This window comes from Duncaniella muris (assembly GCF_003024805.1).
GTDB classification, from domain to species: Bacteria; Bacteroidota; Bacteroidia; order Bacteroidales; family Muribaculaceae; genus Duncaniella; species Duncaniella muris.
The window spans coordinates 1-47,542 of the sequence record NZ_PUEC01000028.1 but is presented as its reverse complement, the minus strand read 5'-3'; the positions used below and the strand labels follow the sequence as shown (position 1 = coordinate 47,542).

The 47,542-nt window shown below is 51.5% G+C and carries 33 protein-coding genes, 1 other RNA gene and 2 pseudogenes; 19 read left to right on the top strand and 17 right to left on the bottom strand.

Annotation, left to right across the window (positions count from 1 at the left end):
- Positions 1-514 precede the first annotated feature (514 nt).
- Positions 515-1,393 carry an N-acetylmuramoyl-L-alanine amidase-like domain-containing protein gene (locus C5O23_RS11220; protein WP_107033036.1) on the top strand — a complete coding sequence of 293 codons (879 nt, stop codon included), beginning with the start codon at positions 515-517 and terminating at the stop codon, positions 1,391-1,393.
- Between the two features lie 83 nt (positions 1,394-1,476).
- On the opposite strand, the gene C5O23_RS11215 is transcribed toward C5O23_RS11220, so the two are convergent.
- Both C5O23_RS11215 and C5O23_RS11210 read right to left on the bottom strand, forming a co-directional pair.
- Entirely contained in the window at positions 1,477-2,742 is a 1,266-nt protein-coding gene (locus C5O23_RS11215; RefSeq protein ID WP_107033035.1) for a sigma-54 interaction domain-containing protein, read from the bottom strand.
- A gap of 49 nt (positions 2,743-2,791) precedes the next feature.
- On the bottom strand, positions 2,792-3,640 hold the full coding sequence (locus C5O23_RS11210; RefSeq protein ID WP_107033034.1) for a lysophospholipid acyltransferase family protein: 849 nt from the start codon (positions 3,638-3,640) through the stop codon (positions 2,792-2,794).
- 241 nt (positions 3,641-3,881) lie between these two features.
- Here C5O23_RS11210 and spt point away from each other — a divergent pair, with 241 nt between their 5' ends.
- On the top strand, positions 3,882-5,069 hold the full coding sequence (gene spt / locus C5O23_RS11205; protein ID WP_107033033.1) for a serine palmitoyltransferase: 1,188 nt from the start codon (positions 3,882-3,884) through the stop codon (positions 5,067-5,069).
- Between the two features lie 234 nt (positions 5,070-5,303).
- On the opposite strand, the gene C5O23_RS11200 is transcribed toward spt, so the two are convergent.
- Positions 5,304-6,239, bottom strand: a complete 936-nt coding sequence (locus C5O23_RS11200; RefSeq protein WP_107033032.1) for a YitT family protein — start codon at positions 6,237-6,239, stop codon at positions 5,304-5,306.
- 368 nt (positions 6,240-6,607) lie between these two features.
- Here C5O23_RS11200 and rplM point away from each other — a divergent pair, with 368 nt between their 5' ends.
- The 7 genes from rplM (at position 6,608) to C5O23_RS11165 (ending at position 12,877) form a co-directional block, all read left to right on the top strand.
- A complete protein-coding gene (gene rplM / locus C5O23_RS11195) occupies positions 6,608-7,087 on the top strand; it encodes a 50S ribosomal protein L13 (RefSeq protein WP_107033031.1) in 480 nt (159 codons plus the stop codon).
- Between the two features lie 7 nt (positions 7,088-7,094).
- Positions 7,095-7,481, top strand: coding sequence for a 30S ribosomal protein S9 (gene rpsI, locus C5O23_RS11190; RefSeq protein WP_107033030.1), 387 nt, complete (start codon positions 7,095-7,097; stop codon positions 7,479-7,481).
- 114 nt (positions 7,482-7,595) lie between these two features.
- Positions 7,596-8,426 (top strand): 30S ribosomal protein S2, encoded by an 831-nt coding sequence (gene rpsB / locus C5O23_RS11185; protein ID WP_107033029.1) that lies wholly within the window; start codon positions 7,596-7,598, stop codon positions 8,424-8,426.
- 43 nt (positions 8,427-8,469) lie between these two features.
- Entirely contained in the window at positions 8,470-9,462 is a 993-nt protein-coding gene (gene tsf / locus C5O23_RS11180) for a translation elongation factor Ts (RefSeq protein ID WP_107033028.1), read from the top strand.
- A gap of 299 nt (positions 9,463-9,761) precedes the next feature.
- On the top strand, positions 9,762-10,850 hold the full coding sequence (locus C5O23_RS11175; protein WP_107033027.1) for a sensor histidine kinase: 1,089 nt from the start codon (positions 9,762-9,764) through the stop codon (positions 10,848-10,850).
- 33 nt (positions 10,851-10,883) lie between these two features.
- Positions 10,884-11,630: a LytR/AlgR family response regulator transcription factor gene (locus C5O23_RS11170; protein ID WP_107033026.1), complete on the top strand. Its 747-nt coding sequence runs from the start codon at positions 10,884-10,886 to the stop codon at positions 11,628-11,630.
- A 401-nt stretch (positions 11,631-12,031) separates the two neighbouring features.
- The gene (locus C5O23_RS11165; RefSeq protein ID WP_107033025.1) at positions 12,032-12,877 is read left to right on the top strand and encodes an SDR family NAD(P)-dependent oxidoreductase; all 846 of its coding nucleotides are present in this window, start codon (positions 12,032-12,034) and stop codon (positions 12,875-12,877) included.
- A 95-nt stretch (positions 12,878-12,972) separates the two neighbouring features.
- Here C5O23_RS11165 and C5O23_RS11160 read toward each other — a convergent pair whose 3' ends face one another.
- From C5O23_RS11160 to thrA, 13 genes and pseudogenes are all read right to left on the bottom strand, one after another.
- Entirely contained in the window at positions 12,973-13,686 is a 714-nt protein-coding gene (locus C5O23_RS11160; protein ID WP_240597811.1) for a porin family protein, read from the bottom strand.
- Complete coding sequence (locus C5O23_RS11155; RefSeq protein WP_107033023.1) at positions 13,686-15,527, bottom strand: lytic transglycosylase; 1,842 nt, start codon at positions 15,525-15,527, stop codon at positions 13,686-13,688. Before C5O23_RS11155 ends, C5O23_RS11160 begins: the two co-directional genes overlap by 1 nt.
- A 350-nt stretch (positions 15,528-15,877) precedes the next feature.
- A complete protein-coding gene (locus C5O23_RS11150) occupies positions 15,878-16,132 on the bottom strand; it encodes a type B 50S ribosomal protein L31 (RefSeq protein ID WP_107033022.1) in 255 nt (84 codons plus the stop codon).
- A gap of 189 nt (positions 16,133-16,321) precedes the next feature.
- Positions 16,322-17,602: a M64 family metallopeptidase gene (locus tag C5O23_RS14615; protein WP_107033038.1), complete on the bottom strand. Its 1,281-nt coding sequence runs from the start codon at positions 17,600-17,602 to the stop codon at positions 16,322-16,324.
- A 708-nt stretch (positions 17,603-18,310) separates the two neighbouring features.
- Positions 18,311-19,186: pseudogene (locus C5O23_RS14675) on the bottom strand (pectate lyase family protein); the annotation flags it as partial.
- A 1,663-nt stretch (positions 19,187-20,849) separates the two neighbouring features.
- Positions 20,850-21,698, bottom strand: a pseudogene (locus C5O23_RS14670) (pectate lyase family protein); the annotation flags it as partial.
- A 250-nt stretch (positions 21,699-21,948) separates the two neighbouring features.
- On the bottom strand, positions 21,949-23,121 hold the full coding sequence (locus tag C5O23_RS11135) for an iron-containing alcohol dehydrogenase (protein ID WP_107033020.1): 1,173 nt from the start codon (positions 23,119-23,121) through the stop codon (positions 21,949-21,951).
- 181 nt (positions 23,122-23,302) lie between these two features.
- A complete protein-coding gene (gene scpA, locus C5O23_RS11130; protein WP_107033019.1) occupies positions 23,303-25,438 on the bottom strand; it encodes a methylmalonyl-CoA mutase in 2,136 nt (711 codons plus the stop codon).
- Between the two features lie 27 nt (positions 25,439-25,465).
- Positions 25,466-27,328 carry a methylmalonyl-CoA mutase small subunit gene (mutA, locus tag C5O23_RS11125; protein ID WP_107033018.1) on the bottom strand — a complete coding sequence of 621 codons (1,863 nt, stop codon included), beginning with the start codon at positions 27,326-27,328 and terminating at the stop codon, positions 25,466-25,468.
- Between the two features lie 250 nt (positions 27,329-27,578).
- Positions 27,579-28,166: a GYF domain-containing protein gene (locus C5O23_RS11120; protein ID WP_107033017.1), complete on the bottom strand. Its 588-nt coding sequence runs from the start codon at positions 28,164-28,166 to the stop codon at positions 27,579-27,581.
- Positions 28,167-28,254: 88 nt separating this feature from the next.
- Entirely contained in the window at positions 28,255-29,559 is a 1,305-nt protein-coding gene (gene thrC, locus C5O23_RS11115) for a threonine synthase (protein ID WP_107033016.1), read from the bottom strand.
- A 6-nt stretch (positions 29,560-29,565) separates the two neighbouring features.
- Positions 29,566-30,822: a cofactor-independent phosphoglycerate mutase gene (locus tag C5O23_RS11110; protein WP_107033015.1), complete on the bottom strand. Its 1,257-nt coding sequence runs from the start codon at positions 30,820-30,822 to the stop codon at positions 29,566-29,568.
- 17 nt (positions 30,823-30,839) lie between these two features.
- Positions 30,840-33,272 carry a bifunctional aspartate kinase/homoserine dehydrogenase I gene (gene thrA / locus C5O23_RS11105; RefSeq protein WP_107033014.1) on the bottom strand — a complete coding sequence of 811 codons (2,433 nt, stop codon included), beginning with the start codon at positions 33,270-33,272 and terminating at the stop codon, positions 30,840-30,842.
- Between the two features lie 246 nt (positions 33,273-33,518).
- Here thrA and prfA point away from each other — a divergent pair, with 246 nt between their 5' ends.
- The 6 genes from prfA to C5O23_RS11075 all read left to right on the top strand — a co-directional run bounded on the left by prfA (position 33,519) and on the right by C5O23_RS11075 (position 41,943).
- Positions 33,519-34,628 (top strand): peptide chain release factor 1, encoded by a 1,110-nt coding sequence (gene prfA, locus C5O23_RS11100; protein WP_107033013.1) that lies wholly within the window; start codon positions 33,519-33,521, stop codon positions 34,626-34,628.
- A 27-nt stretch (positions 34,629-34,655) separates the two neighbouring features.
- Positions 34,656-35,486, top strand: coding sequence for an orotidine-5'-phosphate decarboxylase (pyrF, locus tag C5O23_RS11095; RefSeq protein ID WP_107033012.1), 831 nt, complete (start codon positions 34,656-34,658; stop codon positions 35,484-35,486).
- An 80-nt stretch (positions 35,487-35,566) separates the two neighbouring features.
- Positions 35,567-37,681 (top strand): excinuclease ABC subunit UvrB, encoded by a 2,115-nt coding sequence (gene uvrB, locus C5O23_RS11090; RefSeq protein ID WP_107033011.1) that lies wholly within the window; start codon positions 35,567-35,569, stop codon positions 37,679-37,681.
- Positions 37,678-39,588, top strand: a complete 1,911-nt coding sequence (locus C5O23_RS11085) for a YgiQ family radical SAM protein (protein WP_107033010.1) — start codon at positions 37,678-37,680, stop codon at positions 39,586-39,588. Before uvrB ends, C5O23_RS11085 begins: the two co-directional genes overlap by 4 nt.
- 250 nt (positions 39,589-39,838) lie before the next feature.
- Positions 39,839-40,399 carry an MCP four helix bundle domain-containing protein gene (locus tag C5O23_RS11080; RefSeq protein ID WP_107033009.1) on the top strand — a complete coding sequence of 187 codons (561 nt, stop codon included), beginning with the start codon at positions 39,839-39,841 and terminating at the stop codon, positions 40,397-40,399.
- Between the two features lie 86 nt (positions 40,400-40,485).
- Positions 40,486-41,943, top strand: a complete 1,458-nt coding sequence (locus C5O23_RS11075) for a hypothetical protein (RefSeq protein ID WP_107033008.1) — start codon at positions 40,486-40,488, stop codon at positions 41,941-41,943.
- A gap of 199 nt (positions 41,944-42,142) precedes the next feature.
- Here C5O23_RS11075 and ahpC read toward each other — a convergent pair whose 3' ends face one another.
- A complete protein-coding gene (gene ahpC, locus C5O23_RS11070) occupies positions 42,143-42,709 on the bottom strand; it encodes an alkyl hydroperoxide reductase subunit C (protein WP_107033007.1) in 567 nt (188 codons plus the stop codon).
- Between the two features lie 371 nt (positions 42,710-43,080).
- Between ahpC and C5O23_RS11065 the strand changes: the two genes are divergently transcribed.
- The 4 genes from C5O23_RS11065 to ssrA all read left to right on the top strand — a co-directional run bounded on the left by C5O23_RS11065 (position 43,081) and on the right by ssrA (position 47,019).
- Positions 43,081-44,577: a sensor histidine kinase gene (locus tag C5O23_RS11065; RefSeq protein ID WP_107033006.1), complete on the top strand. Its 1,497-nt coding sequence runs from the start codon at positions 43,081-43,083 to the stop codon at positions 44,575-44,577.
- Between the two features lie 6 nt (positions 44,578-44,583).
- On the top strand, positions 44,584-45,291 hold the full coding sequence (gene rprY / locus C5O23_RS11060) for a response regulator transcription factor RprY (protein WP_107033005.1): 708 nt from the start codon (positions 44,584-44,586) through the stop codon (positions 45,289-45,291).
- A gap of 114 nt (positions 45,292-45,405) precedes the next feature.
- Complete coding sequence (locus C5O23_RS11055; RefSeq protein WP_161553602.1) at positions 45,406-46,497, top strand: alpha/beta hydrolase; 1,092 nt, start codon at positions 45,406-45,408, stop codon at positions 46,495-46,497.
- 123 nt (positions 46,498-46,620) lie between these two features.
- Positions 46,621-47,019, top strand: a transfer-messenger RNA (tmRNA) gene (ssrA, locus tag C5O23_RS11050).
- Positions 47,020-47,542 lie beyond the last annotated feature (523 nt).

Here is a 47,542-nt window from a genome sequence, read left to right as displayed (position 1 = left end):
CAATCTATTGCGATCTAACTTTGAAATTGACAGAGTGCATTTCCTAAAAATGACTCTTGTACTACTTTCATGTCTATTGTAAATCTTTCAATGTTCTCTCGTTGCTTTCTCGATCGCCGTGGCGGCCAGTGGAAAACTTTGCAAAGGTACAACCCTTATTTGAATCTCGCAAATTTTTCTGAAGATTTTAACCTTTCTTAAGATTTGATCGGCGAACCGATCTACCATTTCCAGCGTTATATCTTCTATCAGTCTGCCGCTGCAGGCCTTGCTTCTCAAAAGCGAGTGCAAAGGTAGACATTTCCCCAATTCCTTCCAAATATCTCACGATGTTTTAACAGAATTTTAACACTTAAGCGCGATTTTGAGGTTTTATCCCACCCTATTTTAACAAATACGCTCCAAAACGACATCTCAATTTGGCTAAGACGGAACTTTTGAGTAATTTTGGGCTACACAATTCCGCATTCAACTCAACAATACAATAAAAGAACCAAGAAAGCCAAGCGCAACCATGAACAAAGCCTACACCTATATTATATTTATATTATTACTTATTATATTGCCCGCCAATGTTCTCGCAGCAGACCCACACGAAGTGAGATGGCACAATGAAGCGGCCGACACCACAACCATAACCAGAATCCTGGTCAAAGCCACCGATCTATGCGCCAGCAATCCGAATCAGTTAGTCGAATTCATCGGTCGCGAATTTATAGGCACTCCATATAAATCCGGAACACTCGAAGGATCACCTGAAGCGCTCACGGTAAATCTGGAAGAAATGGATTGTACCACTTTCGTGGAAACGGTAGTAGCCTTGGCGCTAACGGTAGAAAACCACCGCTGCTCATGGATTGACTTTCTGGACATGCTTGAAACAATCCGCTATCGTAACGGATACGCCGACGGATATGCCTCGCGCCTACACTATATCAGTGACTGGGTGATAACAAATACACACCGTGGCTATATAAAAGATGTAACCGGCAGAATACCTCAATCAGACGTTCAGATCAAGACCCTCGACTTTATGTCGCGCAACCGTTCAAAATACCCGGCTCTCAGCGACTCCGCCACATTTGAAGGAATCAAGAACATGGAGGTTGGCTACAGATCTCACCGATTCCCCTACATCAAATCGGCCCGCCTCTCAAGCAAACCAATCATCAACGCACTCAAAGGAGGTGACATAGTGGCACTCACCACAAAAACAAACGGTCTTGACGTGAGCCATGTTGGGATACTCGTAATAGAAAAAGACGGCCCACATCTGCTACACGCATCATCAAAAGAAGACAAAGTTGTCATCGATAAGCTCCCGCTGACAGAATACATGCGCAAAGCCCACCAACTGACAGGCATCCGGGTACTGCGTCTGCAGACACAGTAATCAACACCATAATATAAAAAGCAGGGCCGAAATTTCATCCGTGAAATTTCGGCCCTGCTTTTTTCCAAATACCATCCAAATCTCTATTCAATGCCATACTCCTTGATTTTGCGATAGAGAGTACGCTCGGATATTTTCAGTTCTCTGGCAGCGTCTTTGCGCTTTCCACCATTACGCTCAAGAGCCCGACGGATTGTGTCACGCTCGGTTTCTTCAAGAGTAGCAGGCACAACATCTCCCATCCCACCGGAGCGGAAAGACGGAACAGAGTCTGCAACTATAACGTCACGGTTCAATGGCGAAGCAAAGGGCTGAAACTTCACTATCGACCTTACCAGGCTCTCAGATGGTTCAACCTCTTCGATAGACTGATATGATGTGCCACGAGAAGCAGATCCGCCATTATCCAGAGCCTCAATCCGCGAATTAAGAGCCTCGATCTGCTGCTGAAGACGCAATATCATCCCGAAAAGAGCTTCGCGTTCAGAAGCATAGTCATGATGCGGATCAACAGAAGAGGCCACAGGGACATAATTGAGACTTCCGGCTGGAAGGAACGACATCACATCGTCAGCTCCGACTTCACGACCTGACTCGAATAAGGCAATCTGTTCGACCACATTTTTCAGCTGCCTTACATTGCCGGGCCAGCGATATCTCATCAGTACCCCGCGCGCGCTTTCGTCAAGCGCCACCGCCGGCATCGCATAGCGTTCAGAAAAATCCGAGGCAAACTTACGCGCCAGAAGTGCGATATCCGCCCCACGGTCGCGAAGCGGAGGGATGTGAATAGACACCGTTGACAATCGATAATACAGATCCTCTCTGAAGCGACCATCAGCTACGGCTTTTGCCATGTCAACATTAGTAGCCGCCACAATGCGCACGTTTGACTTCTGAACTGTAGAAGAACCCACTTTCAGGAACTCGCCGCTCTCAAGCACTCTCAACAGTCGTGCCTGAGTGGTGAGAGGCAACTCCGCCACTTCGTCGAGAAATATAGTGCCGCCATCGGCCTCCTCGAAATATCCTTTTCGCGAAGAGACCGCACCGGTAAACGAGCCTTTCTCATGACCGAAAAGTTCCGAATCAATCGTACCCTCCGGAATGGCCCCGCAGTTGACAGCTATGTATTTGTTATGTTTCCGTGGCGAGAAACCGTGAATTATCTTCGGAAAAAACTCCTTGCCGGTACCGCTCTCGCCGGTCACAAGAACCGAAAGATCAATCGGCGCAACCTGGATGGCCCGCGACACCGCAGCCAAAAGGCCGGGCGCATTGCCGACAATCCCATAGCGCTGTTTGGCCTGAACTATCTCATCAGGCAGTTCCTGAAGATTAATCTGCATAAGTAACTCTTCAAAAATTAGACGATACAATCAGAGGCAAAGCCAGTCATCATTTGATTGACTGCAGGCAATAGGTTTTCTCACGCAAGAAATCCCCAAGCTCCTTTATCGAACCTGAATGAGCTTCGATTTCTTCGGGTGTAATCGGATCTCCGACCGAGATATGGATCGTGCTGTTTTTCCTGCGGAACACCTCGGCCGGCAATCTCAGAGTGCGGATCTGCCATGAGACTATACCAAGGAAACGGAACCACCAGCTATTGTAACCATGAAAGAAAATCGGAATCACCGGCACCTTCAGCTGCTGGATAAGACGGATGATCGACTCGCGCCACTCGCGATCCTCAAACTTAAGATGCTTGTTATAATTGCCAACAGCTCCCGCCGGAAAGAACCCGATCGGCTCCCCCCTGCGCACCTGCATTATCGCCTCTTTTATACCCTTCATCGACACTGCCTTCTTGGCCGGATCATCGCTCGCCGTCTGGTCGACCGCAATAAAATTGGGACGCATCGCCACGATATAATTCAGGATCATATTCACCATTACCTTGAATTTCGGGCGGCGACGACCGATTATATCAATAAGCGTGATTCCGTCAAGCGCGCCGAACGGATGATTGCTTATGGTTATGAATGCTCCTTCAGGCAGATTATCGAGCACCTTTTCATTGTCGATACGCAGCTTTATATTGAGATCTTCAAGCAGACCGCGGCAGAACTGCGGCCCCGGAGTGTCGAAGTTATGACTGTGAATCCAGTTGACCTTATCGACAGAGAGCAGCTTCATCAACCAGCCGACCAGACGCCTCTTCCCCTTCAGAAAAGGAGCCATACCGACAATGTCATCATAATCAAGAACCGTGCGTTTGATTTCCTTATTTTGAGTTTGTTCCATTATAGTTCAAGTTTAGAGCAAGTGCAAAATTAAGAAAAATATAGGTAAAACCCGACACATTGTTACCTATAAGCACCAAAAACACAAGAAAAATAGCCATCGAGAAGCCTCGTTTAGCAAAATTAACACCCAAAAGCAATCGCCAATTGTATAAAAGTGTGAAAATTTTTCTACCTTTGCACACTGCAAAAAGACCAAGAAAATATTCACAATCGCGGCATAAGCGTTTTCTTACTATTTTATGAACTTACTACAACAAAAACTATCCAGATACACAGCTCCTCAGGAAGCAAAAGCCGCCGGGGTTTACCCCTACTTCCGCGCCATTTCGAGCGAACAGGATCCTGAGGTAATCATTGACGGCAAGAAAGTATTGATGTTCGGATCAAACTGCTACACCGGTCTCGTCAATGACCCCCGCATCAAAGAAGCAGCCATCGAAGCCACCCGCAAATACGGCACGGGATGCGCCGGATCTCCGTTTCTAAACGGAACCCTGGATCTCCACAAGCAGCTCGAAGCAGCTCTTGCTGAATATATAGGCAAAGAAGACGTAATGGTCTACTCAACCGGATTCGAAGTAAACCTCGGAGTAGTCTCAGCCCTTACCGGACGCGAAGACTACATCCTGTGGGACGAACAGGACCATGCCTCGATCATAGAAGGACGCCGCCTGTCATTCAGCCAGCAGTTCAAATACAAGCACAACGACATGGAGTCGCTCGAAAAGCAGCTCCAGCGATGTGACCCCGACAAGGTCAAACTCATCGTCAGCGACAGCGTCTTCTCAATGGAAGGCGATGTGGCAAATGTGCGCGAAATCGTAAAACTTGCGAAGAAATACAACGCCAGCGTCATGATGGACGAAGCCCACGGCATCGGCGTGTTCGGCGAAGGCGGCCGCGGAGTATGCCACCACTACGGAGTGGCCGATGACGTAGATCTCATCATGGGCACATTCTCCAAGTCATTCGCATCACTCGGCGGCTTCATAGCCACAAACAAGGAGATCACCAACTTCCTGCGCCACCATTCACGCTCCTACATCTTCACCGCCAGCATCACCCCGGCATCTACCGCCGCAGCCCTCAAAGCTCTGGAGATAATGAAAGCCGAGCCCGAACGCCAGGAAAACCTCTGGAAACTCACAAACCATGCGCTTGACGGATTCCGCAACATGGGATTCGAGATCGGCAACACATCGACCCCCATCATTCCGCTCTTCATCCGCGATGACTTCAAGACATTCGCCATCACACGCGATCTTCTTGAAGAAGGAATCTTCGTCAATCCGGTAGTTTCGCCTGCCGTAGCCCCCACCGACACACTCATCCGCTTCTCACTGATGGCCACACACACAATGGAGCAGGTGGACCGCGCACTCGAAACAATAACAAAAATATTCCGCAAATACAACCTGCTTCCGTAAAAAAGCGATAAGCGCAACACATAAAACCACAGCGGCGTAATCATCAACCGAGATTACGCCGCTGTGGTTTTATACCGTCATACCATCACCGGTCAGAAAATACTCAAAAAAATAAGTGAATCATAGACAATCCAAATATCCATAAACAAATATAATCAGACCAAGATAAAGTTATACCAACATTTGTTACTACTACCGCAAATAGCCAATACCGCGGCAGTAATGCTTTGCTATCTATTCCGGCGTCCCGCAGCTCTTGTCAGCCTCAAGCTTACGGCTCAGCTCATGATCAGGCCGAAATTTCAGCTGATCAAACCCCTCGCCGTAAGCACCGTTTACATTAGCCTGGGTAATGAAAGCATTCGGATCAAGATCCTTGACCACACGAAACACTGTCACAGCCTCCATTTTGCGGCACACCACCAGCAAGAGTTTGACCGGCTGCTTTGAATACCAGCCCATACCGTCAAGCACAGTCACACCGCGTCGCGGATACTTGTTTATAGCATTTGCAATCCGCTCCCAGTGCTTGGAAACAATGATAAACTGAACCGCCTGACGGTTTGAGTTTATAATCAGATCCAGCATGTAGGTCAGAATAAACAGCACAATAAAGCCGTAGACCACCCTTGTTATATCATGGAAAAACAGATAGCTTGAAGAAATGATCGCAAAATCGACATAAAGCATAGTACGGCCCACAGTCACATTAGTCTTTTTCGCCACAATAGCCGCAACGATATCCGTTCCACCCGTACTGCCGTTATGAGTGAAAACAATACCAAGGGCTATGCCCGACAGAACCGAACCGATACACACATTCATAAACGGCTGGCCCGGCACCAATGCACCCGAGAATAGCGGAGGCATAAGAGTGACCACCAGCGAAATCGCAGTAGCACCGTAAAGAGTCTTATAGACAAAGGCCCGGCCGACAACCTTCCAGGCAATCACAAGCAGCACTATGTTTATGGCATACTGTGTGATACCGATCAGATAAGGATTCCCGGTAAGAAAATAGACAATCGTACCAAGACCGGTGACACCACCTATCACAACCTTCTCCGGAAGAATAAAAGCCGAGAAGCCAAAACCATAAATCAAAGCGGCAAGCGTGATCATGATATAATCACGGCTCGACATCCAGAGTTTCGTTTTTGAAAAAGTCATTGTCAATAGAATTATAACAGCGCAAATTTAACTTAAATTATAATTCCCTCCAAACCATTTTGCAGGCAAATTTTCCACCGGACAGACCGGCGGAATAACACATTATAATAATATGAAATAAAATCAACCCGATTTACGCTATATTATCATCGCCCGTCGGGCACACCCCACAATATAGAATCAGTCGTCTATAGAACAAAGCGTTTGTTAAAAAAACATAAACCCCGATTGTCAATCCACACAAAATCACTACCTTTGCACACCGATTATGTCCAATTAATAAACCAGACAGTTTCAGGACCAAGCTTTTGGCCAAGCGAAGCCCTGATGCAGTCAAAAAGTAACTATCTATTAATTAAACATTTAACGTGGATACTTTAAGTTATAAGACCCTTACCCCCAACGCAGCAAACGTTGAACGCAACTGGGTCGTTGTTGACGCTACCGACCAAGTGCTCGGCCGTCTTTGTGCAAAAGTTGCCCTCATTCTCCGTGGCAAAAACAAACCCAGCTACTCTCCCAACATCGAGTGTGGCGACAACGTCATCATCATCAACGCCGACAAGGTTCGCCTCACCGGCAAGAAATGGACTGACCGTGAATACCTCTCATACACCGGCTATCCCGGCGGACAGCGCACGGCTACTCCCGAAATCATGATGAAGAAGTCTCTGAACAAGCACATCAAACCCGGCTACCATCCCCTCTTCACCAAAGTGATGAAAGGTATGCTCCCCAAAAACCGCATGGGCCGTGCCATCATTGAAAACATGCACGTTTACAATGGTCCCAACCACCCCCACGAAGCACAGAATCCCGTAGTTATCGACATCAACAAAATTAAATAATTGAAGAATGGAATCAGTTAATGCAGTTGGCCGCCGTAAAGCAGCCGTAGCTCGCGTGATCGTTAAAGAAGGAAACGGTCAAATCACCATCAACAAACGCGCCCTCGATGTGTACTTCCCCTCTTCCATCCTTCAGTACATCGTCAAACAGCCTCTGTCAACACTTGACGTTGTTGAAAAGTATGACATCAAGGTCAACCTCAACGGCGGCGGTTACAAAGGCCAGGCTGAAGCACTCCGTCTCGCTATTGCCCGCGCTCTCGTCAAGATCAACCCCGAAGACAAGCACACACTCCGCGTAGAAGGCTTCATGACCCGCGACCCGCGCGTTGTTGAACGCAAGAAGCCCGGTCGTCCCAAAGCCCGCAAGCGCTTCCAGTTCTCCAAGCGTTAATATTCAATTTCAGACTCTCCTCAAGTGTTTAGTATCTAAACCGCTGAGATGGACACGTTCCCTACTCTCCGGTTGTAATTTGTCAAAAGAACGTAAACAACCCAACAACAAATCATGTCAACACCCAATTTTGACCAACTCCTCGAAGCAGGTTGCCATTTTGGCCACATGAAAAGAAAATGGAATCCTGCAATGGCGCCCTACATCTTCATGGAGCGCAACGGTATCCACATCATAGACCTCTATAAGACCCAGGCCAAACTTGAAGAAGCTGCTGCAGCTCTCCGCAACATCGCCAAGGGCGGCAAGAAGATCCTCTTCGTAGCTACCAAAAAGCAGGCCAAGGAAATCATCGCCGACAAGGCTCAGAGCGTCAACATGCCCTACGTCATCGAACGCTGGCCCGGCGGTATGCTCACCAACTTCCCGACCATCCGCAAGGCCGTGAAGAAAATGACCGCCATCGACAAGATGACAAAAGACGGCACTTTCGACAACCTCTCGAAGCGCGAAAAACTCCAGATCACCCGTCAGCGCGCCAAACTCGAAAAGAACCTTGGCTCAATCGCTGACCTCAACCGTCTTCCCTCGGCTCTGTTCGTAGTTGACGTTTGCAAGGAGCACATCGCCGTTGCCGAAGCAAACCGTCTCGGTATTCCCGTTTTCGCTATCGTCGACACCAACTCCGATCCTTCAAACGTAGACTTCGTTATCCCCGCAAACGATGACGCATCAAAGTCTATCGACCTCATCCTCTCAACCGTATGCGAATCAATCAGCGAAGGTCTTGAGGAACGCAAAGTAGAGAAGGCTGACGAAAAAGCATCTGCTGAAAACTCTGACGCAGCTCCCCGCCGCGAACGTCGCCGCGTGAGCCGCAAGGGCGAAGGCGAAGCTGAAGTAGCTGAAACTGAAGTTGCCGAAGTTGCCGAAGCAGCCGAATAATCAATCCACTCTTTTCACAAACATTCTAAACTCACACTATACTATGGCAGTTACAATGGCAGAAATCACCAAACTGCGCCACCTCACAAGCGCCGGTTTGATGGACTGCAAAAAGGCCCTCGCCGAAACTGACGGCGACATCGAAGCAGCCGTTGAGATCCTCCGCAAGAAAGGTCAGGCTGTAGCAGCAAAGCGTGAAGACCGCAACGCCGCAGAAGGATGCGTTCTCTCAAAGAACGAAGGAAACTTCGCTGCTATCCTCGCCCTCAACTGCGAGACTGACTTCGTTGCCAAGAACGAAGGCTTCGTTTCTCTCGCCAAAAAACTCCTCGACATCGCAGTTGAAAACCGCTGCAAGACTGTCGACGAACTCAAGGCCATCACCGTTGACGGCATCACTGTCGCCGACCTCGTGACCGAAGAGTCAGGCAAAACCGGCGAAAAGACCGAAATCGGCGCTTATGAAGTAGTTGAAGCTCCCACTACCGCAGCTTACAACCACTTCAACAACAAGCTCGCCGCTATCGTAGGCTTCAACCTCCCCGACGTTGACGCCCAGGTAGGCCGCGAAATCTGCATGCAGATCGCATCTATGAACCCCGTTGCCTGCAGCCGCGAAGACGTTCCCCAGGCCACTATCGACCAGGAAATCGCCGTCGCCGTTGAAAAGACCAAGCAGGAACAGATCAAGAAGGCCGTTGAAGCCGCTCTCAAGAAAGCTGGTCTCAACCCCAACCACTTCGACTCTGAAGACCACATCGAATCCAACATCACCAAGGGCTGGATCACTGAAGAAGATGCAACCAAGGCTCGTCAGATCATGAAAGAAACAGCTGAAGCAAAAGCTGCCAACCTCCCTGAGGCCATGATCCAGAACATCGCCAACGGTCGTCTCAACAAGTTCTTCAAAGAAAGCTGCCTCATGGAACAGGAATATGTTCAGGACAGCAAGCTTTCTGTAGGTCAGTTCCTCGAACAGACCCGCAAAGGCCTTGTCGCTGTTGCGTTCAAGCGCGTAAACCTCAACCAGGACTAATCCTCCCGGCCAAGAAAGTCATAACAACGCAATACTCCGTGAACGGGTGCTGACCGAATGTCGGCACCCGTTCATCATTTCCGGGGCAGCTTATACGATTCACTCAGACCCCGCTCCACAATAAGAGGGGTGTTCGATTCGCTGAACAGTTACTCTAAATCACCTTATCACCACATCTCTCTGCGACTTCATGACCCGGTTTGTCATCACGATGCTTTCACGATACTTTTGTCGATTGAAAATCCTGTGACGTCCAATAATTTTGCCACTTTGGTCAAAAATAATTATTTTTGTGATCTATGAGTGAAATTCTTACCCGGCAGCGCATCACCACATTCCTGACTCACCTGCTCTGCATAACCATACTGTTCATACTTCCGGAGGTGCTGACCTCACTCTCCTCTCCGGCCCATCCATTGCGACTATGGGTCTATGCCAAAGCCCTTGTGTATATCGCTGTTTTCTACATAAATTATTACTGGATCATTGAAAAGTCGCTTGACAAGCCTCATCGGGTTGTCAGGTTCGTGGCATCAAACCTACTGCTTATAATTGTAGCCATGATCCTCATCTATCTGGTGTGGCGCTTCCGTGAATTTCTCGGAGGAAAAGCACCGAAGACCAAACATCTTCATCTGTCAGAAGGAATCTACATAGCAAAATGGGTCAGCATCATGTCGCGCGACCTGGTTATGGTGATCCTCGTCATCGGACTCGCAACCGCTCTGCGTCTCGGCGACAAATGGCTTATGCTTGACCGCAAACAGAGAGACCTGATCAGCGCACAGCATGAAGAGGAACTGAAAAACCTGAAAAGCCAGCTCAACCCCCACTTTCTATTCAACACACTCAACTCAATCTACGCACTCATAGCCATCTCCCCGGAAAAGGCCCAGGAAGCAGTCCACAAACTGAGCAGGCTGCTGCGTTTCGTGCTTTATGACAATCCCACCTCAGTCTCAATAAAGCAGGAATTTGACTTTATCACGAACTATATCAGCCTCATGCGGCTCAGACTTAACTCCGCTATCAAACTCGATGTCAGGCTTGACATCGACAGTAATGGCAGACAGGACATGCGAGTTGCCCCCCTGCTGTTCATCACACTCATTGAGAACGTATTCAAACACGGCATCCATACACCCGAAATACCTCTGACCATCCACATCCGCGCTGACGGCAACCGCATAGAATGCCATACATCCAACGGACACATCCCATCAGACAAAAACCGTGAGCACAACACATCCACCCCGTCAGGAGGAATCGGCATGGTCAATCTTCGCCGTCGGCTACACCTGATCTACGGCCAGGCAGCCGAGCTGAAAGTCACTACTGCCGACGGCCTCTATCAGGTCTGGCTGAGCATACCGTCAACTCTCAAATAAAATCAGTCTCCCATCTCAATAAACCACCGACCTATGCAGACCCTTCGCTGTTGCGTGATCGACGACGAGCCCCTGGCATCAGGCCTCATCCGTTCATATATCGAAAAGACACCGTTTCTTGAAATCGCCGGCGAATTTTCATCGCCTCGCGACGCTATCTACACCATTCTCAACAACGATATCGACATCGTATTTCTCGACATACAGATACCCCAGCTGAACGGCATCGAATTTGCCCGGATCATCCCTGCCGACACCCGCATCATATTTACTACGGCATATTCAGACTACGCGGTTGAAGGTTTCCGGGTCAACGCACTCGACTATCTGCTCAAACCGGTCAGCTACGAGGAATTTCTTGCAGCCGCAAGGCGCGCCCTTGCCTGGTACGAGATGAAACACCAGTCCGATTCCTCAAAACTGCAATCGCAGGTCTCTTCACCGGAAAAGGCAGGAGAATATATAATCGTCAAAAGCGAATACAAGCTGGTGCAGGTCCGCATCGCCGACATCCTCTATATCGAAGGCCTGAAAGACTACGTCAAAATCTACGTCGAAGGATCAGAGAAATCCATAATGACACTCCTGAGTATGAAAGCGCTCGAACAGACGCTGCCTTCCGACTTATTCATGCGTGTCCACCGGTCATACATTGTAAATCTATCCAGGATCAAAGTAATTGAGCGCAACCGCATCATTTTCGGGCGCACACAGATCCCGGTATCCGAAAGCTACAAAGACACTTTCGCAGAATTCATATCCAGGCGCACTTTGGGCTGAAACCGCCCTTCCCCACTCCCCCCTACTTTACGGCGCAGAGCAGAAGCAGCCATAAACAATGCAGGGCCGGTCATCTCGACCAACCCTGCATTGCTTTATACCTTCTCCGTCCAAAGCTAATAAAGACGGACTAATTACAAAATAGAAGCTTTAACTAATATTGCATTCGTACTATCTTTTACTTCTCGCGATTCAAACCATCGCGATTTCTCGTTGTGCTGTTTATAAGACGAAAGTACCATGTCCAAAGTTACACTCCACCCGATCTTTTAACCTAAGTTAACTAAAACCACACTCAAACGTCAGGCTCTGACCGCTTTTAAACCATCTGATGACTCCAAGTGTTAAACAGACAAGTCACTTGTCAAACTATTATCCGCTTTTGAGCAAATCAGAAAAAAATGAAGAGAATCGTAATCATGGGCGCCACATCCGGAATCGGACTCCGTGTGGCAGAAATCTTCGCGAAAGCCGGCTGGCTCGTAGGAGCCGCAGGGCGCAATGAGAAAGTCATGCGCAAACTTCAGTCAGACTTTCCTGACCGCATCCGCTATGCGCGGATCAACATTGACGACGCTGCATCTCCCTCCCACCTCCGTGATCTCATCGGAAGGCTCGGCGGAATGGACATATATCTTCATGTGGCAGGCATCGGATATGAAAACGAGACTCTTGTGACAGACCATGATGTGGCCACCGCACAGACTAATGTGGTCGGCTTCACCCGCATGATCGACACTGCCTTCAGATATTTCCGTGAACACGGAGGCCGCGGGCGCATCGCAGCCGTGACATCCGTGGCCGGCACCAAAGGAATCGGACAGCTCGCATCCTATTCTTCATCCAAAAAATATCAGCAGGCTTATCTGACCGCTCTCGACCAGCTCGCCGGGATGCAGAATCTCGACATTTCATTCACTGACATCCGCCCAGGATGGATACGCACCCCGCTGCTTAACCCTGACAGAGTCTACCCGATGACAATGAGCCTTGACCATGCAGTTGCAAGCATTGTCCGCGCTATAATAAAGCGCCGTAGGCTGTGTATCGTGGACTGGAGATGGAATCTTGCAGTCAGACTCTGGAGTCTCCTCCCCGACCGCATCTGGGAGCGCATTCCGGTCAATGTCTCCGCTCCCGCCACTCCTGCCCAGGAGAAAACAGACGCATCCGTCGAAAAGTCGCTCAGCCAGCCGGAACCGCCAGCCGAAGTCAAAGATCCGATAGATAAAAGCGTAACCGCATAAGGCATCATAACCACATCCCCCGCACATCGCCGGAATCAGATCACGGTTGAATGTGCGGGGGATGTCGTGTGGTATATATTGTGTCCGGAAGCCGCTTATTTCACACGAATCATATATTTCAGTGAAATCTCGATCGAATTATTACGTGAGGCAGCAAAGAAGTCACGCTTTGAATCCTTGAAGATATTTCCCAGGCCAAAATAGTAGCGGCCTTCGAGCATTATGGAGTGTCGGCGCTTTATCACAATCTCCATACCGGCCCCACCGACAATACCGTAGTCAAACTTGCGGTCTACAGCCATTGCCAACTGCTCATTAGTTCGAGAGCCTTGCGGGAAATTAGGTATATTTTTATAGTTGTCATAATCGAAATTTGCATCGATCGAACTGCCGAGCAAAAATCCCACCTCCGGTCCGAGATTGAAAAAACCGCGAAATTTCTGTGACCCGAAATAGATATGTGTCATCACCGGAATAGAGACATAGGTCAGAGTGCGTGAATAACTGAACTCCGGCGCCTCGTCCTTGGCAAAATCCTCGGCCCATCCACGCTGCGTCACGTTGATTTCTCCGATCAGACCGAAGATCTTCTCCTCCGTGTAGCGGCAGGCAAGGCCCATAGTGAGCCCCTGGGTGAACTTCTGATGCACCTCAGGGCTGAATGACATGCGCGACAATGTCGCTCCGGCCTTTCCTCCTATCGAAAAGTTGGGCGAATATTCTCTCTGGGCCATCACACTGACAGGCAGCAGAAGTGCCAGCGCAACAAGCACCCGTCCGGCAATCATACGAAATACCTTACCTGCCATCAGAGATTGATTTTTTCAATTAAACCGCCGGTGCGGAAGTTGATCAGATAGAGCACATTGTTGCACTGTCCCTCGGCTCCTTCCGGGGTTGTGAACGAATAGCCGTTCTGCACACCGTCATAGCGTGCCACCGGGTTCTTGAGATAATCCAGCACAAACATGCCTGTATCGAAACCGAGCAGTCCCTGACGCGGTATGGCATTTTCCATTCCGGCTCCATACCAGCCTTTGAAACGGTCTTCCATGCGACGTGTGCGCACATTGTCATCATCGACAAAGAAACGCGAATACACCGTGGTGTTGAGATTGTGCATGTTCTGCAGAGTCTCGCCGCGGAATGTCACCCACTCCGGATAGCCGACAAGCTTGACCATCGGGAGTCCGGCCTCGTCGCGCCACTCTATGACAGCGGGCATTATGCGGTTGAGATCGCTCTGACGGGCCGACAGTGGTATAAACGTATAGTTCCCGTCAGACTTCAGGCTTTTAAGATCAGCCGGAGTCAGTTTCGCCTCGGCTGTGATGGTCTTCCACTCAATTCCTTTTGACTCAAGACGCGATTTGAGCGCCGAGATAAAATCAGATTTGTCTGCATTCGCGCCGTCTGCCAGAGATACAAAGACGGGAGTTGAATATGCCAGCCGTCCGGCAATTGCTTCGGCGGCTTTGTCAATCATTTGCTGCGAAGGTATGTTTCCCTGCATCACGGCAGGATTAGTCTGATAGCATTCATCGCGGACTATAAAAGCGTTGAGCACTTTTATGCCGTTATCACGCCCGAATTCACCGAGTATAGCCAGCTGGTCTGACGAATCGGGGGCTATTATCATGCGATGAGCTTTCAAGGTGCTGTCAGAAGTCAGCTGACGGACTTTCGCAGTGGACCCTTCAGTGTCATAGGCAGTCACTTTTACCGGGACTCCATTGTGGCGCATACTGTCTACGGCAATCAGAAATCCTTTATAGAATTCAGTGTAGCGCTGCGCGCTCTTTGAGGGTGTTTCTTCCTTGAGCATAAACGGCAATACCACCGCTACCGAAAGCTCCTCTTTAGCCTCCGGAGTCACACCGGATGCACGGGCAAGGTCATCGACTGAGACCGTGCCGTCAGTTCCGACCGGAATCAGGCCTGATGGAGAAGCCTGCTGCTCTGCCGCTACTGCTCCCTGCGGAGCCGGAATGCTCAGCACCTGGCCTTCTTTCAGGATCGTAATACCCGGATTGGCGGCTTCAAGCTGCTCCACAGTGATTCCGTGGGCATTGGCTATGGAATAAAACGTCTCTTTCTTCTTTACTATATAGCCTTCAGGAGCTGTGCGGATTACCGTGGTGCCCTGCGAGGCTGCTCCGGGAGCCGCCGTATTGGCCGCAGAATTATCTTCGCCGACAACCGGAGCGGTCAGATGAAGAGTCTGGCCGGCCTTCAGCCCTTCGCGGACCACGGGGTTCTGCTCGATCAGCGCTTCGGTGCTTATTCCGTATTTTTTAGCGATTCCATAGATAGTCTCCCCTTTTGCCACGGTATGGCTCAGCATACGCACTCCGTGACGGTTGGCATTGTCCGGAGTCAGCACCTCGCTCTCTTCAACCGGGAAGAACAGCATCGAGCCTGACTTCAGTCCGTCGGCCACTGAGGGGTTAAACTTCACAAGCTCGTCTTTGCTGATGCCGAACTTATGGCAGAGAGAATAAATGGTCTCCTTGTTCTCTACGGTATAATAATGGTATGAACGTCCGTTTATCTCTTTGACAGGCAGATCTTTCACTGCGGCGTCAGCCGTAATGCCTGCAGCCAATGCAAGAGAACAGAGGGCAGATATGGTCAGTCTACGAAATTTCATGTGCTTATGGCTAAAAACTTCCACAAAGATACATCAAATTCTTTGATGTATCTTTACTTTTAACACCGATTATACGGAATTTTTTGGAGTCAATAAAAAAATGGGGGGTTAAGATCCACATCGAAAAGAACTTCTGCAAAGATACACCCCCGCCCTCCCGAAAGAGAGCGATAAAGCGAAGGCACCCTATTCGGAGCGGTAAATCGGTGTCCTCGACCGGACACCGATTTACCGCCCCGGATGGCTACGCAAGACCGGTTCAAAAACATCACATATATATAAAGAAGCCGGCGTCCTGCAGACAAATGCTGCAGGACGCCGGTTGATTCTTTGAATCCGTGAAGAATGAATTATTTCTTCTTGCGGTTGCCGTAACGGCTCATGAACTTGTCCACGCGACCGGCGGTATCGACAAGCTTCTGCTTACCGGTGAAGAAGGGGTGTGACGAGCTGGTGATTTCAAGCTTAACCAGGGGATAGGTCACGCCGTCAACTTCGATTGTTTCCTTTGAGGCTACAGTGGAACGAGTGATGAAGATTTCATCGTTCGACATGTCCTTGAATACTACTTCGCGGTAGTTGGAAGGATGGAGATCTGCTTTCATTTTATTTCGTGATTTTTTTGTTGTCAGAAGTTATCGTTGCGCTGGTAGGACGCGTAGATTCGTAATGGCGGTGCAAAGGTAAGGATTTTAATTTATTTATCAAAACTTTTCTGCCATTATGAACCGAGAAATTATTATTGTGCAAGAATTTGCAGGCAATTGCGGATTGTAGACTCAATCGGGCGGCTGCTATTCTGTGTAGAAATCGATCAGGCGGCTCATGGCTCTGCGGCAGGCCGGACAGAAGTCCGGAGCTGTGTTGGTGCGCATGCGGCAGTCATCGGCCGGACGATATACTCCATGAAAAGAGTACCCCCCTCCTTCATAAAGTCCTACCGGCCATTTCGACGCTTCCGATACCGGTGTGGGCTGCGGCGTTCCTTTGGGAATCAGATCTTTCCACTTGCTTTCAAAATCCACAAGTGTGGTGATGTTCGGTTCCCAAGGCTCCACATCTGCGGGATAGGCCTCGTCATTGGCCTCGGTCTCGTAGAAATATTCATCGGCCAGACCGCCGAAACTATGGCCGAATTCATGAACAACCACAGGCCGGAAATTCGCATGTCGCGATGTGGTCAGCGTATAGCTGTTATATATGCCTCCGCCGCCATACTCCGGAGTGTTTGCCAGAATTATGATATGTTCATAGGGTATTCTGGCCAAAGAGTCATGAATATCCCTGACATGCAGGCTCGTCAGATAGCGGTCTGAATAGAATGTGCTGAAATGCGAAGAGAATGCTGTCGACTTCCATTCGCCCAGACGGGGCACACTGACTCCTGAGTCAGCCGAAGGAGTGGCCACGGCGACAAAATTGAACTTGTCGGCCCGCGACTTGAACGGTTCGTAGGAAAGTATGGCATCCACAGCCGTACGGGCATGACGATAGAAACTGTCCATCTCCGCTCTTGTATAGCCCTCTGCAAGAATAGCCACATCTATGGCGTTCTTCGGATCACCCCCACGGTGGATATAGCGGTGCTCCGCCACCCGGCCGTGGCCTTTCCTTGTAATCAGAATATCTTTCGGATCAAGCCTGTGGGTCATCGAGGCAATAGGCTTATGGCGGTTGTCAAGCAGCTCGATGCTTATGCGGGCAGGTGAGACCGGATAAGGCAGAAGCACCGTGTGCTCGAAAGCCTTGGCCACTTCTGAAGCCTCTGCGGTGGTAAGCCATTCATGATAAAGAGATGAGAAGGATGTGCGGTAGAGCGTGTCACCGTCTGCCTCCGAGACCATTGTGACCGTGCCGTTTCCGAGCAACGGCAGTTCCGACATTCTATGGCGTCGGCCGGCCCATCCGTCGATACCTGACTGACCGGCAAGAGAAACACCCCTGTCACCGGCCGGAGTGGCAGTAAAGAGATAGTCGACACGCAGAGTGCGGTCTTCAAACCTACGTCCGAAATCAGAAGAAGATGTCTCGCGGATCTGGGCGCTTTGTGCTCCTCCCTTCAGTCCGGCCTCCATTACTTCGGCAACCAGAGAATTCATATAGAGTTCAAGATTACTGTAGCCTGACTTACCAATGAGACTGCCGTCAGAAGCATTATCCGGATCAAGTCCGTTGGCCCTCTCCCAGTCATCGGGAATTCCATCGCCGTCAGTGTCAGCCGGAGCCACACCGCTGTTCAGGGCAGGCCAGCCGCGCGATCCGTCGGCATAGACAACCTCATCCTGAGTGTCAATGATGCCGTTTTTCCCGAATGACGCATTGCCCTCACGCACGTCACTGATGACAAGACTGTCATAGGCATCACGGCGAAGCGAAGCTCCGGCGCAGTCGAGCACCCGTTCATAGGCATCACGCGCCGTATGGGTAGTCACCGTCTCAAAGTCCATAGGCTCATTGAGACGGATTTCATCTGCTATGGATTTATCCCAATAACCATCGCAGCCGGCAGGTTTTATCTGGCGTCTGACACCTACGCCCCAGTTGTCGGCTCCGACTGCCGCAATGTCGTGGTTCTCGTTGCCGCTCACATAAAAGCGGCCCCATTTGTGAAGCATCGGGCGCCATACGTTCCAACCGATTTTCAGTTTATGTCCGTCGACTTCGATACTGTTGTCGGCCATGTCAATCTCAAAAACGCGGCCGCCGACACTCACGCGGTTCACACCCTTGCGCCCCTTGCCATCACGCAAGCCTTTGACATCATCGCGGCTCAGGCTTGTGCCGAACAGACGGTTATAGTCTTCAGCAAGACCGCGGCCGTTGAGACAATACTGCACGGTGCGGATTCCGGGACCGGCTATGCGCTCAGGCATGGTGTTTGTGGTCTTGCCGGGTTTGAAATAATTGTTGACTATGTTCACTGTCATGCCCTCGCCTCCATAACACCCGTTTGAACCGTAGTTATAGATCACGTTGTTACGCAGATCCATGCGCTCGTCAGTCTGGGTATGCGGGCTCGGACCGAGACGCGGTGTGCGCGACGTATGGTTTGCCACAAGGTTGTGATGATAGCTCGCGCCGCTGCCACCCCAGTTTCCGCCGTAGCCGTGGGCTCCTTTCTGATGGCCGCTGTTATGGAGACTGTGGGATGCGATGCACCACTGCACGGTAAAGTCGGTCATACCGTAGACCGAGATGCACTCGTCTATGCTCCAGCTCACAGAGCAATGGTCAACCATAACATTGCGATGACCGCTTCCGCCGAGTCCGTCGCCTTCGTGATGGGCCACTTCACGGTCGCCGAGACGAAAACGCATGAAACGGACTATCACATTGTCGGCCTGGATGAGAAACGGATAGTCGGCAATGCAGACACCATCGCCGGGTGCGGTCTGTCCGGCTATCGTCACATCTGGGTTTTCAAGCCGCAGGGGCGATTTCAGGAAAATAGTGCCGTCGACATCAAAAACGATTGTCCGCGGACCGGCCTGATTGCAGGCATAGCGGAATGAACCGGGCCGGTCATTGTCATCAAGAGTCGTGACATGATACACCCGCCCCCCACGGCCGCCGGTGGTCCACATGCCAAAACCCTCTGCACCTGGAAAAGCGGCTACCGAAGGTCTGATCCATACGGAGGGCACTGTTTCTTTTTGCATCACCTTACGCTGACGGTCAGGCTGCATCGAACGCGGGAATCCGTCAGGAGGCAAGGCATAGCCACTTGATGCCAGCAGTATGGCGGCTGTCAGCAAATTAATCCGTTTCATCATATACACTTTCATAAAATTCACGGCAGGAACGCCTTTTAAAGCGTCCCTGCCGTGAGAGTTAATATTTCATGTCCAAGGGATTGTCACCCCCTTATTATTTCACAATGAACTTCTTTCCGTCACGGATATAAATGCCGGGGAGCAGGGGCTCCTTGACTTCGACACCCATGATGTTGTAGATCTTACCGTTGCCCTGAGGCTTGGCGGGATCAATGACGATGTCCTCGATGCCTGACTGGTCTGCTTCCTTAGCCTTGATCATTATCTGAATAACGACTTCCGAGCCACCGAAAATGACTTTGACTTCATTTGAAGGTTCTGTGACATTGATTGTGTGCTTTGCCGCCTCATTGATATTTCTGATCGGAAAAACATAATCGTCAGCAGCAAATTTATCATTATTAACTGAAGCCACATATGACTGATTATTGTCATTGTTGGCCCAGCCGATAAAGGTCAGCTCAGTCGCAACCTTTCCTTCCGGAAGCTTTATTGTCCAGGTTCTGTTGCTTCCTGAGCCAAACTTCACATAGTCAGCTGTTGCAGATGAGCCGTTTGAATATTTTCGGCTGGCATCTGTACAAGAGACTGAGATTCCATCACTGAAAAGGAAAGGCTGGGGATCGTCTCTCATCATATGGCTGGTAGATTTTGAGATTTCATATTCGAAAGTCTCTACAACAGGCGCCTCGTATTTCGGGAGCTCGACAGCATCGTCAGCGAAAGTCAGATCGCCGTTGAGCATCTTGCCGGCCTCGTTCTGAGAGGCGGTGATATGTTCAACCAAAGAATTCAGATAAATCTCAAGATTAGTAAATCCTGATGCCGTGGCTTTGGCTCCGTCAGAAGGATCATTGGGATCAAGGCCATTTTCCTGCTCCCACTTGTCAGGCATGCCATCGCCGTCTGTATCTACAGGCGCAGCCACATTAGCAAGTATCGGAAGTTTGCCATTTTCTTCCAGTGCGGTTCCGGCAGGATATACTATATCATCAGGAGTGTTGATAAAACCTGCGTCAAGGCCTGATCCTGTAGAAGCTGCTTTATTATTTCGAGCCTCTTCGATGATCATTTTATCAAGAGCGTCACGTTTCAGAGAAGCTCCCGCATGATCAAGCACTTTAGCATAGGCATCTTTAGCACTATGGGTGGTGGTATAGACATATTCAATCGGGCGGTCAAGCTTCATATCATTTTTGATATTATTCTGAGAAGAGCTTACCGAAGCAAGTCCGTCCCATTCGCTCCAGGTGATCTGGTTATATATGCCCAAACCCCAGTTATCACCTTCCACCTGCCCGAAATTCGAGTTATTGTTTCCATCGACATAATATGTGCCGATCTTGTGCAATGCGGGCTTATAGGCATTCCAGGTGATAGTAAGAATCTTGCCATCTATATTGATTGTATTGTCATCCGCTATGTCATATGACCGTCCTGCAATCTGAACTCCGGGTCTGCCTTTGCTGAAATAGCCTTCTACATTGCCTTTATTGATAGAGGTACCCATCAGACTGTTATAAGACGCTGCGATCTTGTCTTTGTCAAGCACATAATCCACAGTGCGGATTCCGATTCCGGCAATGCGGAATCTCTTATTGTTGCTGCCATTGACATACTTATTTCCAGGTCCGGGCTTATAGTAATTATTGACAATGTTGACATTCATGCCCTCACCGCCGTAGCAACTTTCGCCAGAATAGTTGAACATGACATTGTTACGCATGTCCATCACCTCATTGAGCTGAGTGGTGGGACGCGGGCCAAGGCGCGGAGCACGCGATGTGTGGTGAGCAAGAAGATTGTGGTGATATGAACCATATTCGCCACCCCAGTTGCCACCATATCCGTGATTGCCTTTGCTGTGGCCCGAATTGACAAGGCTCTGAGATACGATACACCACTGGACTGTTGTGTTATGAGTACCGCTGAACGAAAGACATTCATCAATACTCCAGCTCACCGAGCAATGGTCAATGATGATGTCGCGCTGATCAAGGGCTCCAAGTCCATCCCAGCCGTCTGCACCATCTTTGGTCACGTTTTTGTTACCAAGACGGAAACGGATATAACGGATGATCACATTATTGGCCTTGATTGAAAACGGATAGTCGGTAATGCAGATGCCGTCACCGGGAGCGGTCTGGCCTGCGATGGTCACATTTCCGTTTTTCAGATCAAGAGCGCTTTCAAGATGAATGTTTCCTGACACTTCAAAAACGATTGTTCTTGCACCGGCCTGATTGCAGGCCCAACGCAATGTGCCTTCAGATCCGTCATCGGTTAGTTTTGTTACTTTAAGCACTTTTCCACCGCGACCACCTGACGTGTAGCGGCCATAGCCCTCGGCTCCCGGAAATGCTTCAAGACGATCTATGGTCTCGGCAAATCCGAACATAGAGCAGAGCAATGCCACCAAGGTGAATATTGCAAATCTTTTCATGTTGTGTAGATAAGGGGGTAAATTTGTTGTATAAGGTATAGAGTTTTAATTTAAGGCATTCTTTCTCAGTATGCAAAGATAGATGATTTTTCGGCCACAATCAAATAAAATCTACCATTTCCCGCATTTTTCGCATCAAAATCCGCAGTTTTGATGTTTATTAAGAATTGCTTTCAGATGCGTCTGGAGGATATTGAAAGACCTCTCATTCCGCGGCGAGACGGTAGATAGCCTCGGTGTCTTCTTTGCCAAGAGTGATATAGCCACCTATCTGCGGGCCTTTGTTTTCATGAAGCTTGCTGACGAGCAGGTTAAAATCAGGCGCTTCAATGCCGAGTGCTTTCATGGTGACTGGCAGACCGATCGAGCTGAAGAATCCGCGCAGGCAGCAGACGGTCTCGGTGGCCGCGGCTGTGTCATCATGCTCGTTCACGTCAAAGACCCTGCGGCCGAACTGCGCCACTTTGGCAGGCTTGATGCGTGACACATATTCGAGCCATGCAGGCACTATTACAGCGAGTCCGGCTCCGTGAGTCACTCCGTAGATGGCGCTCAGCTCATGCTCCATGAAATGAGAGGCCCAGTCTTCACGCCGTCCGCAACCGCAGATGCCGTTGTGGGCGAGAGTGCCGCTCCACATTATGTTGGCGCGGGCCTGGTAATCGTCAGGACAGGCCATGACCTTGGGGGCTTCCGCTATTATGGCTTTCAGCAGCCCTTCGGCCAAGCGGTCGGTCACCTCTACATCTTCCGTAGGGGAGAAATAACGCTCCATGATGTGGACCATCATGTCGGCGATGCCACTTGCCGTCTGATAGGGCGGAAGAGTAAATGTCAGTTCCGGGTTCAGGCAGGCGAATTTCGGCCGCAAAGCTGTATCGGTCCTGAGCGAGAGTTTCAACAGTCCGTCAAGACGGGTTATCACTGAGTTTCCGCTCCCCTCGCTGCCTGCGGCGGGAATGGTGAGCACCACTCCGAGAGGCAAGGCCGGTCCGACTACGGCTTTTCCGGCAAAGAAGTCCCAGAAGTCTCCGTCATAAGGCACTCCGCAGGCTATAGCCTTGGCAGTGTCAATCACAGAGCCTCCGCCTACAGCGAGCAAGGCATCTGCCCCACTCCGTCGACAACGGTCTATGCCTTCATAGACCAGATCGTCAGTCGGATTGGGCTTCACGCCTCCAAGGGAGATATGAGAAATGCCTTCAGCGTCGAGCGATGCAGTAACGCGGTCAAGCAGTCCGCTCTTCACCGCAGAGCCGCCGCCATAGACGATCATGACGTTTTTCCACTCCGCGTTTTTGCAAAGGCGTCCCACTTCATTCTCAACCCCTCGGCCAAACAGATAGCGCGTAGGGGTGCAAAAAGTGAAATTATCCATTGGTCATACATTATTAGAGGTTGTCTAAAAACAATAAACACGACAGAGGGACGCTTTTCAAAGCGCCTCCACAGCAGGCGACCGGTAATCGGCCGTCTGCGCGGGCGCTCTGAAATGCGTCCCCCTGCCGATATGTTTTCCATTGATTCAAACAATCAGGGAAAACATCAGGGAAATTCTATTATTCTTCTCCTTCAAGAAGCTCAAGCATCTTGATTGCCGAAACCGGAATGCGGGTACCGGGGCCGAAGATTGCGGCGACACCTGCCTTGTAAAGGAAATCATAGTCCTGAGCGGGAATAACACCGCCGGCAGTCACCATGATGTCCTCGCGGCCGAGTTTCTTGAGTTCCTCGATCACCTGCGGAATCAGGGTCTTGTGACCTGCTGCAAGTGAAGAGACACCGAGAATGTGGACGTCGTTCTCAACCGCCTGGCGGGCTGCTTCGGCGGGAGTCTGGAACAGCGGGCCCATGTCAACGTCAAAACCGCAGTCGGCATAGCCGGTGGCTACCACCTTGGCACCGCGGTCGTGACCGTCCTGGCCCATCTTGGCGATCATGATACGGGGTTGACGTCCTTCGCGCTTGGCGAATTCTTCGCACATCTGCTGAGCCTTCACGAAGTCAGGATCAGCCTTGGTTTCTGATGAGTACACGCCTGAAATGGTTCTGATTACTGCTTTGTAACGGCCTACGACGTCTTCGCAGGCATCGGAGATTTCGCCCAATGTGGCGCGCAGACCGGCAGCCTTGACAGCGAGGTCGAGGAGGTTGCCTTCCTTGGTGCGGACACACTCGGTGATGGCGGCGAGGGCTTTCTTGACTGCCTCTTCGTCGCGATGAGCCTTGAGGTCGACGAGACGGGCCACCTGGTCTTTGCGCACTTCGGTGTTGTCGATTTCAAGGATGTCGATGGGATCTTCGTGGTCGAGACGGTATTTGTTGATACCAACGATTGTCTGACGGCCTGAGTCGATACGGGCCTGAGTGCGGGCCGAGGCTTCTTCGATACGCATTTTGGGCAGACCTGATTCGATGGCCTTGGCCATACCGCCGAGTTTCTCGATTTCCTGGATGTGTTCCCAGGCACGGTGTGCGATCTCGTTTGTGAGGGCTTCCACATAGTAGCTGCCGCCCCAGGGATCGACCTGCTTGGTGACCATAGTCTCTTCCTGGATGTAGATCTGGGTGTTGCGGGCGATACGGGCGGAGAAGTCGGTCGGGAGGGCGATGGCTTCGTCAAGCGCGTTGGTGTGGAGCGACTGGGTGTGGCCGAGAGCGGCACCCATTGCCTCGATACATGTACGGCCCACGTTGTTGAAGGGGTCCTGCTCGGTAAGCGACCAGCCTGAAGTCTGAGAATGGGTGCGCAGGGCAAGCGATTTAGGGTTCTTCGGGTTGAACTGCTTGACGATCTTGGCCCAGAGAAGACGGGCCGCACGCATCTTGGCCACTTCCATGAAGTAGTTCATGCCAATAGCCCAGAAGAACGACAGACGCGGAGCGAAGGCGTCGATGTCGATGCCTGCATTGATACCGGCACGGAGATATTCGAGACCGTCAGCGAGAGTGTAGGCAAGCTCGATGTCGCATGTCGCACCGGCTTCCTGCATGTGGTAGCCGGAGATGGAGATCGAGTTAAATTTGGGCATGTTCTGCGAAGTGTATTCGAAGATGTCGGCGATGATTCGCATCGAGAATTCCGGCGGATATATATAGGTGTTGCGCACCATGAATTCCTTTAGGATGTCGTTCTGGATGGTACCGGCCATTTCTTCGAGTTTGGCTCCCTGTTCGAGACCTGCGTTGATATAGAATGCGAGCACGGGGAGAACGGCTCCGTTCATTGTCATGGAGACTGACATCTTGTTCAAGGGAATTCCCTCGAAAAGGACTTTCATGTCTTCAAGCGAGCAGATCGAAACGCCGGCTTTGCCCACGTCACCTACCACACGTTCGTGGTCTGCGTCATAGCCGCGGTGTGTGGCAAGGTCAAAGGCCACTGACAGACCCTTCTGACCGGCTGCAAGGTTGCGGCGGTAGAAGGCGTTTGACTCAGCTGCGGTGGAGAAGCCTGCATACTGGCGGATGGTCCAGGGGCGCAGAGGATACATGGCGCTGTACGGGCCACGGAGGAAGGGAGGAATACCTGACACGTAGTTGAGGTGTTCGAGTCCTTCAAGATCCTGCTTGGTATAGATGGGCTTGACGGGGATAAGTTCCGGGGTGATCCAGTCTTCCCCCTGAGTTTCGGGGACACGGAGATCGCCGAAAGCGTCGTTAACGATGTCTATTTCTTTGAAATTGGGTTTCATGTCTGAATGTTGATGGGGGTTGACGTATTACTTCTTGAGGAGTTTGTCATTGAAAGCGCGGAGTGTGTCGAGCACATTGCAACGCACATGAACGAAGTCGTTGATTCCGATTGCCTTGAGATCGTCGGTGCAGGCAGGTGCGCCGGCAACTACGAATTCAGCGCGTCCGTCGAGATATTTGAATGCAGCGGGTGCGAATTCGGCATATTCGTCGTCGCTTGAGCAGAGCACCACGATGTCGGCACCCTTTTCAAGAGCTGCGTCAACGCCCTGTTCTACAGTGTCAAAGCCAAGGTTGTCAATGATCTCATAGCCTGCACAGCCGAAGAAGTTGGTGGAGAACTGCGCGCGGGCAAGACGCATGGCAAGATTTCCGATGGTCAGCATGAACACTTTCGGACGGTTTGAAGCGGCTTCTGTGGCAAGACGGAGTGATTCAAAGTCACTTGCAGCGCGCTTGGTGGGGAGTCCGGCGGGAGTTTCGCATCCGTCGCCCTGACCGCCACAGGCGCAGGCAAGCGAGCCTTTGAGATCCACGATCTTGTCGGCAGCCATTTCGTTGATATTGGGATACTGGTTGGTTCCGAGAAGTATCTCTTTGCGGCGGGCCACGTCGGTGTGACGCTTTTCGGCGCTTTCACGGATCACTTTCTGAACCTCGTCATTGTTGCAGCAGGCAAGGAAGCCGCCCTTGTCTTCTACTTCAAGGAAGAGTTTCCAGGCTTCTTTCGCGATTGAGACAGTGAGGGTCTCCACATAGTAGCTGCCGCCGGCAGGGTCGATCACCTTGTCAAGATGGCTTTCTTCTTTCAGAAGGAACTGCTGGTTGCGGGCAATTCGTTCAGAGAATTCATCGGGTGTCTTATAGGGAAGATCGAAGGGAAGCGATGTGATGGAGTCAACACCGGCAAGAGCTGCTGACATGGCCTCGGTCTGAGAACGGAGCAGGTTGACGTGTGCATCGTAAAGAGTCTGATTGAAGCGTGAGGTAGAGGCGTGGGCCATCATCTTTGCGGCTTCGTCTGACGCGCCATACTGCTTGACAATCTGGGCCCAGAGCATACGGGCTGCGCGGAACTTCGCGAGTTCCATGAAGAAGTTCGACGAGATGCCCATGTTGAACTTGATGCGGGCAGCTACCTCGTCGGCGCTGCGGCCAGCCTCGGTCAGGAGTGTCAGCCACTGTGCGCCCCATGAAAGAGCATAGCCGAGTTCCTGGAAAATGTAAGCTCCGGCATTGGAAAGCATGTCGCTGTCAACTGAAAGGACACGGAGACCGGCAACTTCCTTGACAGCGTCAAGCAGTTCGCATGACATTGAAGCGAGAACCGCAGCCTCGAACGCCACACCCTTGCGCAGGGGTTTGCGGAAAGGATTGAAATCAATCGAGCCTTTGAATGTTTCGGCACAGCCGTTGGCTTTGATATATTCGACAAGAGCCTTTGCCAGAGGAAGGGCCTTCTTGATGCAGCAGGTGAAGTTTACCTCAACCTTGCCGAGATCAATGCCCTTGAGAAGAATCTGAAGTGTTTCGGCAGTCGGTTCGTCAACATGGAAACCGAGTGAAGTGACACCTTTGGTCAGGACATCAAGTGCTTTTTCATTTGCTTCGGCGGGAGTCTCGGCGATGATTTCCTGGCGGGTGAGCCAGTCATTGTCAGTGCGTGTTCCTCGCACATAGGGAAATTCACCGGGAAGCGAATTGGTGGTCTTGAGATCTTCGATGTCCTCCAGACGATACATCGGCTGAACATTGAAGCCTTCGTTGGTGCGCCACACGAGTTTCTTGTCAAACGGTGCGCCCTTAAGGTCAGCTTCCACCTTGGCTTTCCACTCTGCGGTGCTCACGGGAGGAAACTGTTCAAACAATTTTTCTTTCTTTTCTGCCATGATTATGGTATTAAATATACTGTTCAGGGTTTAGAGGTTGTTTTTAAACAACCTCTTAGAAAGCAACCTGAGAGGTTAACAATCTTCGTGCAAAGATAATTGGAAACTTCCTAAAAGCAAAGAAAATAGAAAGAAAAATAAGCAGAAACAGCGCCCGTGGAGGCGCTATTTGCAATGCCATATGTCTGTTTTTGACAATTTTATGTTTTTAAACATATCTGCAGCCCGAATAGCGGACCGCAGGCCTCTTTCAGAACAAGGGGAAGGTGCTGTTGGTATAGACGTATTTCCGGTCAAACTGTTCCTGAGACATTGTGAGCATGACAATGCCCTGTGCGAATGTCAGCAGATTCCAGATACCACAGGTGACGAATGAGAGCACGATAGTCAGTATCGCGGCTCCGATTTTGCCGAGATAGAAATACTGCGCACCGAAGAAACCAAGGAGTATGGCCAGGATTCCGGCTGTGGTCTTGTCCTTGCCGGAGGCGGGTATGTAAGCACCTGCGGGTGGATAGGCTGCGCCGGGGGCATTCTGATATTGCTGACCGCCTTGCGCGCCCTGATATTGCGCTCCGCCGGGTGCGTTCTGATACTGTCTGGTTCCGGCATAAGCCTCTGCTCCGGGCGAGGGAGGGGGCGTGGTTGTGAAGGATGATCCTTCACCTGCAGGAGCTTCAAACAGGAATGACAGTTCGGGCACCTGCCCGGCCGGCTGCCATTGTTCCATACCTTCGCGCCATACCAGAGTGGCCGGCGTAAGTCCCATGCCTGAAAGCTGATCTTCGCTCACAGGGCCTGTCTGGACATTGTTCTGATAAACGTACCAGGTTGCCATAATGATTGATATTGTTATTGTGGTTTGTTTTCTGTTTTACTATCAAATGCAAATTTAAGGTTTTATAGCATATCTGCCAAACATACCTTCATTGTCGCATCAGAAAGTCCTTGAAGTCAGAGAAGTCGGCGCTCATGGCCACTGACTTCTTCTCGCCGTTCATGAATGCGGCAAGGCGGTCAGGAATGGCTACGGGAGCTTCGACGGCCGCTTCTACAGTTTCCTTGAATTTGGCCGGATGGGCTGTTTCAAGGAATATGCCTGTCTCGCCGGGCTGGAGGCCGTCTTTCAGCGCCTGATAGCCGCAGGCTCCATGCGGATCAAGCAGATAGCCGGTAGCGGCATAGCAGTCGTGCATGGTCAGGCGGATACGGCTGTCAGGATATGCGAATCCGCTGATCAGCGATGAAATCCGCTCATGAGAGTTGTCATACAGATCCAGGATGCGGGCAAAGTTGCTCGGATCGCCTACGTCCATCGCGTTTGCAATGGTCTGCACACTTGCCTTCGGCGAGTATGTACCAGTGAACAGATAGTTATAGAATATATCGTTGGAATTGTTTGCGGCAATGAAGCGTTTGACCGGAAGCCCCATCCGGTGAGCGAAAAGTCCGGCGGTTATATTGCCGAAATTGCCGCTCGGCACACTGATCACGAGCTCCGATGCCTTTCCGAGAGCCTTCATACGGGCGTAGGCATTGAAATAATAGAATGCCTGCGGCAGGAATCGGGCCACATTGATCGAGTTGGCTGAGGTCAGTGTCATCTTCTCACAAAGTTCGCTGTCCATGAAGGCGCTTTTGACAAGACGCTGGCAGTCGTCAAACACACCGTCGACCTCGACTGCCGTGACATTGCGGCCGAGGGTTGTAAACTGGCATTCCTGAATCGGGCTGACTTTCCCTTTGGGGTAAAGCACATAGACATGGATGCCGTCTACGCCGAGAAAGCCGTTGGCCACGGCCGATCCGGTGTCACCGCTTGTGGCCACAAGCACGTTGACCGTGCGTCCGGCTCCGCGCTTGCCTATGAAATATCTGAGCAGACGCGCCATGAAACGGGCGCCGACATCTTTGAATGCGAGTGTGGGGCCGTGGAAAAGTTCGAGACTGTAGATGCGGTCCTCCACTTCGGCTACCGGGCAGTCAAAAGCCAGGGTGTCACAGACAATACGGTCGAGGTCTTCCTTAGGAATGTCTTCACCGAAAAACGCTTCGGCCACACGGCAGGCTATCTCATGAAACGAGAGCCGGTCAATCGTGTCAAAAAATTCTTTTGGAAGGGGTCTGATGGTCTCAGGCATGAAAAGTCCGCGGTCTGCGGCCAGTCCCTTGACCACTGCTTCTTCTAGATCCACTACGGGCGTAGCCCGGTTAGTACTATAATATTTCATTTGCAATTATTGATTTTCTGGGTTCATGAATCGGTCCATAAATTCACTGAGCCGCAAAAGGCCATAGCAGCCTGACGCGCAGCTTTCTTCATCGTAGCGGTCGACGCTGTCAGGCTCGGCTCCGGGCGTATGGATTACAAACGGCACAGGCTCTGCCATGTGAATGCGTTTTTCGACGGGCGTCGCATGGTCCGGGAGCAAGGCTATGCAGACCTGCTCATTCCATGATGCAAGTCCCTGCATGATCGGGCCGACAACCCGGCTGTCAAGATATTCTATAGCTTTCACTTTAAGATCCACATCGCCGTCATGGCCTGCTTCATCGGTTGCTTCAAGGTGAAGAAACACAAAATCATCGCTGCGCAGGGCCTCAAGGGCAGCTGCGGTCTTCCCTTCATAATTGGTGTCGGCAAGGCCTGTGGCTCCCTCGACCACTATGCTCCTGAGTCCGGCATAATGCCCGATGCCACGGATGAGGTCGACCGCCGTGATGACAGCACCGGTCCGGATCTGAGGATACATTTGCTGAAGAGTCAGCATATTCGGCCTGTAGCCCGGACTCCAAGGCCATATGGAATTGGCTTCCAGACGGCCCTGTTCGCGGTGACGCTGATTGAGCGGATGGAATGCAAGGAGTTCCTGCGACCGCAGTATCAGATCGTTGAGAAGAGCGGCTGTCTCCTCAGCGGTCATGCGGCCGTTCTCGACATTGGTTTCACCGCTTTCAGCCACCGGACTGACCAGCAGTTCGCGCCACTGTTCTCCCGGATGATCATGCGGAGGCGCACATTCGATATTCTTGTTGCCACCTTTTATAATAAGGAGGTGACGATACTGTATGCCGGGGATGAACTTAACCCGTTCACTGCCGAGATGCCGGTCAAGATAGCATATGAGTTCCGCGCCCTCTTCGGTGGTCAGATGTCCGCCATGATGAGCGCAGATTTCTCCGCCCCGGCCGAGACTGACGATATTGCACCGCATAGCCATGTCGCCGGGTTCCATTTCATAGCCTATGCTCGCGGCTTCGAGAGGCCCGCGCCCTTCATAGACTTCATTAAGATCGTAGCCGAGGATGGCGGTGTTCGCCACTTCGCTGCCGGGAGCAAAGCCGTCAGGAATGGTCACAAGCCGTCCACAACGGCCTTCACGGGCCAGACGGTCAAGATTGGGAGTCGAAGCCTGTTGGAGAGGTGTTTTTCCACCAAACCGGGCGATGGGATGGTCTGACATCCCGTCGCCGAGTATGATAAGATGCTTCATAGGGAGAGGAAGAGAAATCAGTTGTTGGCGGTTGACATTATGTTGGCAAACACGCCTGCCGCTGTCACCTCGGCTCCGGCTCCGTAACCCTGGATGAGCATCGGATATTCATGATAGCGCTCGGTGGTGAGCAGAACTATATTGTTGGAACCTTCAAGACCGTAGAACGGATGTCTGCTGTCAACGGCTTGCAGGCCTACGCTCATCTCTCCGTTTTCCATCTTCGCCACAAACCTCCAGCGCTTGCCTTCAGCCGAGAGCACCTGACGGCGCGCCTCGAAATCGGCATCAAGCTCAGGGAGTTTCCTCCAGAAGTCTTCAAGCGAACCGCCAAACATCTCGTCAGGCACAAAAAGGTGCTTTTCCACTTCGTCCTGCTCGGCCTTATAGCCGGCTTCACGGGTAAGAATCACCAGCTTGCGCACCACGTCCTGACCGCTGAGGTCTATACGCGGATCAGGCTCGCTGTAGCCGAGTTCTTTGGCCAGACGCACTGTTTCGGAGAAAGGAACCTTATCTGAAATGGCATTGAAGATGAAGTTGAGTGTTCCGCTCAGCACTGCCTCGATTTTCAGAATGCGGTCGCCTGACGAAACGAGATCGTTGATGGTGCCGATAATAGGCAGACCCGCTCCAACGTTCGTTTCGAAAAGATATTTCACGCCACGCTGAAGAGCTGTGGATTTCAGCCTGCGGTAAGTCTCATAACTGCTCGATGCCGCAACCTTGTTGGCCGCGACAACCGAGATGTTGTTGTCAAGGAATGTCTGATAAAGTTCGGCCACCTCCTTGCTTGCGGTGCAGTCTACAAAGACGCTGTTGAAGATATTCATACCCACAACTCCGTCGCGCAGACGTTCGGGCGAACTTTCGGGACTCGCCTCAAGCTGCTCTCTGTAGGTTGCCAGATCAATGCCTGCGCGGCTGAACACAGCCTTGTGGCTTGAGGCGATTCCGACCACATTGAGTTTCAGCCGGTGGGTCTGCATCAGTTTTTCCTGCTGGCTGCGGATCTGCTCTATCAGCATACCGCCTACAGTGCCGACACCGCATATAAAGAGGTTGAGTTCCTTGTATTCACTCAGGAAGAATGAGTCATGAATCACGTTGAGCGACTTGCGCAGATAGTCTCCATGAACCACAAACGAGATGTTTGTCTCGCTGGCGCCCTGTGCGCAGGCAATTACGCTGATGCCGCTGCGACCCAGAGTGCCGAACAGCTTGCCGGCTATACCTGGAGTATGCTTCATGTTCTCACCCACAATCGCCACTGTAGCCAGACCGCTTTCAACGTGCATAGGGAACATGGCCCCCTCTTCGATCTCCTTGGCAAACTCATTATCAAGAACCTCTACGGCGGCAGCGGCATCCTCGTCACGCACACCGATCGAAGTCGAGTTTTCAGATGAAGCCTGGCTGACCATGAAGACTGAGATGCCATTGTCGGCCAGAGCTGTGAAGATGCGGCGGTTCACACCGATCACACCGACCATCGACAGACCTGTCACGGTTATGAGCGAGGTGCCGCTGATGCTTGATATACCCTTGATCGGCTTGCGGTCATCCTCTATCTCATTGCGGATAACGGTGCCCGGAAGCTGCGGATTGAACGTGTTCTTTACATAGATGGGAATATTGTTGACACAAACCGGATATATGGTAGGCGGATAGATCACCTTCGCGCCGAAGTTGCAAAGTTCCATAGCCTCGACATAGCTGAGCGCGTTGATTGTGTAGGCCGTCGGAATGACACGCGGGTCTGCGGTCATGAATCCGTCAACGTCGGTCCATATCTCAAGAGCTTCCGCACCAAGCGCCGCCGCTATGATCGAAGCCGTGTAATCACTGCCGCCTCGACCGAGATTTGTCACTTCGCCTGAATCGCGATCCGAACTGATGAAACCCGGCACTATGTGTATTTTCCCGCAAAGCGTTTTCGGTCCGAATTCCTCAACCACAAGTCTGCGTGTCAGCTCACTGTCAAGCAGCGAACGGCCATGCTTGCGCTCTGTCTTTATAAAAGTCCGTGAATCGTGCAGCTCTGCGTCTGTGATCAGGCGTGCCACAATACGGCTGCTCAGCCGCTCGCCATAGCTGACTATGGTAGCCTGAGTCTTGGGGCTGAGATCACGGATGAGATACACCCCATGATATATCGATGAAAGCTCTGCAAGCAACGCATCTGTTTCCAGAAGAAGATCCTCCCGTCCGTCTGTTATCACATCATTGATCATGTCATGATGACGGCGGACTATGGCCTGAAACATATCCTTATAGGCCTCATTGCCTTCTGACGCTGTTCTTGCCGTCTTGATGAGAAGATCTGTGACACCTCCAAGGGCGCTCACTACTACAACAACCGGGAAATCCTGACTCTCAACAATATTCTTCAGATTAAGAATACTGTTCGCGGAACCTACGGATGTCCCGCCGAATTTTAATACTTTCATTATAATAATGTGTGGTTGAATGGTTTCCGCCGGTGGCCACATCCAGACAAACGGATCGTCAGCCATCGGCTTTGCTCAAAATTAGGATTAGTTTTTATTCAAATGACAAAGATAATCAAATTTCCAATTCTCCACCACAGTTTTGCAATAAAATAAAATAGATCGTATCGATTTGTTTCACGATTTGTTTCGCTGCGGGCTTTTCGGCATTTTTTTCGTACCTTTGCAGTCAAAAGCATTTGATATATGGCAGAAAATTCCCTTTTGACCCGGCTGGACGGCATCGAGGCCCGCTTCGAGGAAGTGGGAACTCTGATCACAGACCCCTCTGTGATCCAGGACATGAAACGCTATGTCCGCCTGACCAAAGAGTATAAGGATCTTGAAAAACTCACGGCTGTGACACGCCGTTACCGCGCGCTTTTAGGCAACATCGACGAAGCCCGCGAGGTGCTTGCGTCTGAAAATGACCCTGAACTCCGCGACATGGCCAAAGAGGAGCTTGACGAAGCCACCGAGGCCATACCGGCCATTGAGGAAGAAATAAAACTACTGCTGATTCCGGCCGATCCGGAAGACGGCAAGAATGCCATTCTCGAAATCCGCGGCGGCACCGGAGGCGACGAAGCCGCCATCTTTGCCGGTGATCTTTACAAGATGTATGTCAAATACTGCGAGTCAAAAGGCTGGAATGTGGCTGTCACCAGTTTCAGCGAAGGGGCAGCCGGAGGATTCAAGGAAATTGTGGTTGCAGTCACAGGCGACAACGTTTACGGCACACTGAAATACGAGAGCGGTGTGCACCGTGTGCAGCGAGTTCCGGCAACCGAGACCCAGGGACGTGTCCACACATCGGCCGCCACTGTAGCTGTGCTACCCGAAGCAGAGGCCTTCGATGTGGAAATCAACGAGGGCGAGATCAAATGGGACACCTTCCGTTCGGGCGGAGCAGGCGGTCAGAACGTCAACAAGGTTGAATCAGGTGTGCGCCTGCGCTACATGTGGCGCAACCCAAATACCGGCGAGAGCGAAGAGATTCTGATCGAATGTACCGAAACCCGCGACCAGCCCAAGAACAAGGAGCGCGCACTCAGCCGCCTGCGCACATTCATCTATGACAAGGAACACCAGAAATACATCGACGACATAGCCTCACGGCGCAAAACCCTCGTCTCGACCGGCGACCGATCGGCCAAAATCCGCACCTACAACTACCCGCAGGGACGCATCACCGACCACCGTATCAACTACACCATCTATAACCTGCAGGCTTTCATGGACGGAGAGATCCAGGATGTGATCGACCAGCTGACCATAGCCGAAAACGCCGAAAAACTCAAGGCTGCCGAACTCTAACCGCAAACAAAACAAGCTATCAAAAATATGAACAGACAGCAAATCATCGAACAAATCCGCAAGAAGGGCACCTTTCTCTGCGTTGGACTCGACACTGACATCAAGAAAATCCCGGAGCATCTTCTGACGGAGGAAGACCCGATGTTCGCCTTCAACAAGGCCATTATTGACGCTACCGCCCCCTACTGCGTAGCCTACAAGCCCAATACCGCTTTCTATGAAAGCCGTGGCACAGAAGGCTGGCAGACCCTGGAACGCACCGTCAACTACCTGCGCACCAATTATCCGGACCACTTCATCATCGCCGACGCAAAGCGCGGTGACATCGGCAACACCTCCTCGCTCTATGCCCGCGCATTTTTCGAGAACATGGGTGTAGATGCCATCACGGTGGCTCCCTACATGGGATTTGACAGCGTGAAGCCATTCATGGACTACGAAGGCAAGTGGGTGATCCTCCTTGCCCTGACTTCCAACCCCGGCAGCCGCGACTTCCAGTTCCTGACCGACATGACAGGCACACGCCTCTTCGAACACGTTCTGGAGACCGCCCAGAAATGGGGTACCACTGAGAATCTCATGTTCGTGGTCGGTGCAACTCAGGGCGCAATGTTTGCCGAAGTGCGCCGTGTAGCACCCCGGAGCTTCCTGCTCGTGCCCGGCGTAGGCGCCCAGGGCGGCAGCCTCGAAGAAGTGGCCAAATGGGGCATGACACCCGAATGCGGACTGCTCGTCAACTCTTCGCGCGGCATCATCTATGCCTCTTCAGGCACAGATTTCGCTGATGCCGCCGCCGCCGAAGCCCGCAAGCTCCGCGACCACATGACAATCCTGCTCTCGACCTACGGAGTAATCTGATCCGGGCCGAAAACAGACAGCTTATTGCATATAAAGGGAATTTTTCGTAATTTTGTAAGTTACGAAAAATTCCCTTTATCATGGATTTCCAGCTTACATCACAATATCAGCCCACGGGCGACCAGCCGCAAGCAATCGAACAGCTCGTGGCAGGCATCAGGGCGGGTGAGAAAGCCCAGACGCTTCTCGGCGTCACAGGCTCAGGCAAAACATTCACGATGGCCAACGTCATCGAGCAGGTTGGAAAGCCGACCCTCATCCTCAGCCACAACAAGACTCTCGCCGCACAGCTTTACAGCGAGTTCAAGGGATTCTTCCCGAACAACTCGGTGCAGTATTTTGTCTCCTACTACGATTACTATCAGCCGGAGGCCTATATACCCACTGTCGACAAATACATAGAAAAAGATCTCATGATCAACGACGAGATCGAAAAACTGCGACTGTCGACCGTCTCGGCACTCCTGTCAGGGCGCAAGGACGTGGTTGTGGTCTCTTCAGTGTCATGCCTCTACGGCATGGGCAACCCCGAAGACTTCGACAGCAATGTGGTGACTGTGAAAGTCGGACAGAAAATCACACGCAACAAATTCCTGCGGTCGCTCGTCAATTCGCTCTACTCGCGCAACGAGCTGGAACTGTCGCGTGGCACATTCCGTGTCAAAGGCGACACCGTTGACATTCGGCTCGCTTATGAAGAAATTATTGTGCGCGTCACCTTCTGGGGCGATGAGATCGAGTCGATCAAGACCCTCCACCCGTCTGACAATGTCTCGCTCGGCACTCACGACATATTCCAGATCTACCCCGCCAATCTCTTTGTCACATCGCCCGAACGCATGGGCTCGGCAATAGGTCAGATCGAACTTGATCTCGGCGAGCAATACAACTACTTCATGCGCGAGGCCAAGGAACTTGAAGCCAAACGTCTGATGGAACGTGTCACCTACGACGTCGAGATGCTGCGCGAAGTGGGCCACTGTTCAGGAATCGAAAACTACAGCCGCTACTTCGACGGCCGTCAGCCGGGCATGCGCCCCTTCTGTCTCCTCGACTATTTTCCCCAGGACTTCCTGACCATCATTGACGAGAGCCACGTCACTCTGCCGCAATGCCGCGCCATGTATGGCGGCGACCTCTCGCGCAAGATGAATCTTGTGGAATATGGCTTCCGTCTGCCTGCGGCGCTTGACAACCGTCCGCTGAAATTCGAGGAATTCGAACGCCTGACTCCTCAGGTGCTCTACGTCAGCGCAACGCCGGCCGACTATGAGCTGGAGAAATGCGAAGGCGTGGTAGTGGAACAGATCATCCGCCCTACCGGTCTGCTCGACCCCGTGATAGAAGTGCGCCCGTCACTCAACCAGATCGACGACCTTCTCCATGAGATAAATCTGCGCATCGAGCGTGACGAACGCGTGTTGGTCACCACCCTGACCAAGCGCATGGCCGAGGAGCTGAACGACTATCTGACAAAGATCCGCATAAAGACTGCCTACATCCACAGCGATGTCGACACCCTTGACCGCATCAGGATTCTCGACGGGCTGCGGGCCGGCGAATTCGATGTGCTTGTCGGCGTGAACCTCCTCCGCGAAGGCCTCGACCTGCCGGAAGTATCGCTTGTGGCCATACTCGATGCCGACAAGGAAGGCTTCCTGCGCAGCCACAGATCTCTGACGCAGACTGTCGGACGTGCGGCCCGAAACCTCAACGGCACTGTCATAATGTATGCCGACAAGATTACCGACTCCATGCAGCAGACCATCGACGAGACGTCGCGCCGCCGCGCAATGCAGCTTGCCTACAATGAAGAGCACGGCATAACCCCGCAGGCCATCATCAAAGCCCGCAACTCGATCATCGGCCTTGAAGCCGATGCCGACGAAACAGCTGACAGCAGCCGCGGCAAGCAGCCGTCACGCCGGGAAAGCACATCAAAGACCGGACGGGCAAAATCCATACCCTATGCCGAGGAATACAGCACAAAGGTCAATCTCGCTGCCGATCCGGTAATCCCCTACCTCAACGCCGATGCGCTGCAGAAGCTCATCACCACCAAGCGCCTCGAAATGGTCGAGGCTGCCAGACGCATGGACTTCATCGATGCCGCCCGCCTGCGCGACGAGGTCCTCGCTATGGAGGAGCGCCTTGCAAAAATGTCAGCTGAACCGCAGAAGGAAGAATCAAAATGAACGAACAGAAAAAAAACATAAAAACCGCAGCTGCTTCACAGCAGCGAATCATATATCCCGGCGCCGACCGCTATCTGCCCACCTCGGTCAAGGAAATGAAGGCTCTCGGCTGGGACCACGTCGATGTGGTCATCTTCTCAGGCGATGCCTACGTAGACCACCCTTCTTTCGGGGCAGCCGTCATTGGGCGCACGCTCCAGGCCGCCGGCTACAATGTGGCGCTTGTCCCCCAGCCAAACTGGCAGGACGATCTGCGCGATTTCCGTAAATTCGGCGCCCCGCGTCTATTCTTCGGTGTATCGGCCGGAGCAATGGACTCGATGGTCAACCACTACACCGCCGCCCGCCGCAGACGCAGCGACGACGCATATACCCCCGGCGGACGCCACGGTGCCCGCCCCGACTATCCGACCATAGTCTACTCGGCAATCCTCCGCGACCTCTTCCCCGACACCCCCATAATAGCCGGAGGCATCGAGGCGTCGATGCGCCGGCTTTCACACTATGACTACTGGGAAGACCGCCTGCGCCCGTCGCTGCTCGCCGACTGCAAGGCCGATCTCATAAACTATGGCATGGGCGAAAAGTCAGTCATAGAGATAGCCCGCCGTCTGGAAGCCGGAGAGAGCGTGGACTCGCTCCGCGATCTACCGCAGACAGTGGTCCGCATCCCCGATGCCGATTTCCGGGCAGGCGATGATGACATAGTACTCCACTCCTTTGCCGACTGCCTGCGCGACAAGCGCCTGCAGGCCGAAAACTTCCGCCACATCGAGCAGCAGAGCAATTCGATGAACGGACGTGTGCTCTGGCAGCGCCACGACGGCGGCTTCTGGGTGAAAGTCAACCCGATGTATCCGCCCATGACCACCGGAGAGATCGACGCATCGTTTGACCTCCCCTACACCCGCCTGCCCCACCCGCGCTACAAGGACAAGCGCATTCCGGCCTATGAGATGATACGACATTCGGTCAACATCCACCGCGGATGTTTCGGCGGATGTTCGTTCTGCACCATCTCAGCCCATCAGGGCAAGTTCATAGCCTCACGGAGCAAGGAGTCTGTGCTCCGCGAAGCCCGCGAAGTCACCCGGATGCCCGACTTCAAAGGCTATCTGAGCGACATCGGCGGTCCGAGCGCCAACATGTATAGCCTCGGAGGCAAAGACAAAAGCATCTGCGCCAAGTGTCTGAAGCCCTCGTGTCTGCACCCCAAAGTCTGCCCGAATCTCAACACCGACCACGGGCCGCTGCTCGACCTCTACCATGCCATAGACAGCTTGCCGGGCATAAAGAAATCATTCATCGGCAGCGGCGTGCGCTATGATCTTTCCATGCACCACACTGGCGACCGCCGCATAGACGAGACAAACCGCACATATAATGAAGAGCTGATCACCCGCCACGTCTCCGGACGTCTGAAAGTGGCGCCGGAACACACCTCCGACACTGTGCTCAACCTTATGCGCAAGCCCTCTTTCCAGCTCTATCATGAATTCAGCCGCTTCTTTGACCGCATAAACTCGCGCCACGGGCTCCGACAGCAGCTGATCCCCTACTTCATATCCTCCCATCCCGGATGCCGCGAAGTCGACATGGCCGAGCTTGCCGCCGAGACCAAAGAACTCAATCTGCATCTCGAACAAATTCAGGACTTCACCCCTACCCCGATGACCCTCTCGACCGAGATCTACTATACCGGCTACCATCCTTACACAGGCGAAAGAGTATTCACAGCCGTCAGCCCTGAGCAAAAGCAGGCACAGCGAAAATATTTCTTCTGGTATGACCGCGCCTACCGGCCAGACCTCATCCGCTCTCTTCAGCGCCTGCGGCGTCCCGATCTGCTCCAGCGCCTATTCCCTCGCCAGGCCACCTATCCCTATCAGAAATCAAAAAGAAATTAGGCCCGACCGACTGCTTTTTCCTTCCCGATTCCGGGGCGAAAAAAGCCCTTTCGGAGAGGTGAAGAAAATCGCGTCGACAAAACGCAGACTAACGCACTGATTTTCAACGCCCGACAAAACAGGCTGAAGAATATTCAGCCCCCCTCGAAATTTGCATAAACCACAATTCGTGTCGTATCTTTGCATTGTCGGGATCGAGGCTGCAGACCGAATTCCGCCACATGTCTAACCTCTCCAAAAACATTATCACATGAAAGCGACACTCACCCACCTCATCCTCTCCCTGCTGCTCTCGGCGGGAATGGCATCCTGCACACAATCGGAAGAAAACGATCAGGCCAACGAAATCCGGGAATCAATCGAAGCGAACGACAGAGCGCGCATAGCCGATGAATTTGAAAGAAACTGGGAAAAACGCCGCGCTCAAATTGCAGAAATCAACCAAAAGAGGCTTCACGAATTAGCATCAACCCCCGAAGGCCGTGCACAAATGAAAGAAAGAATGCTCATTTTAAAACATTGCTATGTTGAAAACGAACATCTTATCCTAAAATTAAGCAAAGCAGAGGCCCTGCATCTCGGCATCTCGGCAGAATGCTACGATAGGACATTAGACTCCTTTCAGCAGACCAATAATCACACTGACAGCATTATAGCATTAAGAACTGAATCATCCATTTATAGAATCAATCATAGTCTAATGGAAGAAGCATTTGAAAGTGCACGCAACGGGACACATGAATATTACAAATATCTGAATAAAAATCATTCCGAACGTCCCGATGCACCTGCTCTCAGAGATCGTAAATAGACTAAATAAACTCCATTTGGCACACATATCAATTTGCATTTCCCATATTTATGTTGCTATTCCATAAACTACTGAGTCTATTAACAATGGTCATCCTTGTCGGATGTTCTCATAGGCTTGGTGGTGAAAAGCAGGAACTTATAGAGTCTGCCGACTCGCTCTATCGGGCAGGGGAATACAGCGCGGCGGTCACGCCTGCGATGCAGCTTCTGGAACTTGCCCGCGAAGATGGAGACCACTATCTTTGCGGGCAGGCCGAAGACCTGCTTGCCGACATAATAGCCGCGACTTACGGCGGACATGAAGTGGTGGAGCATCGGCTCAACGCAGCAGACCACTATCTACAGGCCGACAGCGTGAGGGCACACCGTTATGCACTCCTGGATGTGGCAATAGCCCACGCCAACAACGACAGCCTGCGCCTCGGAATGTTTCTGCTGGACAGCATCCGGTCAATAGCCGGCAGCGATTCGGCTCTGACAGCCAACTGCCTGCGGGCATCAATGCGCATCACTGCAAGGCTCGACGGTCTCCGGGAATTCGACAGCCGCAAACTGAAACAATACCGCCGTTTCTTCACTCCGACAGCTGCAGACTATGCCTATCTCGCCATCAGCAAAAGCACTATGAAAGCCAAGGCCGAACGCTATCGCCACGCCATGCCCGAAATAGCCGCCGAGATCGAGACAGAGCCGGCAGACTACGGCCTCTATCTCGACAGTGCTCGCGCGATAGCGAGAACCGAATCGGAATACAAGCTGATCGACTGGGCCACAGCCGAATGTTACAGAAACGCCGGAGAGCCGGAACTTTGGAAAAGCTACACCGACAGCCTTTGCGAACAACGGCTCTATGGCCGACAGCCCACAGCGTCCGAGACCGTTGTAGGTGCCCAACGCGATTTCCAGTCAGACCGCGCCACCGAACAACACTCGCGGGCTTCAAGCCTGCAGACAATACTCATCTGTGTCACACTGCTCTTTATCGTCATTGTGGCCGCGGGCTATGCTTACTACCGCCTGCGCATGAAAGTGAAAAATGCCGAAATCGAAGCGCAGATGGAATCGCTCGCCAATCTGAGCAACGAGATAGCACGCGGACATGCATCGTCATCCGTCCTTACCACGCGCATAGAAAACCTCTTCCATGAGCGCTGGCAGACCATCAATTTCCTCTGCAACGAATTTTTCGAAAAAGGCGATTCGGAAAAGACCCGCGCCTTCATCATAAAGGAGGTCGAAAAAGAGATAGAACGGCTTAAAACGCCCCTCAAGCTACGTCAGATCGAGGCCTCGGTCGACGAGTGTATGGACTCCATAGCCAGCCGCCTGCGCAGTCAATGCGCCACCCTGCTCAAAGAAGATGACATCCGGTTCATAGTCCTGATCTATGCGGGCTTCTCTCCGCGAGCGGTGTGCATGTTCACTGGAATAAAGCTGAAATCGTTTTACACCAAACGGACACGACTGATAACACGAATCAGCTCATCAGAGGCAATTATAGACCGCGATGAATTCCTGCAAAAGCTCAATGCCACGTCATAAATATTCAATCAAATTCTCATACTCAACATCTTAAACCTCACGTCTTTCCATCAACAGCGACTGAACACACACATCCGAAGACTCACACTCCGGACAAAACGGAAGAGCCACGCAACTGACACCGCCCATAAAAGACGATGACAGCAGCGTGGCCCTTTCATTTTTAGAGGTCGTTAAAAACCTTTTAATGATATCCGTCTCAGATCTTGCCGACGAGATCGATGCCGGGCTTGAGGGTCTGCTGACCCGGACGCCAGCGGGCAGGACAGACCTGATCGCCATGTTCGGCCACAAACTGCGCAGCTTCGAGCTTGCGTAGAAGTTCCTCGGCATTACGTCCTATGCCGTTGTCCTGGATCTCCGCAATCTTGATCTTACCTTCGGGATTGATCACGAATGTGCCTCGGTAGGCCATGAAATCGGCAGGATTCATCACGCCGAAATACTCGCTGAGCACTCCGGTCTTGTCGGAAAGCATCGGGAACTTGACCTTCTTGATCGAATCGCTTGAATCATGCCAGGCCTTATGAGTAAACTTACTGTCAGTACTGACACTGTAGACTTCGGCACCGAGTTCCTTGAATTTATCGTAGGACTCAGCCATGTCGACAAGTTCGGTAGGACACACAAATGTAAAATCGGCCGGATAGAAGAACAGAATGGCCCATTTGCCCTTCAGATCCTCTGATGTTATGGTTTTGAAATCGCCGTTGACAAATGCATCGACTGAAAATTCGGGTATTTGCTGATTGATGATTGTCTGCATAGTTTTTTAGTAGATATATTCGGTTTGTTTTAGAGTAGATTCAAGTCTGGCGGTGACTTCATGGAATCGGCAATACAAGCCTCCTAAAGACACCTATCTTATAACGCCACGGCAGGCCGAATGTTCACCGGCATTCAATAACCACGTCTGTTTCAGACTAAAAAAATCATAAATTCCACGATTAATCCAAGAATATTTATTGCGGAATTCACATTTTTATGTTAATTTTGACGCAAAATGTTAATTGACTTTTGTCTTATTTGAAAATTTTTACAACAATTATACATTACGGTTGTTAACATTGTAAGCGTATCCACTAAAACCGAGGTGACCGTCAAGGCCCACCTTAATATAATAGAGAGTACCAAGGAATGAAAAAATCGACTATATGGTTTCTGACCATCATAATGGCGCTGACCTTCATCGGGCTGCTTTATGTACAGATCATGTACATGAACAACATGAAGAAAATGCGTGACGACCAGTTTGCCGAGGGGGTCAAGCGCTCTCTCTATGCCGTCAGCACCCGCCTCGAGCAAGACGAGACCAAACATTTCCTTGAAGAAGACCTCGCCACGATGGAGACGCAGTTCTATCCACGCACCAATGCTGACGGATCGGTGGGCATCAACTACAACTTCACCACACCCGAAGGCATCAACTATGATCTCACCCTCAAAGGAAACATCGATCAGCGCAACACCACCGCCTCTATGCGCGAGATAATGCGCGGAAAATATCTCTATCAGAAAGGACTGCTTGACGAGGTGATATTCAACATCATCACCCGGTCGAGCAACCGCCCTATCAGCGAGCGCGCCGACTCGGCGGATGTCAGATCATATCTTAGATCCGAACTTGACAACAACGGACTGACATTGCCGTTTGAATTCGCCGTGGTCAACCGCGTCGGCGGAATCGTCTACCGTTCGGCCAACTACCATCCGACACCGGGTGACGAGAACTCGATGTTCATTCAGACCCTCTTCCCCAACGATCCGAAAAACAAAATGTATTACCTCAAAGTCTATTTCCCGACCAAGAGCGACTACATCTTCGGGTCGATCCGCTTCATGATCCCATCGTTCATCTTCACATTCATTCTGCTTGTCACCTTCCTCTGCACAATCATCCTTGCATTCCGCCAGAAGAAACTGACAGAAATGAAAAACGACTTCATCAACAACATGACCCACGAGTTCAAGACTCCGATCTCGACCATCTCGCTCGCCGCACAGATGCTCAACGACGGAGCCGTGCTGAAATCGCCGGCCATGCTCAGCCATATCTCCACCGTGATCAACGATGAAACCAAGCGCCTGCGCTTCCAGGTAGAAAAAGTGTTGCAGATGTCGATGTTCGAGCGCCAGAAAGCCACCCTGCGCCTTCAGAACGTCGATGCCAACGTGCTTATAGCCAATATCACGAGCACTTTCAAACTCAAGGTCGAGAAATACGGCGGCAAGATCGAAGCCGTGCTCGATGCCGAAGAGTCGACCGTCAATGTCGATGAAATGCACTTCACCAACGTGATTTTCAACCTTCTCGACAATGCCGTCAAATATCGCCGCGAGGAAGAACCGCTGAGGCTCACCGTCAGCACCCGCAATGTAAGCCAGCACGGCGACGAGCGCATAGCAGTCACCATCCGCGACAACGGCATAGGCATGAAACGCGAAGACCTCAAAAAGATCTTCGAGAAATTTTATCGCGTCTCCACCGGCAACCGCCACGACGTCAAAGGCTTCGGCCTCGGCCTCGCCTATGTCAAGAAGATGGTCGGCGAGCTCGGCGGCGAAATCAGCGTGGAGAGCGAACTCAATGTAGGAACAAAATTTACAATAACATTACCAATAACTAAAAATTAAAGAACTATGGAAGAACGTTTGCGCATACTACTTTGCGAAGACGACGAGAACCTCGGCATGCTGCTCCGCGAATATCTGCAGGCCAAAGGCTTCAACGCCGATCTCTTCGCCGACGGGGAAAGCGGCTACAAAGCATTCCTCAAAGGTAAATATGACCTTTGCGTCCTTGACGTGATGATGCCCAAGAAAGACGGTTTCGCACTCGCTCAGGAAATACGTACCGTAAACTCTGAAGTCCCCATCATCTTCCTGACCGCAAAATCAATCAAGGAAGATATCCTCGAAGGCTTCAAGATCGGAGCCGATGACTATATCACCAAACCGTTCTCGATGGAAGAGCTCGTCTTCCGCATCGAAGCCATCCTGCGCCGCGTCAAAGGCAAGAAGGGCAAGGAGATCACAATGTACAAGATCGGCAAATTCACTTTCGACACCCAGAAACAGGTGCTGCTGATCGACGACAAAGTGACCAAGCTCACCACCAAGGAGTCGGAACTCCTCAGTCTTCTCTGCGCACATGTCAACGAGATCCTCGAACGTAACTTTGCGCTCAAGACCATCTGGATCGACGACAACTATTTCAACGCCCGCTCTATGGACGTCTACATCACCAAGCTGCGCAAGCATCTTAAAGACGATCCCTCGATCGAGATCATCAACATCCACGGCAAAGGCTACAAGCTCATCGCCCCGGAACTCGAAAGCTCGAACTGATCCGATTTCCGTCTGAGAAAACGGATTCGCCACCATCCATATCACCGGACCGATGCCAACAGTCCATAACGGCGCCGGTCCGGTGAATTTTCAACCTCCCGGACCATGACCACGATGAAAAAACGCACATTATTTTCAACGCTGCTACTGCTGACTCTTGCGATTTTCAGCGCAGGCAGCCACGCACAGACACCGGAGAAATGGCAGCCCGACATACTTGGCGACGGTTATGAGATGCGCCATGTAGACCAGGGCTCAGACTACACCGGCCCCGTGATCTCAACCATCATACGCAAAGTCTGCCACAGAGACTCGGCCGCGACGGCTTCTGACGTGCGCCGCGGAGTGCTGTATGTCCACGGCTTCAACGACTACTTCTTCCAGCAGGAAATGGGCGACCGCTTTGTTGACCACGGCTACGACTTCTATGCCGTGGACCTGCGCCGCTACGGACGCTCGCTGACCGCCGGACAGAAACCGTTTGACGTACGCGACATGGCCAGCTATTTCCCCGACATAGACTCGGCACTCGTCGAAATGCAGCACAACGGCATCAGCGAAGTCATACTCATGGGCCATTCCACCGGAGGCCTGACCACCGCCTATTTCGAAAGCCGCCGCCACCCTGAAATCATCAAAGCGCTCATCCTGAACAGCCCCTTCCTCGACTGGAACCAGGGATGGAAAGAACGGCTCATCCCTGCCGTCGGGATGCTCGGCAGACTGTTTCCCGACTTCCCCATCTCACAGGGCACGTCAACAGCCTATGCCGAAAGCCTCCTCAAAGGATATCACGGAGAATGGACCTACAACACCGGGTGGAAACTGATTCAGTCTCCACCCGTCACCGCCGGCTGGATACGCGCCATCACAGAAGCACAACACGCGCTCCGCGACGGACATGCCGACATCCGCATCCCAATCCTCCTGCTCTACTCCTCTGAAAGCATCAGCGGTTCGGAATGGACACCGGCCCACAACCGCGCCGATGGAGTGCTTGACGTCAGCGACATCAAGAAATTCGGGCGCGAACTTGGACCGGACGTCACATGTGTCAAAGTCATCGGAGGGCTGCATGACCTCGTGCTGTCGGCGCCGGAAATACGCGAGCCACTATATCGCTATATTTTCAACTGGCTCGACCGCACACTTCCGCCCGCCTCCCCGCTTCCTGACTCACAGAATCAGCCAGACCAAAACAGTTAATTAAGATTAAATACAATCTCCGGTCTTGCATTTTACCGCAAAACAACATAAATTTGCAAATTAGAGTATCAGAAGACATGGATTTTCAATCCGGAATTCTGATCACACATACAACCACGAAACGGGGCTGACCGGTTTTGACAGCGTGTAGAAGTGGTGTGTAAGCATGCAGAGCAATGATGGCTACGCTCTTTAATCAGGGACATCAAAATTTCAAATGGCGAAAACAACTACGCTCTCGCTGCCTAATCGAAGCACAGTAGATTAGCTTTATTTCGGCAACAGTTGCCGAAACGAGACATCACCCGATTGTCCTTTTTCCGAGACGGATCGACCCGGTGGTGCAGATAAATCGGAAATATGGCGATGAAAGCCTCGCGACTCGCCGAGACACTTAGAGGATAAGGCTGAGATTGGTCGTTTCTTGCCTGTCTCAACTCGAAAACCAAGAAGAAACTAAGCATGTAGAAAGCTCATTAGTTCCACGTTTGGACGAGGGTTCAAGTCCCTCCAGCTCCACTATGTACTACCGAACTAATTCGGACTTAACGAGACAAACCTCGGACTATCAAGTAGTTCCGGGGTTTTCTTTTATCTAATCCTTTCGATTCAGGACCGAAAAAAGACGCAAAAAGGACATCCCCGGACAGAGTTTAGGCACTAACCAGGCACTAAGATTTCAAAAATCTTTTTAGTGCCTAAATAGTGCCTAAAACGCATCTAATAATCTTAATGCCATATACTTACAAAGACATAACTCGGAAGAAAGTCGGAAAACAGGCGACATTTTAACCCATTGGATTGTGGGTGTTAAAACGGGTGTCCGACACTATTTCCGATATTCCGATTTAATTCTTTTGAAAGTATGGAATTATATAGTGTCTTGAAAATGTCCTCAATGTTAAAATCAACCTAAGTTGGAAAACCCAGGCTCGGATGACCCCTTAGACCAAGGTTGAATTGACCCCTGAAAATATTTTGAATTGACCCCTGAAAACGTTCTGGCCGACGGGGTCAATTTTATTTTGTCTTATCGGCTTTTTAT

What these genes read in the sequence shown, in the direction of transcription:
- C5O23_RS11220 (WP_107033036.1), top strand. Translation starts at nt 515, where the DNA reads ATGAACAAAGCCTACACCTATATTATATTTATATTATTACTTATTATA.
- C5O23_RS11215 (WP_107033035.1), bottom strand. Translation starts at nt 2,742, where the DNA reads ATGCAGATTAATCTTCAGGAACTGCCTGATGAGATAGTTCAGGCCAAA.
- C5O23_RS11210 (WP_107033034.1), bottom strand. Translation starts at nt 3,640, where the DNA reads ATGGAACAAACTCAAAATAAGGAAATCAAACGCACGGTTCTTGATTAT.
- spt (WP_107033033.1), top strand. Translation starts at nt 3,882, where the DNA reads ATGAACTTACTACAACAAAAACTATCCAGATACACAGCTCCTCAGGAA.
- C5O23_RS11200 (WP_107033032.1), bottom strand. Translation starts at nt 6,239, where the DNA reads ATGACTTTTTCAAAAACGAAACTCTGGATGTCGAGCCGTGATTATATC.
- rpsI (WP_107033030.1), top strand. Translation starts at nt 7,095, where the DNA reads ATGGAATCAGTTAATGCAGTTGGCCGCCGTAAAGCAGCCGTAGCTCGC.
- rpsB (WP_107033029.1), top strand. Translation starts at nt 7,596, where the DNA reads ATGTCAACACCCAATTTTGACCAACTCCTCGAAGCAGGTTGCCATTTT.
- tsf (WP_107033028.1), top strand. Translation starts at nt 8,470, where the DNA reads ATGGCAGTTACAATGGCAGAAATCACCAAACTGCGCCACCTCACAAGC.
- C5O23_RS11175 (WP_107033027.1), top strand. Translation starts at nt 9,762, where the DNA reads ATGAGTGAAATTCTTACCCGGCAGCGCATCACCACATTCCTGACTCAC.
- C5O23_RS11170 (WP_107033026.1), top strand. Translation starts at nt 10,884, where the DNA reads ATGCAGACCCTTCGCTGTTGCGTGATCGACGACGAGCCCCTGGCATCA.
- C5O23_RS11165 (WP_107033025.1), top strand. Translation starts at nt 12,032, where the DNA reads ATGAAGAGAATCGTAATCATGGGCGCCACATCCGGAATCGGACTCCGT.
- C5O23_RS11160 (WP_240597811.1), bottom strand. Translation starts at nt 13,686, where the DNA reads ATGGCAGGTAAGGTATTTCGTATGATTGCCGGACGGGTGCTTGTTGCG.
- C5O23_RS11155 (WP_107033023.1), bottom strand. Translation starts at nt 15,527, where the DNA reads ATGAAATTTCGTAGACTGACCATATCTGCCCTCTGTTCTCTTGCATTG.
- C5O23_RS11150 (WP_107033022.1), bottom strand. Translation starts at nt 16,132, where the DNA reads ATGAAAGCAGATCTCCATCCTTCCAACTACCGCGAAGTAGTATTCAAG.
- C5O23_RS14615 (WP_107033038.1), bottom strand. Translation starts at nt 17,602, where the DNA reads ATGGAGGCCGGACTGAAGGGAGGAGCACAAAGCGCCCAGATCCGCGAG.
- C5O23_RS11135 (WP_107033020.1), bottom strand. Translation starts at nt 23,121, where the DNA reads ATGGATAATTTCACTTTTTGCACCCCTACGCGCTATCTGTTTGGCCGA.
- scpA (WP_107033019.1), bottom strand. Translation starts at nt 25,438, where the DNA reads ATGAAACCCAATTTCAAAGAAATAGACATCGTTAACGACGCTTTCGGC.
- mutA (WP_107033018.1), bottom strand. Translation starts at nt 27,328, where the DNA reads ATGGCAGAAAAGAAAGAAAAATTGTTTGAACAGTTTCCTCCCGTGAGC.
- C5O23_RS11120 (WP_107033017.1), bottom strand. Translation starts at nt 28,166, where the DNA reads ATGGCAACCTGGTACGTTTATCAGAACAATGTCCAGACAGGCCCTGTG.
- thrC (WP_107033016.1), bottom strand. Translation starts at nt 29,559, where the DNA reads ATGAAATATTATAGTACTAACCGGGCTACGCCCGTAGTGGATCTAGAA.
- C5O23_RS11110 (WP_107033015.1), bottom strand. Translation starts at nt 30,822, where the DNA reads ATGAAGCATCTTATCATACTCGGCGACGGGATGTCAGACCATCCCATC.
- thrA (WP_107033014.1), bottom strand. Translation starts at nt 33,272, where the DNA reads ATGAAAGTATTAAAATTCGGCGGGACATCCGTAGGTTCCGCGAACAGT.
- prfA (WP_107033013.1), top strand. Translation starts at nt 33,519, where the DNA reads ATGGCAGAAAATTCCCTTTTGACCCGGCTGGACGGCATCGAGGCCCGC.
- pyrF (WP_107033012.1), top strand. Translation starts at nt 34,656, where the DNA reads ATGAACAGACAGCAAATCATCGAACAAATCCGCAAGAAGGGCACCTTT.
- uvrB (WP_107033011.1), top strand. Translation starts at nt 35,567, where the DNA reads ATGGATTTCCAGCTTACATCACAATATCAGCCCACGGGCGACCAGCCG.
- C5O23_RS11085 (WP_107033010.1), top strand. Translation starts at nt 37,678, where the DNA reads ATGAACGAACAGAAAAAAAACATAAAAACCGCAGCTGCTTCACAGCAG.
- C5O23_RS11080 (WP_107033009.1), top strand. Translation starts at nt 39,839, where the DNA reads ATGAAAGCGACACTCACCCACCTCATCCTCTCCCTGCTGCTCTCGGCG.
- C5O23_RS11075 (WP_107033008.1), top strand. Translation starts at nt 40,486, where the DNA reads ATGGTCATCCTTGTCGGATGTTCTCATAGGCTTGGTGGTGAAAAGCAG.
- ahpC (WP_107033007.1), bottom strand. Translation starts at nt 42,709, where the DNA reads ATGCAGACAATCATCAATCAGCAAATACCCGAATTTTCAGTCGATGCA.
- C5O23_RS11065 (WP_107033006.1), top strand. Translation starts at nt 43,081, where the DNA reads ATGAAAAAATCGACTATATGGTTTCTGACCATCATAATGGCGCTGACC.
- rprY (WP_107033005.1), top strand. Translation starts at nt 44,584, where the DNA reads ATGGAAGAACGTTTGCGCATACTACTTTGCGAAGACGACGAGAACCTC.
- C5O23_RS11055 (WP_161553602.1), top strand. Translation starts at nt 45,406, where the DNA reads ATGAAAAAACGCACATTATTTTCAACGCTGCTACTGCTGACTCTTGCG.